Origin of the sequence: Vibrio hannami (genome assembly GCF_029589055.1) — a bacterium.
Taxonomy (GTDB): Bacteria; Pseudomonadota; Gammaproteobacteria; order Enterobacterales; family Vibrionaceae; genus Vibrio; species Vibrio hannami.
This window is the reverse complement of record NZ_JARQZP010000007.1, coordinates 1,844,935-1,902,605: the sequence shown is the minus strand read 5'-3', so window position 1 is coordinate 1,902,605 and position 57,671 is coordinate 1,844,935. Positions and strand designations below refer to the sequence as shown.

Below are 57,671 nucleotides of genomic sequence, written 5' to 3'. Positions count from 1 at the left end.
GTGTGCTATTAATTTTGTCAAAGGCATAGATAGGAAACCACTGTTGAATTGAAATATTAATTTTATCAATAAGCTGTAATAACTGGTGGTTCGACTCTTCTATAATGTCAAAATAATCGGTCATGTAGCTAGCAGCGTTCTTGTGCTCATATCTAATAGATTTGTTTGATCCGATAACTAGTATCTTATCGTTATTGTTTAAAGAGTCGATATCCTCAGTAATGTTAACCTCAATGCTCGAGCCATCAGTATTAGCACCACTATAGATATCTTTTACAACGCTTTGCACTTTCCTGATGTCCATCGCAGATACAGGCAGGTTTAAGTCCGATAGTGAGCGATAAATCTCTCCAAAGTCATCGGTTTTAACCTTGTTAATGCGAATAGTGGTAGCAAAACCCTCAAGATCAATATCATGTTCGCTAATCTCATGAGACATCGAGCCAGCGTCATGCTCTACCAGCAAGAAATTATCACGAATCCGCTTAGCATCATCAGAGTTAGGTTCAACATACGTAAACACAGTTTTAAGCAAGCTCTTGATATTATCGTCACCGATTCCATAACCAAGGAATATTATCGGGTTATGAATAAAGATAGAAAGTAACTGCGCTCGAATTAACTCGTATTTCTCGTTAAAATCGTCGTAGTCTTTATCGGTAATAATGACCTTTGACGCGTCACTATGACATCCATGAATTTTGTAAACTGAGCCGTACGGATTACTCAAAAGGATATCGTTACCGACTAAAGGTTCAAAGCTAAACACATCCTCTATAAGACTGTCATAGTTTGTAGTGATTACAGAGCCAATGTTTTTCCTTATTTTTTTAAGTTCCGCAAGCTCGTCTAACATCCCTTCACGATAGTTCAGCTCAGACAGCAAACTAGCTATGTAAATCTTGAATCTACTTAGATAGTTTTCCTTTGCCATTTCCTCATAGAAAATGTCATTGATATGCTCAAACTTGCCATTTCTATCTTCCTCCAATGTCTGGTTAAAGATGACCTCTAACTTACCCGCTACCTGCGTGTAGTCACACTTGCCATCAACACGAGACTTTGCTTTGATATCAAGGTACGCCTCTATGTTACCAGTACACTCCAATGCGATATGTTCTAGCAAACCATCCCATGTAAAGCTGTTTTCGAGATAACGCAAACTGACACCAGTACCAACAAACAGTACAGGGTGGTTACGGTACTTACCTATAAAATCCTTTATTTCCATTTAAGCCTCGCATGGTTTTTTCGCTTATTGTACATGGCTCGCGAGAAAAATAATTAGTTGAGCATTAGAAAATAAATGATTTAAACCAGTAAAAACACTTTGGGGCAAAGTGCTTTAGGGCAATCCTCTACTCCTTACCGTCGGCGCACATCATCTATAGCCAACGACAATCTAGGCGAATACACTAAAAATCAAACACCTGCTGCTCTTCGTTCTTCGAAAGCTTGCTAGAAATCTGGTGTTCAAAGCTACCTAGGTTTGTGAATCTGATATCTTTACTGCTGGGGTCGGTATAAAAAATATCAACAATCTCCCATCCATGCCGAAACCGCTCACAAGTTAAATGTTTAGCTTTTTTCTTCGCCTTCTTCGGAACTGTCAGAACAACCTGTATCCCTTTCTGATCAGGGCGATTTAAGACGGTGTCTAGGCGTGGCTGGAGATCATCAAGCAAGAAACGAATGTTATCGTTACCGAGATTTTTTATGCGGATGGGGTTGCTGGAGGGTGTAAGAAACTCCTCGATCTCGGCGAGATTTGTATGGTTAATATCAATCATCACTTATAATTCTTATAGTTAATTAAAAGGAGTGCGCAATTCCCCAATGCGCTTCAACACTTCTATAATAGCCGTTCTCGTTTACCTGTTTCAAAAAGCAGTAATGGATATATGATGAATTATTAGCCACTCAAACAGAGAATGGCTAAATTTTTTGATTAACGAATGTGGTCTTCAGGCTTAAAGTAGTTTTCATAACCTTCAAACTCATCCGCTTCGAGCGGATACTTATCGTTTAAGTAACCAATAAACTCGCGGATATCATTAGCGATGCTCGCTTCCTCCGCCTTTCCTTTTTGAGATTGTCTTACCGCATGCTCAATGATCGCCCAGATAAGGCGGATAAACCCCCGTTCAGGTGCAGGTGACAGCTCTTTAATAGCTGTAATAATTTGATGTATATGTAGAATTTGCTTTTTCATGATTATTATCTCTACGTTGTTGTTTTAGTTTAAGAATATATTCATCTTTAAGCGAAAGTTTGTAAGACATGGCATCAAACTTTCGTTGATAGCTTTCATTGTCTTTTCTTAGGGTTTTAAGCTCTTTTAGAAAAGCAGAATTTTTGATTTCTAAACCTTCTGCATGCTCACCAAAGTGTGCTAACTCTTTCTCGCTATTAGAAAGGCATTTTCTCAGATAGTCGTTTTTCATTTTTTCTTTATTTTGAAAGAACGCTGATTTTTCAATCTGTGTCAGTTTTATTTCACGCTGTTGGATCTCGTTCTTTGCGGCTTCAACAGACTTTTGTATTGCGTTAATTTTCCTCTGTCGTTTAATCAAATCAAAATGTTTAGCAGATAGCGCCTGAGCTTGAGCCTGTTGTGCTTTCCATTGTTTGCGCGTCAAACGCTGTACCCTAGGGCCAAGTCTTGTCATACCCAGCTTTGAGCCAACTTGAGCGTAGAACATGTCTTGATAACCTCTCATGGCTTGTTTATATGCATTCGCTTTCTCCGAGTAGCCCTTTCCTACGCATTCACTTCTGGCTTTAATGCCAGGATGAATTTCAGCCATAGAGAAACCACCGTCTTTAAGACTCGGTATTGCATAGAAATGTAAGTGTGGGTGGCTTTCATCAAGGTGCAGAACAACAGACGCTAAATTTTGGCCATAGGTGTGTTTTAAAAACCTAAGTGACAAAGACAAAAACTTCTTAAAGTCTATATCTGATTCAGCAGGAATGCTGATAACGCCAGCCAATAGCAAAGGCGCATCTTTACGTACTTTCCTGCCTTTCTTGTCCTTAGCCATCTTTGAGCGCTCAATAGCAATATCAGGAAGCTTTCGGGGATCTAAGCCAAAGAGTATCTCTGGTGTTTGAGGTTGGTAAACATGGGGACAGAATCTATCCACTCGCATTGCTTCGTTGACGATGCAATACATAGACGGCTTTGCAGGTTTTGATGGGTTGTTGTTGTAAATTTCAAGATGTATAAGTTGATATGAGTTCATAACGTTATTTTTATTATTTTTAATATTATAACATCATGTATTTATTGATAATAGTTTACAAATAATATTCTTTTAAGTATACATGAAACTTTTTTCTATTGTATTGAAAATACAATAGAAAAAAGTAATCAGGGGTTTGGGGATGAAGTCCCCAACCGACGCTTATCTGAACCGAGGCACGATGGCTGAAGATAAGCATAGTCGGTTACTATGCTTATCTCGATAGATAGAACACCCCGATACTTAGCGGGTAAACATCACATCTGACAAGTGGCCAAATATCTATTATACTTTATAAATCATACAGATAACAAAATAAAATGCTTGACAAGGCCTTAAAAACCGACTAACTTATTAGTTATACTAACAGGTATAAGCTCTCTCAGTCATATCAAATCATCCTCATTTATTTTAGCTTAAAAAAAGAGAAAAACTTCCACCTGCACAGGTGAACGAGGTACACATCGTTCAATTCTGCTTGCAGAGCAAGCAGGTAAAGTAGGCCGCTTTACAAAGCGACCTACTTAGAAAAGGCAACAAAATAAACCTTATTAGGTCAATTTTAAATAAAATCACAAAAAAACCAAAATATCCATTTCCTAGTATAGAATGATAATTAAATACGTGAGTTAATTACGACAAGTCAAAGAATTATAAAAGGACAACCAATGACTTGTTTTAACAAAACAGATGCACTATCTCATGAACTTGAAGCGCTTAGACAAAATCCAGCATTGCTTAGAGGCAACGACAACATCATGACGGCTAAGCAATGGCTAGAGAAAGAAAAACGATATCCTCTGCGTTTTGAGCGCGGATACAGATACAAGAAGGGGACGTACTACGCCAGAGAGCAAACCGTCCCTGTGTACAGCGAAGCTGATGCAGTTCCAATCGAAGGAGCGAGGCCAATAAGCGACATGTACAAAAAGAAGAACTACTACTATGAAGATGAATGTCTACAAAAGAAAACACGAAAGCGATGGTGGTCTGAAGATAACAGGTTGGTAAAAAGTAGTGCGCAGCCAGTAGAGATAAGGAATGGTTTCAACCACACCGAGAAACAGAAGCTACAGATTAAGTACTATCTAAAATCCGACACATTCATGCTGCCGAAACCAAAAAATTAATAAATACAACAAAAATCTCCACCTATGGAGGTTTTTTTCATACGATAAACTGTAGTTAAATCAGGTGGATAGCTTAAAATGGCGTCCCCAGTAGGAGTCGAACCTACGGCCTTCCCCTTAGGAGGGGGACGCTCTATCCATCTGAGCTATGGGGACACGGAATTTATTTTATATCAGCAGGTTACATACGTAAATAGCAATATCACCTTGGGTAGACTAATTGTTTGAGTTTTCATCAAAAGACCCTCCCAACAGCTTGCGTATGTGTAACATCTAGCTAATCACAAATTGATCATAAGCATTATCGCTCTTTAGAACTAGATGTGAGTAGAACTCTAGTGGCGATATGCTGTACAAAACTACTTCAGACCTTGATTTTGGGATAAACTATATACTCATACGTTCATATGGTTGTGTGCTTGGAGTGGTGGTGAAAAGGAATGTTGTAGCTTTTTTGAGCAAAGAAGGTTTGTTAATACAGGATATCCAGAACAACAAAAAAAAATTCACTACTCATTATAAAAATGAAGATATGACTGACGACCTAGTTCTTTGCCTTTCTAGCCAAACTAGTCAAGCAGAATGGGCGTCACTTTTTGCAGACTACAGCGTGAGTGACCTTCATTTTAAGCAAAAATCAGTTAAGGGGGCTTTTTTTGTAAGGGTAGATGATCGTTATGTCGTGTTCACTTTTGGTCATGGTAGAAGCTTAATTGAAAAAAACTCAATTGAACGTGGATTTGGGTTGAGAGTTTCAATGAATTTGGGAGACCCAGAGCAACTTAAATCCGTAGACAAATCTACCCTTGAGAGAGTTGCCAGAAATACACGATCCCAAGTTGCAATGAACTCTGGAATTCAGGATTTTGATTTTGAATTCGATCATGAAATTTTAAAATCAATTACTGCGATTGTTAGTAGAAATGATGAACAACTTGAGATGGTATCAGGAAACGATTCTGTCTCTCTATACACTGAAATAGAGCCTGACAAGTTCCGCGATATAGCGGACAGATTAGTATCTGCATATTTTAGTGATAATTATAAGGAGCAATACCCATGGGCTGAATTCATAGGGCTGGAAACAGACCCCGACATAATCAAAGATCTTGAATCAATGTTAGTAGATAAGTTTAATACTAGTGATATTGATGATTTCTGGCTTGCCCCACCTAAAATAATAGATTATCACGACTTTTCAGGTTTTGTTTATTCTGCAAAGTCAATTAGAAATGGTATACCTTGCAAGCATCCAGAGCTAAAGCTAGAAACATTTCTCGCTGAAGCACCATTTAAGAATAAAACATCAATTTCTATAAATGCCCTCAAAACAAAAGAAATATGCCTTTATAATGGTGATGAACAACATATAGATTCAATAGGTTTATTTGACGCTTTGAATGGTGAACTCGAATACAAGGGACTAAAGTATGTTCTCAATGATGGGCGCTGGTATCATGTCAAAAAGTCCTTTGCAAAAGAGGTCGAATCTTACTTCGATATGTTGCCTCGTTGGGCAGGGTTTGCCGATAGACCTTATAAAGATAAACGTGAGTGCTGTTATCTAAGACGTATAGCTGACCAAGAGCAGATAGCAGTACTCGATCAACATTGGGTTAGGCAAAAAGACATTAAACAAAACTACGAGTTTTGCGACTTACTTACGCAGTGTAATCGTATTATTCACGTAAAGCATTATGGTGGTAGCAGTGTATTAAGCCACTTATTCGCACAAGCAACAAATGGCTTGGATATGATGCTAAACTGCCCTGAAGTTATTCCTCAAGTACAAGAACACCTAGAGGACACTTATCTTAGTTTTAACTTTTCACCATCAGGAAATAGAGTCCACAAAATAGTTCTAGCTATAATACAGTCCCGACAAGGTGACATACACATACCGTTTTTTTCAAAAGTAAATCTTCGGCATCACGCTCGGGAAATCCAAAACAAAGGATTTACGGTTGAGTTAGCCAAAATCCCTGTAGATCTAAGTGCAGTAGTTGACTCTACTTCCAAGTTAAATTGTAAGTGTAAGTCTAAAACAGCAGCATGTACCAAGACACTAACAGAAAGCTTAGATTAGCTTTGCTGGCTATTGCATCATCAGCCAGATATCGACATCGGCACCAAGATCTTTGCTCTCACGCATGTGTCTCACAACAGAAACGAATTTCTGCCACTGTTCCGCAAATAGCCCTCCGTTGTCAGGTAGCACCTTGCCGTTCAAGAACTGATTAAACAAGGGTCTTACTGCTTTTGGTAAGGTACTTAGTTCAACATTAACCGTTGCTTTTGCATCTTCTGAAACAGCGGAGCTAATACGGAGGTTCGTTTCCGTCGGTTCAACAGCTTTCGTTGAAGAATCATAAACGGCCTGCATCATGCCTTTGGCGTGTTCACTGCTGTTAGCCGCATAAAAACGATTAGCAGTTGACTCGTTATCACCCAGCGTTGTAGCCGATAGCTGGCTTCCTCCTGATACTGTTTTCAGTCGCGAGGCTAAAGTATGTCGGTTGTGATATAGGAAGGCATCATCATCTAAACCAAATTTCTGGCGAAGCGTTGTCCAGTGATATCGGTATACGGATTGAGATACGTAACCATCTTTTGATGCATTCGATGGGAACATAAATCCGCTTTGATCTGAGAGCGTCTTCTTATATTTTTTCACTTCGTTCCAGAATATATCGTGCGGTACTTGGACTAGGCGGCCAGTTTTAGTCTTGTTCTGTACGCCAGCAGGAATGACAATGGTCTCTTTACTTACATCATAGTTGCTAGCCAGATTCCGTCGAGCTTCTATAGGTCGGATACCAGCTAATACACACGAGGCGACAATAATTTTTCCCATTGGATTAGCAGAGCGTGGTTTTTGCTCCCTATAACGCACATCAAATTCATCAGAAAAGATAAATTCAACGACATCATGAATGTTCCAGTTGAAAACCTTTTTCTCCAGCTCCTGTGGTGTTGGCTCTGGATTTCTTGGGAAGAGGTAGTAATGATTGTCGATAGGATTCTTAGTCAGATACCCCATAGAGTGACAAATGTTAAAGAGGCTATTGAACATGGCGTAGTAGCCTCGCATCGTGCCTGTAGATACCCCTCTGGCCTGCCAGGCTGCTTTTAAGTCATAAACCCACAGCTCCTCAACATCGCCAATCTTTCTATCCAGATGATCGGGGAACTGATTTAAAAGTGCACGAATGGTGTCATCTGTTGGTGGATTGAAGTGGCTATTTTTCATCGGCTTTCGCTCACGGTCAGCCGTGTAGTAACCACCTTCTATATAGCTACGAATAGTCATCTTCCTAAAGGTATGACTTTCCCTGCTTAAAAGCTTTTGTTCTTCAACAAGTGCATACAGAGCTTCACGAGCTTTTCTTGTATTGGTAGAACCAGTAGGAAAATGGCTACTGTTAGGCTTTTGTACCCAGTCACCAATCTTACTCCCCATGATGCCTTTTTTATGACCTTTATAATACTTAGTGAGAATGGGATAAAACGCCTTCTTAGTCTTGGTTATTCTCAGTATCAAAGTTGCACCTTCAGCCAACTCCGAATCAACCCCCGTATCCCTCAGATCGATAGAGCCTTCTGTGAGTAAAGGAAGTTTCTTGATATCACTATCTTTAAAGTTAAATTTCCGCTCCGCTTTCTGTTGCAGCATGATTGCTGTTGTTCTGTCTGCATCTTTGTAGATAACTTTGTGGCTCGGTAGATAGTCCCCTAAGTCAAACTCTGATGCCTTTATTGCTTTCACTCGATCACCCCGTTTTCTCTATAGATGAGAATTGTAGTCGCATTAGAGTGTATAGTGCAATATATAGTGCTTTATGGACTTTTTCTAAAAGTGGTTTTTATTAGGAGTAATGAACAATATTTACTAGGATTTATAAGTCTAACTGTTTGATTTTAATATATTTAGTCAGTAATGGTTCATATTGGTTTTTATTATAAGAATATGTTTATTAATATCAATATATAATAAAGCTAGCTTAGGAGGCGACTGTTCTATCCAGTTGAACTATGGGGACGTCGGAAAAGATTCTAACCTAATTTGAGTGTGCTGTGAATGCCATCTATATCAAATGGTTAGGAGTTAACCAGTTTCCCCCTGATTGCTTAAATTAAGGCTTTATTATTTGGCTCAAGTTGAAAGCGATATGTGTTGAATATGTTAGTGTTTTGGTGGTGTTTTGTTTATTTGTGAACCCAGATTAATCTATAACCATTTTGGGTAATAGTTGTCCAGATACTCCTACCTATAATGGGGTAGGTGGTTGTTTATTGAAGATGGATTAAATTATGCGGCTCAGTGTCAGACAGAAACTAATAGCAGTAGTTGCTCCAATTTTGATTGCGGTAATTTATTTTTCTGGAGCTCAGGTTTTAGGAGTTAAGGAAAAACAAAACTCGGCAAGTGTTATTTATCAGTTTGTAGAATTGTCTGCATATAACAGTAGACTGGTTCACGAGCTGCAAAAAGAAAGAGGTATGTCAGCTGGTTATATTGGCTCAAAAGGCAAAAAATTTGGTGATAAGTTGCCTAGTCAGAGGAAAGAAACAGATAAAAGGCTGGCAGATTTAGAAAGCTATATCTCTCAAAATAAATCAGATTTGCAAAAGTATCCTCAGCTGTGGTCGGTGGTTGAAACGGCCAACCGAATGCTATCAGACATCAAATCGATGAGAAGCGGCATTACTTCGCTTTCAACACCAATCGGTAAAGCATTAAGTTATTACACCACGTTAAATGGACACCTGTTATCGGTTCCGGGCAAAGCTGTAGGGGTTTCCAGTATCGCCGATATTAGTCGGGCTTTAGCTGCTTATTATGAGTTTTTGCAAGGTAAAGAGCGCGCAGGTATTGAACGCGCGGTACTGACCAATTCATTTGGACGTGGTGAGTTTGGTCCGGGAATGTTTAAGAAGTTTGTAACCTTAGTGAGCGAACAAAACAGTTACCTGGGAACCTTCCTTGTCTATGCAACAGACGCACATGCTCAGTCATATAAGAAGCTAACTGCCGAGACCCCATTTAAAGAAGTAGCAAATTATCGAGAAAAAGCGTTTTCCGGTGATCTAAACCAAAGTGCAGAAGAGTGGTTCGCCGCTTCAACCCGAAGAATTAACTTACTTAAGACTCAGGAGGAGCTACTTACCGAAGAGATACTCATTCTGTCTGAAAATATTGTTGCCGAGCAAAAGAAGTTATTCTGGATCTACCTTGCTGTTTCTCTTGTCCTTGTTAGTTGTTCAACAATCTTAAGTTTCCGAATGGCTAGAGGCATCAACAAACAAGTAAATTGTCTCAATAGTACTCTGGAGCTCGCATCAACCAAAGATCTGACATCCAGAAGCAGGGCAATTGATGAAGATGAACTAGGCAACATAGCGAAAAACCTGAATAAGATGCTGGATGAATTCACCAGTGCGGTTCATTTGATCGCTACCTCAAGCGAACAGCTTGCAGCAGCGTCTGAAGAGTCTACGTTGACGGTAAAACAGAATGCTGAGACGTTAAAGAAAGAACAGGGACAGGTGTTGCAGGTTGTCTCTGCAATGGAAGAGATGAGCGTATCCATACAGGAAGTGGCTCAGAATATAAGGGTTACCTCTGAACAGGCGAATGCTGCGAATCAGTTAATCTCTGAAAGCAGCAAATCGGTAGATGACTCTACTAACTCGATTGGAAATGTATCCGATACAATAGATTCAGTGACAAATACTATCAATGAGTTGCACGTAAGTAGTGGTGCTATTTCTAGTGTGGTTGACGTTATCCAGGGAATTGCAGAGCAAACTAACCTGCTCGCGCTAAATGCGGCAATAGAAGCAGCTCGTGCGGGTGAGGCGGGGAGAGGATTTGCCGTTGTTGCCGATGAAGTTAGGTCTCTTGCACAACGAACCCAGAGCTCGACACTAGAAATCGAAAATATGGTGAAGAAGCTTCAATCAGACAGTGATAATGCGTTTGAGCAGGTGAATGATGCTAAATCTCAGGTCGCGGTGAGCGTAGATAAGTCTCAGGAAGTTCAGCAAACATTGAGTGCCGTTGTCGATGCGATTAATAGTATCTCTGATATGGCAATACAGATCACTACCGCTGCCGAACAGCAAGTCGTCGCAAGTAACGAGATTTCAATAAGTGCCCAAGGGATTAGTGATAGTGTTCACGCAACAGCGCAAAGTGGAGAACAGATAGCCACAGCTGCGCAAGAGCAAGCAGGGCTAGCCGAAAAGTTGCAGCATCTTGCTGGTAACTTTAAAACGTAAACCACAATAAGATCTATGCTAATAAGAAAGGGCGACATGTGTCGCCCTTTCTTATTTTTGTTAATTCAACTCTTTATGTAATACGTCTCCAATCTGAACACTTCCTGCCAGATTTGGCTGATTGATAACAAGTTCAGATTCCTGATCGTATGTCCGGGTTACGGTATAAGTGATTTCACTTTGCGATACTTTATTTCGAGGCAGACCGTGTTGATCAACAAAAGAAGCGGTGTGCCATAGCTGAAGGACATCGCCGATATTTACATCATGGATTCGTCCAAGGTCTATGGTGATCGTATCCCCGTTCACCGCAATTACTTCTGGCAACGTTATCTTACAGGACAGCTCCGTTTCCATATCAAGCATGATGTTTCGGGTCACTCTTAACAGCATCTCACCGTACGTTGAAGCCCAGAAACGGGCACTTCGTGTATCAACTTTACTGGTTCTTGGAAATGGCCAGTTTGCTACTTCACGGTAGGCGCGGTTATACACCTCGTGCCCGGTTTTACCGTCGTATATTTGCATTTCCAGGGCAAACTGGCGGTTTACCAAGTCATCTCCAAGGAGCTTTTGCTCGATAGTCGCGGTTAAGTCAGTGATTACACCACCTATGATGTATTGTGCATTAGCATCCTGAGCTATCATCTTAAGCATTTCAGGCTGGTTTTTATTGATCTCGTAATCGGTGGTGCCTACGGAAACAAAGCTGATGGACTCCTGATCGAGCTGGCGGTTCACTACATGGCTGAAATCGTCACCTAGTTTGTAAACTTGCCCCATTACAGCTTGCTGTGGTGACGCAATATCGACGTTTCCAACCAGAAATGTCTTTTTGTACTGATCTACATGGCAACCTGTTGCCGATGGATATATGTCTAATTGAACCCTCAGGGACATTCGACCATCTTTAGCTTCCTGGCTTAACACCCTGATATAGCGTACTTCGTGGTTGGTAAACTGATATTCGTTTCTGTTCTGCTCAAGGAAGGGACGAAGGTTACTAAGTGTTCCTATATCAGCGCCGGAATACTTCATTGCTCGGTAAATAGCATCTTCAAGCGCATGGACTCTTGCGGTCTCTTCAGATGATATAAATGTTGCATTTCCATTCACCTCATACCATTCGGCATAACTTAACTTGCTGAATATAAACAATAAAATGTACAGTAAGTAGTGGGTGATAATTTTCTTCATCTGCGTATTACCATTTTGGGTATAGTTTTTGCTTTGTTTTTCTGTAACTGATTTCGGTGTTGTTTTTCTGTTAGTGCAATTATAGGAAAGCAAGGATTGTTCCAAAAGAGTTAAAGAGAGATAACCAAAGGGAACACTAACACCTGAGAATATCTGGAGATCGAGATAATGAAAAAATGGTTTATAGTCGCAACAACGATGCTACTGGCATCTTGCGCTTATTCCCCAATATATAACGGTAAAGAACCGTATACGGGAAGCCGGTTCATGCTCTATGAAAATCCGCGCCATACATTGGATTTCTTTGTAGAAAGCATGACGGAAGATTTAGTCGTCACCAACACCAGTATATCGGCAAGAACACCGATAGCAGTAGCCTCATTTGTAGATTTGCAGCATATGGACTCGACGAACTGGTTGGGTAATACCGTATCTGAAGCCTTTATCCATCAATTACAGCAGCGTGGGTTTAAGGTGGTCGACTTTAAGACAACTGGCTCTATTCGGGTGACACAACAGGGTGATTTTGCTATTAGCCGTGACTGGAATGACCTAATGCAAGAACAACAAATTCAGTTTGTTCTTACAGGGACGATGCTACGTCAGGAGGGCGGTATAATCGTAAATGCTCGCGTCGTTGGGCTTCAAAGCCGTATTGTTGTGGCAACGGCACAAGGTTTCCTCCCTGCGGATCGAGTTGGCCTGGATCTGGACACGATGAACACGATTCGCACTCAGGATGGCTTGATTATTCGTTCCGATCCTAATAAATCGAACAAGACGATTATCTTACGCAACTAAGGCCGCAGGAGTTAATGATGAAAAAGTTACTGATTTTAGCGTTTGTATTGATTGCTGCTGGTTGCCAACCTCTACAGCCTATGCAGGATGACAATGTATTGCGTGCAGTTGGATACGCGAGTGTTAGCGAGCAGAAAGGCAACAATGATGAGGAAAAGCGTGTTCGAGCTATGCGTGCCTCAAAGATAGATGCATACCGGGAGCTTGCCGAGCAGATATATGGTATGCGAGTAAGCGGTCGTGCCAATATGCAGGATCAACGCCTGGGTACAGAGCTAACGTCTGGCTCAGTTGATGGCGTTATTCGTGGCGCAGAAGTAGTACGCAGTTATCCTGTGGGCGATAGCTATGTGACGGAGCTGGAGCTTGATATCACTAAGATGGACAGACTTCGTGATTATGGTGAAGTACAGCAGGTGCCATCTAAGAGACAGCAAACTCTGTTCTAAACTACTCGCAGAACAAAACTATAACCATATCTCCAGACACTAAAAAAGCGGCAATTGATTTGCCGCTTTTGCTTTCCTAAAACGAATCATTCAGTTTACGCTTTAATGTTGGTACCCAGAGTTGAAACACTGGAAGTCTGGCCACCAGCTGTGTATGTCATGCCAAACTTTCCGTGAGTTTGCTGCATCAGATTATTTAGTTTGTTGTAGCTGAGTTGTGCTCGTTGCAGTGCTTCGCCGTTAACTTCATTTGCGAGTTTACATTCCTGCATAAGAGAACGGATCTGTTCGACTAAATCCTTTAACTTATCATCTTCGTTCAGAGTGTTGGCATCAGGGTGTGTTGCAATTCGTTGATCGGTTTGCTGCAGTTGCGTGATTAAAGTCAGCTTATCTTTCGCTGCCTGTTCGATATCCGTAGAAACTCTTTTAGTGATCGCAACTTTCTCTACCTCAAGCAGTTCGTACAAAGAACGTGCGCTTTGAAGTTGATAGTCTAGGAGGTCAACAAGTTTCGCCATGGTATATCGAATCAGACTGCTTAAGACAGCCCACCTAATTCGTCTTCAAACTTAATCATGTTGTCTGCTAGCTTTTCTGGATCGACGGTATAAGAGCCATTCGCGATTGCTTCTTTAATCGCTGCGACTTTTGCACTGTCGAAACTCGGTTGTGCAGCCATTTGCTGTTGAAGTTGACCCATAGCTTTTCCTTGCTGGCTCAGTGATACTGAATCCGAGCTAACCTTTGATTCAGCTTTTCCTGAATCCTGTTTTGCTGCGGACTCTGCTCTTGCCTGGCTACGGTTGGTCGTCATTGCCTGGCTTGAGCGTACGTTATCAATGCTTGCCATAATAAAAGCCTTATTCGCTTAATGTGTGAATCTTGTACTCAGAATATCGACTAGTACCGTTATTACTTTAGTACTTTTTCACAAAAATAATAAATTCTCGGATAACGGTAGTTTGCGGGAAAATGAATCAAAAATACACCGTTATTTCAGCAATACCTGTGACTACACCATCAATAATGCGCTTCGATTTGTCATTTTTTACTCGAATTTGGTCTCCGTACGAGCCATCACTTAGCGCGGTTCCTTTGGTCGTGATTACTAATCCGTTTTTTACGGCTTTAATCATGACCTTTTCGCTTCGGCACACAACACAAATATCATTGCGTTCCAATACATCGCCCACTCTGATATTTCGCTTTAATTTTGCTCCAGCCACCTGTTCAGGTGCGGTAAAGCCTTGCCGTCTGTACGCGTTGAGTGTGATCATAGAAAGTGTAAGATCTTGTTTATTTAAGATTTCCCCTTTAGTTAATGAGCGAGTGGCCGTTACAAGGGGAAGGGAAACAGTGGTACGCACAGGAACATACACTTTCCAGTTATCTTCCTCGCACTGAACGAGAACGGTGACATTGCTTGTGCGGTTACTCTTTTTGGAAGAAGAAACTTCAAGCGCGGAAGGGCAATGAGTGACTTTAAGTCGAGAGTCTAAATTTGCAGCCTCAGCAACAAGTTCACCGTTATGCGGGACTTCTATTATACTTTTTACGTGAGCTTCCGCGGCTTTTTGAATGGTCGATAGCTGTTCTTGAGTTGCGGCATGGCAAGATATCGAAAATAAAAATATGAAAAATCCTATAGATTTATCAAACTTTTTATACAAAGCTTTATACTTAGAGATAATATACATATTTGCTATAACCTGCTTTACGGTATTCACATTGTTTTCTTATTTTTATAATAACCTTATTAGGTTATCAATTTTTGTACCGAAGTTAGAAATGGAGTTGAAGTTATGACCGGTATTATGGACTCAGTTAACCAACGTACGCAGTTGGTTGGTCAAAACCGATTAGAGTTATTAACTTTCCGTCTTATGGGACGCCAACGATATGGCATCAACGTTTTTAAGGTGAAGGAAGTACTTCAGTGTCCCAAGTTAACTTCAATGCCAAATCTTAACCCACATGTTATCGGTGTGGCACATATTCGTGGGCAAACTATCTCGGTAATTGACCTGAGCCTGGCTATTGGCGGCAGGGCAACACAGGATCCAGAAAACTGCTTTGTGGTGATATCTGAGTTTAACCGGACAATTCAAGGTTTCCTTGTGACTTCAGTCGAACGTATCATCAATATGCATTGGGAGTCTATTCTCCCGCCACCAGAGGGTGCAGGTAAATCTAACTACCTTACCGCGGTAACTAACATTGATAACGAGTTGGTTGAGATTCTAGATGTCGAGAAGATTCTATCTGAAATTGCCCCTGTTGATGAGCAAATGAGCTCTGATATTGCAGAAGAAATTGCTCAAGTTGAAGTTGAGCAGGAAAAACCAATTCTTCGCCGGGTGCTGATTGCCGATGACTCCACGGTTGCACGTAAGCAGGTCCAACGAGCAATGGAATCTATTGGTTTTGAGGGCATTCTGGTTAAAGATGGTAAAGAAGCTTACGAAAAACTCGTTGAGCTTGCTGCAGATGGAAACATATTTGATCATATCTCCTTGGTTATTTCAGATATCGAAATGCCAGAGATGGATGGCTATACTCTTACCGCAGAAATTCGTCGTAATCCGGATCTTAAGGATCTGCACGTGATATTACACACTTCGTTGAGTGGTGTGTTTAATCAGGCGATGGTAGAACGTGTTGGAGCGAACGAGTTCATTGCGAAATTTAATCCGGATGAACTGGGTGCCGCCGTGAAAGCAGCAGTTAGTAAATAATAAAGAGAACCGAATGACAGCGATTACGATAAACGACCAAGAATATAAAGAGTTTAGTCGCTTTTTAGAATCACAATGTGGCATTGTACTTGGTGATAGCAAGCAATATCTTGTTAGAAGCCGTTTAAGCCCGCTTGTGAATAAATACAAGCTTGGATCGCTTTCAGATTTGCTAAGAGATGTTGTGACTGGTCGCAACCGCGAGCTGCGTGTTGCTGCCGTTGATGCAATGACGACCAATGAAACGCTCTGGTTTAGGGATAGCTATCCCTTTGCCGTGTTAGCGGATAAGTTGTTGCCAGAGATGGCTGAAAAGAAACGACCAATAAAAATATGGTCTGCAGCAAGCTCTTCAGGTCAAGAGCCTTACTCCATGGCGATGACGATTTTGGAAACCCAGACCAAAAGGCCGGGGCTGCTTCCGAGTGTATCTATCACAGCCACTGATATTTCATCCAGCATGCTGGATATGTGTCGTGCAGGTGTTTATGACAACCTGGCGCTAGGGCGAGGTTTATCACCTGAACGTCGTCGTGTGTTCTTTGAAGATGCTGGCGATGGTAAAATGAAGGTGAAGGACAACGTTAAGCGGTTAGTTAATTTCCGTCCGCAAAACTTGATGGAGAGTTACGCTCTGCTTGGCAAGTTCGATATCGTATTTTGCCGTAACGTACTTATCTATTTTTCTCCTGAAATGAAATCTCAGGTATTGAACTCTATTGCTGGTACGTTAAATCCTGGTGGTTATCTTTTGTTGGGTGCTTCTGAATCACTTACCGGTCTGACTGACAAGTTCGAGATGGTTCGCTGTAATCCAGGGATTATTTATAAGTTAAAGTAGATGTAGGTAACAGGACGGACTTCGTCCTACAGATTACAGGCAGAAGGCGCAGATAGTTGTTGATATTTGCGCTTTTTTATTTTCAAAATTTTGCGTAACCCGTAACCCGTAACCCGTAACCCGTAACCCGTAACCCGTAACCCGTAACCCGTAACCCGTAACCCGTAACCCGTAACCCGTAACCCGTAACCCGTAACCCGTAACCCGTAACCCGTAACCCGTAACCTGTCTTTTCCCTCCCTCCTAAGCTAATATCAAAAAGACATTTCAAATCACACCATCATGTCCCGACTATGGCGTGAAAGTTGCACATGTTGTGCTTGCAACGATTGTTGTACAGATATAGAAGAAAATTTTAGTGATACTTTAGTTTGGCACGATGATTGCTTTTATTTCTGTAGTAAGTCACTTTTGAAGTTATCGAGGCATCATATGGCCATATCTTTTGACAACGCATTAGGAATCCACCAACACACGGTGGGGCTGCGTGAACGCAATGCAGAGGTTATCTCTACCAATATTGCGCAAGCGAATACTCCTGGCTTTAAATCGAAGGGTATGGATTTCCAAAGAGCACTTCAGGCGGCAACGTCAGGGGCAAACTTTGGTCTGAACCGAACCAATGATCGGCATATCGCTGCCTCTTCTTCTGTGACAGGGGAAAAGATGTACCGTATCCCAACACAACCGGATACTGGTGATGGCAATACGGTGGATGTGGATTTAGAGCGTAACCTGTTTATGCAAAACCAGATTCGCCATCAGGCATCACTGGATTTTCTTGGAAGTAAATTCAAGAACTTAACTAAGTCAATCAAAGGGGAATAATTAGATGAGCCTGTTTAATGTATTCAATGTGACTGGTTCTGCTATGAGCGCTGAATCTGTTCGTCTAAATACCACCTCTAGTAACCTGGCAAACGCTGACAGTGTGAGTGGCTCGGCTAAAGAGACCTACAAAGCGCGTCATGCTGTTTTCGGGGCTGAGTTAAGTAAAGCGAAATACAACCGAGATCATAACGTGCCGGTTAAAGTGATGGGCATTGTAGAGAGCGACAAGCCTCTGCAGGCGGAGTATAACCCTGATCACCCACTTGCTAACGAAGAAGGCTATATCTACAAGCCTAACGTTAACGTAATGGAAGAGATGGCTAACATGATTTCTGCTTCCCGCTCGTATCAAACGAATGTGCAGGTAGCGGATGCAAGTAAACAAATGCTGCTGCGTACGCTGCAGATGGGTCGATAAGGATAAGGAGATAGCGTAATGGCAATCAACAATGTTGGTCAGAGCGGATTATCCTACCTTGACCAGCTTAAAGAACTCCAGAAAGAGCAGACTCAGCCGACGGAGACCACAGGTAAACAAGATCTCAAACAAGAAGATTTTCTTTCCCTGCTCACTAAGCAGCTTGCTCAGCAGGACCCATTTAAGCCGGTCAGTAATGACCAGATGATTGCGCAAATGGCTTCATTTGCGACCGTTGATGGCATCAACAAGATGAATGGACAGTTTGAAAGCTTAAATTCATCTATGACCTCTAATCAGGCTCTACAAGCTTCGTCACTTGTAGGACGTGATGTGTTGGTCCCTGGTGCTGCAGGCATTAAAGGCGATAACGCTGGCATGGCAGCCATGGTTAAGCTACCTCAATCTGTTGATAATTTATTTGTTCGGGTTGAAAACGAGCTTGGTCAATTGGTTCGTACACTCGATATGGGTGCGAAGCCTTCCGGTGACAATCGTGTTGAATGGGACGGTAAAGACGAAAACGGTAATCCATTGCCGGCTGGTAAATATAACGTTAAAGCCAGCGGCCTGTTAGACGGACAAAGCACTGAGTTTGAAACTTCGACTTATGCGAATGTGAATAGCGTCCTTCTTGGCAAAGGTGATGGTAATGTACTGCTCAATCTGGCTGGATTTGATTCCCCAGTTCGACTTGCTGAAGTACTAGAAGTTGGCAAAGCGTAATTAACGCTGGCTAGATTAGGAGATTTGAAATGTCATATGTAGCTTTAAGTGGTCTGTCTGCCGCGCAGCTAGACCTGAATACAACCAGTAACAACATTGCCAACGCCAATACGTACGGCTTTAAAGAGTCTCGTGCGGAGTTCGGTGATGTTTACTCAAGCTCAATATTTACTAACGCCAAAACCACTCCAGGCGGCGGTGTTCAGGCAAATAAGGTAGCACAGCAGTTCCACGAAGGTTCCAGTATTTATACCAACAACCCGATGGATTTGCGAATTGGTGGTACTGGTTTCTTCGCGGTGTCTAAAGACCGCATGGTTCCTCAGCAGAATGAGCTTACCCGTAACGGTGCTTTCCATCTGAATAAAGATAACTATATGGTAACGTCTAACGATGAGTTCCTGCTTGGTTATCAGATGAACCCGGATACAGGTGAAGTGCTTTCTTATGAGCCTAGTCCTTTGAATGTGCCACCTGAGTTTGGTAAACCAAAACAGACGGCAAACGTAGAAGTTGGCGTGAACCTGCCGGCAAACGGTGACCTGAAGGATCCTGCTCTGTTTGATTTTACCGATCAGGAAACCTACAACCGTTCAACATCTTCAACGGTTTACGACTCAATGGGTCAGTCTTACAAGATGACAACGTATTACTTGAAAGACATGACGCAGCCAAACACCTGGCAAACGTATTACACCATTACCGATGAAGCGGGTGAAAAGCCTGTAAATATCACCGGTGGTGATGCCACCAATGCTACCGGGCATATTGGTCATACAATGCGCTTCAATAACGATGGTACATTGGCAAGTCTAAACAGTGGCAATCCAATCGTTACTGAACAGCTTGGTGCCGGTGAGAACCCGATTGACCTGAACGGTGCCGATCCAACCCAGGCTATTAGCCTTAAACTGGATGGCGCAACCCAATTTGCCGCTCCGTTTGAACTGGTTAAGTTCGATGAAGATGGTGCAACAACCGGCTTCCTGACTAAACTGGACTTTGACGAAAACGGTACAGTTCTAGCCACTTATTCCAATGGTGAGAACGTCTCTCTTGGTCGCGTTGCTCTGGTTCGTGTTGCGAACGAGCAAGGGCTGGACAAGAAAGGTGGCACTCAGTGGGATTCGACTCAGTTCTCTGGCGATAAGATCTGGGGTGAATCTAACAAAGGGTCATTCGGCTCTATTACCAATGGTACTCTTGAGCAGTCGAACATCGATATGACTCAGGAGTTGGTGGATCTGATTTCTGCTCAGCGTAACTTCCAGGCGAACTCCCGTTCACTAGAAGTTCATAACCAGACTCAGCAGACTATTTTGCAAATTCGATAGTCTTAGTTAACAGATATTGCTATATAGACATTTCAAGCTTTCGATTATCTGAAGGATCGACCGTGATATTCCACGGTTTGATCCTGTTGCCGCTTTGATCGGCAAATCCTTTCACTTTTCCTAGTTGCCACTACGGCAAAGAAATTTGATTTAAATGTATCCTATTGATATTTAATTGAAATAAAACTTGGCACATTGATTGCTTTATCTGTTCCAGAAGTTAATTTTGGAGCAAATTTATGGATCGTGCACTGTTTCTTGCCATGAGTGGCGCTAAGCAAAATATGCAGGCGATGCAGCTAAGAGCGAACAACCTGGCAAACGTAAGTACTACCGGTTTTCGTGCCGACTTAGCGCAGGCCCGTTCAATGCAGGCGTATGGTGAAGGTTTGCCGTCTCGCGTATTCAGCATGACAGAGCGTCCGGGACATAGTTTTGCTCAAGGAAGTGTTATCACTACCGGGCGTGATCTAGATGTCACTGTAGAAGGAGATGGCTGGATTTCGGTAATGGATAAAACTGGTGCAGAAGGTTTAACCCGAAATGGCAATCTGCATATCGACGAAACCGGTCTGCTTTCAAATGGCAGTGGTCACCTTGTTCTGGATGATGACGGCGCGCCTATCACACTTCCTGTTCCTGTTGCGAAAGTCGAGATTGGCCGCGATGGCACTATTTCCGTTGTACCACAGGGTGCACCGGCAGATGCTATCGAAGAGGTTGGTCGTATTAAGCTTTCTCGTCCGGATAGCCGAACACTATTTAAAGACACCAACGGCCTGTTCCGTTCAAAAGATCCTAATGTGAATTTTGAAGCCGATGCTGGCGTAAGACTTCTTACCGGCGCTATTGAAGGCAGTAACGTGAATGCCGTTGGTGAGATGACAAACTTGATTGATTTACAGCGCCAGTTTGAAATGCAAGTCAAACTGATGAGCAGTGCAGAAGAGATGGATAAATCCTCTGATTCGCTGCTGCGAATGAGCTAAGAGGGGATAAGTTATGCATCCGGCATTATGGGTAAGTAAAACAGGTTTAGATGCTCAGCAGACGAATATCTCTACCATTTCAAATAACCTGGCGAACGCCTCCACTGTTGGTTACAAAAAGAGCCGTGCAGTGTTTGAGGATCTTTTCTATCAGAATATTAATCAGGCAGGCGGCCAGTCTTCTCAAAACACAGAACTACCAAGTGGCTTGATGCTTGGTGCTGGCTCTAAAGTTGTTGCGACTCAAAAGATACATACTAACGGGAACGCACAAACGACTAGCAACAGCCTGGACATGATGATTGAAGGTGATGGTTTCTTCCAGATCATGATGCCAGACGGCAATATCGGTTACTCACGTAACGGACAATTCACACTGAATGATGAAGGCGTGATAGTTACCTCTGGTTCCGGCTACGCGCTGGAGCCTGAAATCACGATCCCGGAAGATGCCATCTCTGTAACCATAGGTACTGATGGTGAAGTGTCAGTGCGTGTTCGTGGACAGCAAGATAACCAGGTGGTGGGTGCTATCACCACTGTTGATTTTATAAACCCTGGTGGTTTGGAACCAATCGGTCAAAACCTTTACTTACCAACTGGCGCGAGTGGTGAAGCGGTAGAGGGGGTTCCTGGGCTCGAAGGTTTAGGTCAGGTTCGTCAGTCGATGTTAGAAACTTCTAACGTAAACGTAACTGAAGAACTGGTAAATATGATCGAAGCTCAGCGTGTCTACGAAATGAATTCGAAAGTTATCTCGGCAGTAGACAAGATGCAGTCCTTCGTTAACCAGCAGCTATAACTGAACTAGCGGTATAGAGTGAGAGAGTGAGAGTTATGAAACGTATACTTAGCGTAGTGATGATTTCCATGTTGTCAGGTTGTTCTATTATAGGAATTGGCGAAACAGAAGACGTAGGAACTGATGTTGAGCAAGCCACAACGGTTGTGGATGCTGTAGAAGGGGATCGTTCTGAAGTGGAAGATACTGGAATTATCGATACGCTTCGCGGTCGAACGGATCCAATTGCTGGTGATCCAGCATGGGCCCCAATTCACCCTAGTGCAAAGCCAGCACACTATGCGGCGGCAACAGGTTCACTCTTTAACGCTAACTTTGCGAGCGATCTATATGATGATTCTAAGCCGCATGGTATTGGTGACATAGTAACCGTGCTTCTGGATGAAAGTACCGCTGCGTCTAAGAGCGCAGATGCTGATCTATCGAAGAGTAATGCTGCCTCTATGGACCCTCTTTCCGTTGGTGGCCAGGAACTGGCTATCGGCGACTACAACTTCTCTTACGAACTCAATAACGATAATGCCTTTAACGGTGCGTCATCGGCAAACCAGAGCAACAGTATTTCCGGCTCAATAACCGTTGAGGTTATCGAAGTTCTGGCAAACGGCAACCTGGTGATTCGAGGCGAAAAGTGGCTGACACTTAATACCGGGGACGAATATATCCGCCTGAGCGGCACGATTCGTCCGGATGACATTTCATTTGAGAACACGATTGCTTCTACTCGTATTTCCAATGCTCGCATTAAGTATTCTGGCACTGGAACACAGCAAGATATGCAAGAGCCTGGATTCTTGGCACGATTCTTTAATGTATCTCTGTAAGAGAGCATGAGTTGTCAGCTTTTTGGCAGACGATATAGCTTTGACAGGTGAGAAGGTTTTAACAATGAAAAAGTTGATGGTGTTGGTGCTAAGCACCCTAACAATGATTACCAGTGCACATGCGGCGAGAATCAAAGATGTTGCAGAAGTTGCAGGGGTAAGAAGTAACCAGTTAGTTGGTTACGGTTTGGTTACTGGTTTGCCGGGTACAGGTGAATCAACACCATTTACCGACCAAAGCTTTAACGCCATGCTGCAAAATTTTGGTATTCAGTTACCAGCTGGAACCAAGCCAAAGACCAAAAACGTAGCTGCAGTTATTGTTACAGCGGAGATGCCAGCTTTTTCTAAGCAAGGCCAGAAAGTGGATGTAACGGTTTCCTCGATTGGCTCTGCGAAAAGTCTACGAGGTGGCACGTTATTGCAGACCTTCCTCAAAGGTATGGACGGAGAAGTCTACGCCGTAGCTCAGGGTAACCTTGTGGTGAGTGGATTTAGTGCTGAAGGTGCCGATGGGTCTAAAATCGTTGGTAATAATCCAACGGTTGGTTTGATTTCTGGCGGTGGTATGGTTGAGCGCGAAGTTCCTAACCCATTTGGCCGTGGTGACTTCATCACTTTTAACCTTCTTGAATCCGATTTCACAACTGCTCAGCGTATGGCTGATGCGGTCAACAACTTCCTTGGTCCTCAGATGGCTTCAGCAGTCGACGCTACATCGGTAAAGGTTCGTGCGCCGCGTGATGTCAGTCAGCGCGTTGCCTTTCTGTCAGCCATAGAGAACGTTGAGTTTAATCCAGCCGAAGGCTCTGCCAAAATCATCGTTAACTCCCGGACAGGAACCATTGTTGTTGGTCAGCATGTAAGGCTAAAACCTGCTGCGGTTACCCACGGTGGAATGACGGTGGCTATCAAGGAAAACCTGAATGTTAGCCAGCCAAACGCCTTCGCTGGTGGTGAAACGGTTGTTGTACCTGATTCAGATATTGCGGTAACAGAAGAACAGGGCAAAATGTTTAAATTTGAGCCAGGCCTTACGCTGGATGATTTAGTGCGTGCGGTTAATGAAGTTGGTGCTGCACCTTCTGATTTAATGGCAATCCTTCAGGCGCTTAAACAAGCTGGTGCTATCGAAGGCCAACTGATCGTCATCTAAGGAGCGTAAAGTGATTAACAACGGAAATGACATCGGTTTTATTCATGATATCGCTAGCTTAGACAACCTACGTAAAGATGCGGTTGGCGGTGATGATACGGATCAGAAAGAGGCCCTTAAAGCTGCTGCAAAACAGTTCGAGTCTATTTTTACCAATATGCTGTTTAAGTCGATGCGTGATGCGAATTCTACCTTCGAATCAGACCTGATGAAGAGTGGAAACCAGGATTTTTATCGTCAGATGCTGGATGAGCAGATGGCGAGTGAACTAAGTGCATCAGGCTCTCTTGGGCTTGCGGATATGATTGTCGCGCAGCTAAGTGCTGGCACAGAGATGGACGACACCGAAATAGTAATGCGCAATGCGGCGCTGGATACCTCTCTGCGATTACCGGTAGATTCATCTAAAGCAAGGCAAGCAGCTGACGATGCAATCAATGTTATGACCTCAAACAAGGTACAAGAACCATCAAGATTTGAATCTCCAGAACAGTTTGTTAAGTCTATGACGCCTTACGCTGAACGAGCAGCAAAAGCACTTGGTATTGAACCTTCTCTACTTATTGCTCAGGCAGCGCTTGAAACCGGTTGGGGTCAGAAGATCACTAGAAACTCGATGGGTAGCAGTAATAACCTATTCAACATTAAAGCGGACAGAAGCTGGAAAGGTGATAAGGTAGCCACTCAGACTCTGGAATTCCATGACAATGTTCCTGTTAAAGAGAACGCCTCGTTCCGTTCCTATAACAGCTACGAAGAGAGTTTTAACGATTTTGTTCGCTTCCTGAACCAGAATCCAAGATATAGCGAAACACTTGCCCAACAAGGCAATTCAGAATCCTTTATTCATGGTATTCATAAAGCAGGTTATGCAACCGATCCTAGGTATGCAGAGAAGGTTCTTAGCGTTAAAGAACGTATTGATAGGATGTAATTTTTACTTATTCTCATTACCACGCTCCTGCGTGGTAATGTATACTTTTATTTGAATTTTTCACTTTAATTCAAACACTTCAATAATATTTCTTACCACTTACGACTTCTTGAGGTCAGGTATGAATTCCCACGCAGAGCGTGAGGAACTAGAAACTTCCACCCTGGCATACTAATTGCAATTCTAACTCCAGATACACGTTTTTATTAAGTTTTATGGTTTCCCTGGGGGCATTATGGCGTCGGATTTGTTGAATGTTGGTACTCAGAGCGTATTAACCGCTCAGAGACAGCTCAACACTACAGGTCATAACATATCGAATGCGAATACCGAAGGCTATAGCCGTCAGTCGGTAATCCAGGGCACCAACATGCCTCGCCAATATGGCGGTGAAACCTATGGCATGGGCGTTCACGTGGAAAATGTTCGCCGCTCCTGGGATCAATTTGCCGTTAAAGAGCTAAACGTTGCCACGACTAACCTTTCTGCGACCACTGATACCGAAGCTGGCCTAGATACATTGACCAGTATGCTTTCATCTCTTGCTTCTAAAAAGATTCCAGAGAATCTGAATGAGTGGTTTGATTCAGTAAAAACATTAGCAGACTCACCGAATGATATGGGAGCGCGAAAGGTTGTTCTTGAAAAAGCAGGGCTAATCAGCCAGAACCTCAACACTTTTTATGAAACGGTTCGTCAGGAAGCGGATAACACCAACAAAAAGTTGGATCTTGCTGTTGAGCGAATGAACGAAATTGCCATTGAGATTCGCGATTTGCATCGCCTGATGATGCGTACTCCTGGCCCTCACAATGACCTGATGGATACCCACGAAAAGTTGGTAAAAGAGTTAGCTGAATATACTAAGGTAACGGTAACTCCACGTAAGAATGCGGAAGGTTTTAACATCCATATTGGTAATGGACACACCCTTGTTTCAGGTACTGAGGCAAGTACTTTGCTTATGGTTGATGGTGAACCAGATGCACAGCAGCGTCAGCTTGCGATGATAGAAGGTAAAGGGCTTAAAACTATCAAGCACGATGGACTAGACGGAAAAATGGGCTCGCTACTGAAACTTCGCGACGAATATGTGCCGTATGTTCAGGATGAACTAGGAAGACTGTCTACCGCATTCTCATTTGAAATAAATGAACTCCAGGCACATGGACTGGATCTGTACGGTAATGTTGGTAAGAACCTGTTTACTGACGTGAACTCCGAACGAGTTGCTAAATCCCGTGTTATCACTAGTAACGGTTCAGAGGCCGATATTGCAGCCTTTATCGAGGATACTAGTCAGCTTCAGGGTGGCGATTATCACCTTAGATATAATGGTGGTGATTACACCTTTATTAAACCAAGTGGTGAAATTGTCCAGGTAACACCTCAGGATTCCGCTCTATATATCGACGGGATGCGTGTTGAGCTTAGAACGCCACCGGAAGCTGGCGACAAGGTTATTATTCGCCCGGTTCGTTTAGGAGCTGAGCAAATTGAAGTCACCATGACGAATGCGGCAAACCTCACTGCTCAGAGTTACGAAAGCTCTGTTACCTCGGCTAAAGGGGATGCTGATTTTCGCGTGCTTACAGCGGGTGAGTTAAAAGAGTTCCAGGTACTGGTTTCTCCTCAGGGTGATAAATTTGCTGTTCTGGATATGAAAGGCAATGTGCTGCTTCAACCTCAGGATTATCCACCGTCTGGCCCGGTAACAGTTCAGGGTACGACTTTCAGTCTGACTGGCGGTGCGGCAGCCGATGACCGTTTTGCTGCAAACCTGACTCATGCCGAAGGTGACAACGGCAACTTAAGAAAAATGCAGGATCTTCAGACCGAGAAAAAACTGAATGATGGCAATACTACTGTTCTTGAGCTTTACCATAACCTGAATACCGATATGGGCTTGAAAATGTCTACCGCTGAGAGGTTGACGGAAGTTGCTCGCTTAGAGAAGGAAGCAGCGGAAGAGCGTATTGCATCGGTTTCTGGTGTAAATATGGATGAAGAAGCAGCAAATATGATGAAGTTCCAGCAGTCATATATGGCATCGTCCCGAATTATGCAGGTGGCGAATGACACCTTCGACACTATTCTGGCTTTAAGATAAGGAGGCTTAAATGATTAATCGTATTTCAAGCTTCCACAACTATCAGTCAGTTCAGAACGATCTGAGAAGACAAGAAGCCAAAGTTATTCACAATCAGGCGCAGCTTGCGTCGGGTAAAAAACTACTGAAGTCCAGTGATGACCCACTAGCGACACACTATGTGCAGTCGATAGGCCAACAGTCAGAACAGCTACGCCAGTATATGGATGCTATCGTTCTGGTTCGAAACCGTTTAGAACACCATGAAGTGCTGGTGGCTAACTCAGAAGCTTATGCAGATGAAGCCAAACGCACAGTTATGGAGATGATTAACGGTTCGCATTCAGGACAGGATCGCGAAGCTAAGGTTCGTGAACTTCAGGAGCTCTTCAACAATCTGCTTAACCTGACCAATAGTCAGGATGAATCCGGTAACTACATCTTTGCGGGAACAAAGCCTAAAAGTCAGCCGTTTTTCCGTGATAACTCCGGAAACGTGACGTATGCGGGTGATGAATATCATAGGAAGATGAAAATCTCCAATCAGCTGGAGATGCCTATAAATGATCCCGGCAACGAAGTGTATATGGAGATCGACAATCCATTTGGTGACTATTCACCAAATTATGAGTTACAGAGTGCTTCAGAACTCCTGCTGGAACGTGCAACTAATACAGATTACTTTGACGAATCGGAATACAAAATCACCTTTGTTGATATGGGTACTGGCGGAACTTTTGGTTATCAGCTGGAAAGAGACGGAAGTGTGGTAGCTGCCCAGGAGTTCGATCCTAAGGTTGGCATTAAGTACGAAGGCTTGAATATTGAGATTAAAGGGCAAATCACTGCCGGTGACAGCATCACTTTAGAGCCAAACAAAACGATCAGTATCTTCGACAGCTTCAGGGATGTAATCAATTTAGAAAAGGCATCGGTTTCTGACGCTTCAGCAACCGGACAACTGCACCGTCTGGTTGAAGAGTTTGATGCGGCTTTCATTCACCTTGGCAAAGCTCGTACCGATGTAGGTGCACGTTTGGATACTCTGGATATTCAGGAAGATCTGCACGAAGACTTTAAGCTGACATTGGCTAAGTCAAAAAGTGCGTTTGAAGATTTGGATTACTCGCAAGCAGTGATTGAATTTAATGAGAATTCCTTAGCACTGGAAGCTTCACAGAAGGCTTTCGGCAAAGTGAAAGACCTGACTCTGTTTAACTACCTATAAATTAGCTAATGCCTTATGAGCTGGATGCCATATGAGCGGCCAATTTATGTCGGAGAGGAAATAGAAGCAGGCAAGAATCGAAAAAGCGGCAATCTTTGCCAGGGGGTAAAGAGTTACTTTTTCGAGGTTATAAGTGGGACGGGTTAAAACATTGCTGAAAATAATGCGCTTAACTTGTTGTTATTAAGAGTTAAAATTTATTTTATACAGAATATCGTTGAGTAAGAAAAAGTTGGCACACATGTTGTATGTAATATATGTAGACAACTTATATATTTGAATTTGATGGGTTCATCAGATTCTGCAAGTAACTATCACGGTCAGTGCTTATCCAAATGAGACCTAAGCTGGCCGCTTCGCAAAAAGCTTGCGAACTCAACAGGAGAGCAAAAAGATGGCTGTAACAGTAAGTACTAACGTCGCGGCAATGACGTCTCAGCGTTACCTGAACAAAGCGACAGATAATCTGAATACCTCGATGGAACGTTTGTCCTCGGGTCACAAAATTAACAGTGCAAAAGATGATGCTGCAGGTATGCAGATCTCTAACCGATTGATTGCACAGTCACGCGGCCTGGATGTGGCAATGCGAAATGCGAACGACGGTATTTCTATTGCACAGACAGCAGAAGGTGCGATGAACGAATCAACATCGATTCTTCAACGTATGCGAGATCTGTCATTGCAGTCGGCTAACGGCTCCAACTCAGCGTCTGAACGTCAGGCTCTGCAGGAAGAAGTTAGTGCGTTGCAAGACGAGTTAAACCGTATCGCGGAAACCACATCATTTGGTGGACGTCGACTACTTAATGGTACATTTGGTGAAGCGGCATTCCAGATTGGTTCTAACTCTGGTGAAGCGATGCTTATGGGGCTAACCAGTGTTCGTGCGGATGATTTCCGTATGGGTGGCACAACGTTCTTTGCTGAACTGCCTGAAGGCCAGGTAATCAGTAAAGACTGGGGTGTACCGGCAGGCGCTAACACCATGACCTTGACGATTGGCGGCCTTGATGGCGAAGAAGACACGATCATCAATATCGACGCTAAAGTTGGTGATGATATCGAAGAGCTGGCGACTTATATCAACGGTCAGACAGATAAACTAAAAGCATCGGTTGGTGAAACTGGCAACCTACAGATTTTTGTGGCGGAACCTAACCTTCAGGGTGGACTGGATATCGGTGGTCCTCTGGCGAGTGAAATTGGCCTTGCTGGCGCGGAAGGTGTAGTGACAACTGCACAAGATATTGATGTAAGAACGGTAACAGGTTCTCAGAATGCGGTGGGTATTCTGGATGCGGCACTTAAGTATGTAGATAGCCAGCGAGCTGATCTTGGTGCGAAGCAGAACCGTCTAAGCCACAGTATCAACAACCTGGCGAACATCCAGGAGAACGTTGAAGCTTCGAAGAGCCGTATCAAAGATACAGACTTTGCGAAAGAGACAACCGAACTTACGAAAAACCAGATTTTGCAACAGGCAGGTACTTCCATACTTGCTCAAGCAAAACAATTGCCAAACTCAGCAATGTCATTACTTCAGTAATCGACATTCTGGAAATAGCGTTACTCTGCATTAATGGGTCCAGACGTGAACCTTTTCTGAATAACGCTGTTCTGGCAATCGCATTTTAGACTTGAAAACTTGATGCTCTCTCACTCTCACACTGCAGATAGTGGAAGGGTTTAAGATGCACGCTCAGCCGGTTATGTGACATTTCTCTCTGATCTCCACATAGGCATCTGGCTAGCAACCAGCCCCTAGTTCTCTCAAAGGATAGGGGCATTTTCTTTTTCTGCGTTTCAAAAACTATCCCTACCTCTCTTTTTACTAGCACATCGTTCACTATAATTAAGCATTGAGTAATATAACAAGGATGTCGCTATGGACGTTGGCAGAGAAACATATATCGATACCAGAACACATTGCATGGACTTAGGACATGATGAAAAGATGGTTCAGTCCCTTGACTTCAGTGGCACAATTTTAGATGTGAGCCCTGCCTGGCTAACGTTAACTGGTTACGTTAAAGATGAAGTCGTTGGCAGGCATTTTATGGAGTTTCTTGATGTTGAGTCTCTATTATGTGTAGAGAAAAATTTCCCCCAATTAAAAGACTTTGGCTATATCGACAATGTAAGCCTTAAGATTCGTTGCAAAGATGCCGCTGTAATTACTGTTACTCTTAATGGAACCTCTAAATATTCTCAGAAAGGCACGTTTGAAAGAACCTTTTGCGAGATCACACCAACTCAGAAGGCAGGTTGTTAACCCCAAGGTATCGACCACGGATTTACATACTTTAGTGTTTTTTTTAGCCTTTATTCTGATTTTGAAAAATACATCACGTTCGCGTCTGTTTTTTGAGTTTTATCCAGTTTTTTCCCGATTTTTTCTAAAGGATTTATTTTCTACGCCGTTAATAAAAGTAACTTTGAGAGAACTACTTGGTTTTCCGAGACGTCGGAAACCGCTATACCGGAAAATCAATTGGAGAAATCACCATGGCAGTGAATGTAAATACTAACGTAGCAGCAATGACAGCTCAGCGTCACCTGAACAATGCAGCGAATGACCTGAATGGTTCAATGGAACGCCTGTCTTCTGGCTTCAAGATTAACAGCGCGAAAGACGACGCAGCGGGTCTTCAAATCTCTAACCGTTTGAACGTTCAGAGCCGTGGCCTTGACGTAGCGGTACGAAACGCGAACGACGGTATCTCGATTGCACAGACAGCAGAAGGTGCAATGAACGAGACCACCAACATCCTTCAGCGTATGCGTGACTTGTCCCTACAATCAGCGAACGGTGCGAACTCAAAAGCAGACCGTGTAGCGATTCAGGAAGAAGTAACAGCATTGAATGACGAACTGAACCGTATTGCAGAAACCACATCTTTCGGTGGTAATAAGCTTCTGAACGGTACACACGGTACAAAGTCTTTCCAGATTGGTGCGGATAACGGTGAAGCGGTAATGCTATCTCTGAAAGATATGCGTTCAGACAACCGTATGATGGGTGGTACTTCTTACGCAGCAGCAGAAGGTAAAGACCAGAACTGGGGTGTAGCACAAGACTCTACACTGACAATCTCCTTTACTGATGATGCAGGAGCAGAGCAGAATGTAACCATCAACGCTAAGCAGGGTGATGACATCGAAGAGCTGGCAACGTACATCAATGGTCAGCAGGATTCTGTGGCTGCATCGGTAGACGAAGAAGGTCGCCTTCAGGTATTCGCTGGTAACAACAAGGTACAGGGTGAAGTATCATTCGGTGGTAGCCTTGCTGGTGAACTAGGTATGGGTGAAGGCAAGGCAGTCACTGTTGATACGCTGGATGTGACAACCGTAGGTGGTTCACAAGAAGCAGTAGGTATCATTGACTCGGCACTGAAATATGTGGATTCACACCGAGCAGAGCTGGGTGCATTCCAGAACCGTTTCGACCATGCGATTAATAACCTAGACAACATCAACGAAAACGTGAATGCGTCTAAGAGCCGAATCAAAGATACAGACTTTGCGAAAGAAACCACAGCGATGACTAAGTCTCAGATTCTGCAGCAGGCATCAACTTCAGTCCTTGCTCAGGCGAAGCAGGCACCGAACTCGGCACTAAGCCTACTGGGCTAATATTGAGTTAAGTTGAACTAATTGAGAACCCGGCAGCCGCCGGGTTTTTTTAGTTTATGGGTCGTATACGAAGAAGATATTTACCAGGAGTGCTCTATTCCGTGAACCGCTTAAGTGACCCTCACGTAGGCAATATGTTATCCATTTCAGGCATGTTCACTACATAGAGCACACCAGGTAAACATCAGATACGCCACCACGCTCTTAAATATTGAGCAATCTGAGGAACCTTAAGTAAAGTCTTATGTGAACATTGTCACATAAATATCCCTTCATAAAAAAAGCCAAAAAATAATTAATTTTTCTCTAAAGGATCTATTTTGTTCGCCGTTAAGGGGAATGAGAGAAATGAAAATGATGTGCCTAAGCGAGGTGAGAGACGTGGCGGCCATCAAACTCTAATGCCAAAGGAGATCAATTATGGCAATAAATGTAAACACGAATGTGTCTGCTATGACCGCTCAACGTCACCTCGTAGGGGCGAATGAAGGTCTGAATAAATCGATGGAGCGCCTGTCTTCAGGCTATAAAATCAACAGCGCGAAAGATGATGCTGCGGGTTTACAAATCTCCAACCGATTGACATCTCAAAGTCGCGGCCTTGATATGGCCGTACGTAACGCAAATGATGGTATCTCTATCGCACAGACAGCAGAAGGTGCGATGAATGAGTCAACCAACATCCTTCAACGTATGCGTGACCTGTCCTTGCAATCTGCTAACGGCTCGAACTCCCGTTCAGAACGTGTTGCGATTCAGGAAGAGGTTACCGCTCTTAATGACGAATTAAACCGTATTGCTGAAACGACCTCATTTGGTGGTAACAAGCTACTTAATGGTACGTTCGGCGCACAATCATTCCAGATCGGAGCTGACTCTGGTGAAGCTGTAAGTCTCTCTATTGGTAATATGCGTACAGATACAGCTGGAATGGGCGGACAGCTTTATGTTGCCCAGGAAGGTAAAGACGCAGACTGGACAGTGGCTGAAGGTGCTACAGACCTTACAGTGTCCTATACTGATAGTAGGGGGAATGCACAAGAAATTTCTCTGAATGCTAAAGAGGGTAACGATATCGAAGAGCTGGCGACCTATATCAATGGTCAGCACAACGATATTAAAGCCTCTGTTGGTGAAGATAATAAACTGCAAATCTTCGCAACAAACCAGGCTGTTCAGGGTGGTGAGTTGTCGTTCAGTGGCGGACTGGCGAGTGAGCTAAACTTATCCGCTGGTGAAAGCAAATCAGTTAACGATATTAACGTTACAACTGTTGCCGGTTCCCAGCAGGCAGTGTCTATTATCGATGGTGCACTGAAGGCGGTAGATAGTGAACGAGCTAACCTGGGTGCGTTCCAGAACCGTTTCAGTCACGCTATCAGTAACCTGGATAACATCAACGAAAACGTTAATGCGTCCAGAAGCCGTATTAAGGATACTGACTTTGCTAAAGAGACAACACAGATGACCAAGTCTCAAATTCTTCAGAATGCGAGTACATCTGTTCTGGCTCAGGCAAAACAGACTCCATCGGCAGCTCTAAGCTTGTTGGGTTAAGTAGGTTCGGGTAAATAACCTGCGCTTACTATCGAGAGTGATTTAATCGCTAACCCAGAAGGTGGAAGGGAGATCGGTATGGACATATCATCCTACACATCGAACATCCAGCCTTATGGTCCTTCTGGTGGCACGCAACTTGCTTCAGATAGTAGTAACGCTAAGAATGCGGTATCGAACCAAACAAGCACGACACAAGTGCAAGAACCTGAGAAGGTTCAGCGCAAGGAAGTCGTAGACAAACCTAATCCTCTTGAGAAACTTGTTAAAGAGAGAAACGAGCAGAACAAGCAGGAACTGGAAAAAATGATGGAAACAATGAATGATTTCGTTAATTCTATCAATAAAGGTCTATCCTTCCGTGTCGATGAAGAAGCAGGGAGAGAAGTTGTCACGATTTACGAAGCCAGTACAGGTGACGTAATCAGACAAATCCCTGATGAAGAGATGCTAATTATACTTAGGCGTTTAGCAGCCAGAAACTCGGGATTATTTGTCGAGGAGAAGGTGTAACTGTCATGAAGGTGAGTTGAATGAGTTTAAACCCATTGGGTAGCGGAACTGGCATGGATATCAATTCCATGGTCAGAAAAATTGTTGATGCGGAGCGTGTTCCTAAACAGCAGCGTATCGATGGTGACCGTACCCAGATTGATACTAGTATCAGTGCTTATGGGCGGCTCAGAGAGTCACTGGATACCATGAAAAACCTGATGGCTAATTTCCGTCGGGAGGAAGCTTTCGCAGTCCGAAAAGTGGAATCAACCGATGAGGAAGCAGTATCAGCCACAGCTACGACGGACGCTATCGCTGGTAGATATGCTATCGATGTGTTGCAGCTTGCACAGAGCCACAAAGTCGCCTCTGAACCATTAGCAGATGACTTACGTTTTGGGCCTGGCAAGCTGCAGATTCAGCTTGGCAAAAAGAAGTTTACGGTTGAAGTAAACGAAAACGCGAGACTCATGGATGTCGTTCGCGGCATCAATGGGGCAAGCGGAAACACCGGTGTCCGGGCATCAGTAATCAATGATGTTGAGGGCCAAAGATTAATTGTTGCTTCTGATAAGTCGGGAGTGGAAAATCAAATCAAAATTAGCGTCGAATCAGACGTAAATAACCCGCTTCGACAACTTGAATACAAAACACTAGAAGAGCGGGTCAAATCACTTGAAGAGGCTAGAAGGGCTGCAGCAGACGCATTAGCAGCGCCGCGACCCGGGCAAGAAGTTGCCGATCCAGCACTAGAAGAGCAAGCCGCTGAAGAAGTCATAAGCGATGATGCTAGTCGCCTTGGTGCGGCAGCGGATGCATTGACTGGTGCTGCTGAAGCATTGACCGCTGCGGCAACGGCTGGTCAAGCAGGGGCAGCTGGTATGGCCGGAGCAGAGGCAGCGTTAGAGGGAGCCGCAGACTCTATTCTTCCTGAAGATACCATTCCTGGCTGGAACGAGTCTGCATCAGGTACTTTGTTGGACTCGTATCGCCCGCCAGAACCAGAGCTGGATGAGTTCGCCTTAGAAAAAATGACAGCGGTTCCTGGTTGGTCAAATACAGCCTCTGGCACGCTCACAGATTCCTATCAAACACCACAAGAAGCAGAAGAAGCTAGACAGCAACTGCTCCAGGAGCGTTCGGATGTGATAGACGCTGCGCTTGAAAATGGAGAAATAACCGAAGAGCAGGCTCATCAGATGCGTCTGGAGCAAATGTCACCGGAAGAGCGAGCTTATCAAATCCGGATCGATGATACTCAGGCAGCACTGCGTAGTGCAGAAGACTCAATGAATGCGTATCGCGGGATGACAGAAACGCAGGAAGCAAAAGATTCTATTGTTATGCTTGACGGTATAGCTCAGCTCAGTAGTGAAAATAATGTTATTGAAGATGCCATTCAAGGCATTGATATTACCGTTAAAGGTGTCACTGACCCCAATAAAAAAGCGACTGAGATTGACGTTGAGTATGATAGACAGACCGTACGCGATGAAATTGAACAGTTTGTAAATGCTTACAACCAGTTTTATGCTGTAAGTAAAGAGCTGTCGACCAGCGATCCAACAACGGGGTATTCAGGGCCATTGGCCGGCGATAGCATTGTCCGTAGTGCTGAGTCTCGACTTAAAAACGTTTTTTCATCGGCGGTGAATACAGCTCCAGAAGATCTAAAAACCTTGACTGAGTTTGGCATCACAACGACCAGACAAGGTACGTTAGAGATTAACTATGAGATGCTTGATAAACAGCTGGAAAATAACTTTACTCGTCTAGGAGAGTTTTTCGGTGGCAAAGAAGGCTTCGCGAAAAAGGTGGAAGATGCGATTCAAACCTTAACCGGGCCTACCGGCACAATCCGAACCCGGGAAAATACGTTGCGTGACCAGAACTATCGCCTTCAGGATGAACAGGTGTCACTAGACCGTCGGATGGAGAGCCTTGAACAAAGAACGCACAATAAATTTGCAGCCATGCAAGATGCAACCGCCAAGATGCAGAGTCAGTTGTCAGGCATGATGAGTGCGATGGGGTAATAAAAAGTGAGCGATTTAGGTCAATTACAAGAGTTGGATCACAAATTAGTGTCGCTTTTGCAAGAATCGGAGCTTAATGCTGAAGAAATTATTGAGCTTGTCGATATAAGGGAACAGATTTTGCAAAATATTTTAAATGAACAAAAATCTGACCCCAGTTTGAAAAATTCGCCAGATTGGCGTAAAGCGCTGGTTAGAACTAAACAAGTTGTAGAGTTGATGCAGAGTAAAACCAACGAAATTGGTGCGCAGCTCAGAAAATTCAGACATGGTAGCAAGTCGATTCAACGCTATCAGCAGTTTTTATAAGAAGAGGAATACCATGCGAGGTTCATTACAGGCATACAAAAAGGTATCTGTAGACAGTCAGCTAAGTGCTGCTTCGCCACATAAAGTGATACAGATGCTAATGGCAGGTGCAATCGAACGCTTGGTGCAAGGTAAAGCAGCGATGCAACAGGGCAATATTGCCGTAAAAGGCGAACGCCTGGGTAAGGCGCTTGATATTGTAATTAGCCTTCGTAGTTGCCTTTCTATGGACGATGGCGGTGATGTTGCACAGAACCTGGATCAGCTATATGAGTTTGTGATAGCACAAATTACTCAGGCCAATGCAGAGAATAATCCGCAGGCTATCGATGATGTTGTAGATATTATTCGCGAAATTAAATCCGCCTGGGATCAAATTCCAACGGAATATCATAACCTGACCTCCGCTCAGCTTGGACAATAGGTCACAAATATTAAGTTTGTGATTAGTCAATAAAAGAGGTAACTGTGTGAATTCTTTTTTAAATTGGTTCACATCTGGCAATGATTAAGTTGCCTTCTCTTCTGTTTTAAATAAAATACATCACCTAGAATTACCCGCTCAAGTAGTGGGTGTTCGCGTTTCTGTCCGCCTTTGTGTTTATCTGTATGTCATCAGATTTATAATGCATTTTCGTTAATGTGATTGGATACGTGTGCAGATTGAGAGAAGTTGTCTATTGTTTATCTATAAGCTCAGGGATTTTTAGATAACGCCGTACTAGTAGAATTTTAAGAAAAAGGCACGATTTTATTTTTATGCAGGTTTTGGCAAAGTTACTCGTCATCGAAGACAATCAGGATCAGATGCTTCAATTGGGTACGATTCTCGAATTTATTGGTGAACAAGCAGAGGTTATAAACTCAACTCAAATCAGTCAGATTGATTTTTCAAAAGAATGGACTGGTTGTATTGTCGGCAGTGTCGCTGACGAAAAAGCAGCGTCTCAAATTACGGAAGTGCTTAGCCTGGCTATCCACATTCCGCTTGTTGTACTAAGTGACAGTACGGTTCATTTAGATGAATACCCTCACTATATTGGTAGCTTAGGGCAACCGCTGAACTATCCACAACTAAGTAGTGCTCTGCGACATTGTGCTATTTTTCAGGGGAAGCAAGGACTAACCGCAAGCGCGGCCAGAAAGAACACCCTGTTCCGCAGTCTTGTGGGTCAGAGTCCCGGTATTCAGGAAGTAAGACATCTTATTGAACAGGTAGCAGGTACAGAAGCTAACGTGTTGATTCTGGGTGAATCTGGTACGGGTAAAGAAGTGGTTGCCCGCAACGTCCACTACCATTCTGCACGGAGTAACGGCCCGTTTGTACCCATTAACTGTGGTGCTATTCCGGCAGAGCTTCTGGAAAGCGAGCTATTTGGTCATGAAAAAGGTGCGTTTACCGGAGCGATTACGGCTCGTAAAGGCCGGTTCGAGCTGGCTGAAGGAGGCACTATCTTCCTGGATGAAATTGGCGATATGCCAATGCCGATGCAGGTAAAACTACTTCGAGTACTCCAGGAAAGAACGTTTGAACGAGTTGGCGGTAATAGTACCATTAAGGTTGATGTTCGTATTGTAGCTGCGACCCACCGTAATCTTGAATCAATGATTGAAGAACAGAGCTTCCGTGAAGACCTTTTTTACCGTCTGAATGTATTCCCTATTGAAATGCCAGCGTTAAAAGAGCGTCAGGAAGATATCCCGCTGTTATTACAAGAGTTAATGACCCGAATGGAAGCAGAAGGCAGTCAGCTGATCAGTTTTACTCCTCGAGCTGTAGACTCTTTGAAAGAACACCATTGGCCGGGTAACGTTCGTGAACTGGCAAACCTGGTTGAACGAATGACTATTCTTTACCCGAATAGTCTGGTTGATGTGAGTCAGTTGCCAACCAAATATCGCTATTCCGATATTCCGGAGTTCCAACCGGAATATGATACGACTACTACCAGTATCGAAGAGCAAGAGCGTGAAGCATTAAGCGGTATTTTCTCTGAGAGCTTTGCTTTTGAAGAAGAGGCAGAAGCTTCAATGGGTACGACAAGTGCTCTCCCACCAGAGGGCGTAAATCTAAAAGAGCTATTGGCAGATATGGAAGTGAATATGATCAGTCAAGCTCTGGACGCTCAGGACGGTGTCGTTGCTCGTGCTGCCGATATGCTCGGTATGCGGAGAACCACGCTGGTAGAAAAAATGAAGAAATATAACCTACAGCGCTAATTCTCCTTCCCTTGGGCATTTAGCGTTACTTGTCAACAATTTGACGTTCTGATGTGTATAATGTCTTGATTTTAAAGTAAAAATGACTTGGCGTGCATCTTGCATTTCAAGTCATTGTTTTATTTTGCTGGAATCTCGACACATCGCATGGAAAATTCGATATACCCCGATACCCTAGAAGAGCAGGTTGGCCGCTACAAGCAGGTGCTTGATGTTATGCCCGCTGGCGTTATCTTGCTTGATACACAGGGTGAGATTCAGGAAGCAAATCCAGAAGCTCAGCGCTTGCTTGAAGTCCCGTTGGTTGGGGAAAAGTGGTTCTCTGTTATTCAGAGTGCGTTTTCCCCTCAGGATGATGATGGCCATGAGATTTCTCTTCGAAATGGCCGAAAGGTTCGGCTGGCGATCTCTGCATCCTCTTCCGGTCAGTTGATTTTAGTCACGGACTTAACCGAAACTCGTTTGCTTCAATCCAGAGTCGGTGACCTCCAGCGCTTGTCATCCCTAGGCAGAATGGTCGCTTCTTTGGCACACCAGGTCAGAACTCCGCTATCTAGTGCAATGCTATATGCATCAAATCTGGGGGCTCCCAATTTACCTGCTCCAACAAGAGAACGATTTCAGACTAAGCTGATGGATAGACTGCACGACCTGGAAAAGCAGGTTAACGATATGCTTCTGTTTGCAAAAGGCGGAGATAATAAGGTCGTAAAACCTTTTACTGTTCAGGACCTTGTGTCTGAGCTGCAGCCTATGGTTGAGACGACTATTCAAAACAATCAGATCGACTACTTCCTTGAAGTTGAAGGTGAAAACTCACAGTTGCTGGGGAACGTCAATGCGGTAGCGTCGGCAATCAGTAACCTAGTGATCAATGCCATTCAGATAGCCGGTAAAGCGTCTCAACTCGATGTGTTTTTCAGACCTGTGGGCGGGGAGCTAAAAGTATCTGTACAGGATAGCGGCCCAGGAGTACCGGCAGAGCTTCAGAGCAAGATAATGGAGCCATTTTTTACTACACGTTCCCAGGGGACGGGTCTTGGACTCGCAGTAGTACAAATGGTGTGCAGAGCCCATAAGGGCAGACTAGAATTGATTTCAGAGCCCGGAGATGGCGCATGCTTTACAGTATGCCTGCCTCTGGTTGATAACGTATCCGGAGAAGAGTAATGGCACAAAGTAAAGTACTCATTGTTGAAGATGATGAAGGTCTACGTGAAGCGTTGGTGGATACCCTTGCGCTTGCTGGATACGATTGGATAGAGGCGGATTGTGCTGAAGACGCATTGGTTAAGCTAAAAGCGCAAGAAGTCGATATTGTGGTATCTGATGTGCAAATGGCCGGAATGGGTGGACTGGCACTGTTGCGTAATATCAAGCAACACTGGCCGAACCTTCCTGTTCTATTGATGACAGCCTACGCTAATATCGAAGATGCTGTTGCAGCCATGAAAGAAGGTGCCATTGACTATATGGCGAAGCCATTTGCACCGGAAGTACTGTTAAATATGGTCAGCCGTTATGCTCCTGTTAAATCCGATGATGATGGGGATGCGGTGGTCGCGGATGAAAAAAGCCTTAAGTTGCTGGCATTGGCCGATAAAGTTGCGAAAACAGATGCGAATGTGATGGTGCTGGGGCCTAGTGGTTCCGGTAAAGAGGTGATGTCTCGTTATATTCACAACGCGTCTAACCGTAAGGATGGTCCATTTGTAGCCATTAACTGTGCTGCTATTCCAGACAACATGCTCGAAGCAACGCTTTTCGGTTATGAAAAAGGTGCATTTACCGGAGCAATTCAGGCTTGTCCGGGTAAGTTTGAACAAGCGCAGGGAGGTACGATACTTCTTGATGAGATCAGTGAAATGGATCTTAACCTTCAGGCCAAATTACTCCGTGTACTGCAGGAAAGAGAAGTAGAAAGATTGGGTAGTCGTAAAAGCATCCAGTTGGATGTTCGAGTTCTGGCAACCAGTAACCGAGATCTCAAGCAGTATGTAAACGAAGGTAACTTCCGTGAGGATTTGTATTACCGTCTGAATGTGTTCCCAATAGCCTGGCCTCCTCTCAAAGAACGTATTGGTGATATTGAACCGTTAGCCAAACACCTTGCTGAGCGTCATTGCCAGAAACTTGGCCTTCCAGTTCCCGAGTTTTCTACTCGTTCTATCCAAAAGCTACTGGCTTATGGTTGGCCGGGAAATGTTCGTGAGCTAGACAACGTTGTTCAGCGAGCGCTTATTTTAAGTGAACAAGGCAATATCGATTCTGACCACATTCTGTTAGAGGGCATTGACTGGAATGATGCAAACAGTCTTCAAAATGCTGTGGAATCGGGTGAAGCAGCGCCAACGATTAAACCTGTGGCAGAGCCTGAAATTGACGGCGGTAATTCGACAGCTACAGTGAAAGCAGCAGCTGGTGGTGAAGGACTGGGTGGGGAACTCAGAGAGCAAGAGTACGCTATTATCCTCGAGACAGTTATCGAGTGTAATGGTCGTAGGAAGGAAATTGCTGAAAAATTAGGTATTAGCCCTCGTACGCTGCGCTATAAATTAGCCAAAATGCGTGATGCTGGCATCGAGATCCCATAAAGAAATTGCCTGTCTGTTTGGTGGCATACTAATTGCAGCGTCAATATAAGGTCAAAAAACAGAGTCAATAAATTGGCAACTGAGGTTTAGATGAGTATTAGTGGGATTCATGGTGAAATGCAGGCGATGAAAATGGAAGCGATGAATACTTCCATGCCAGCAACAGGTCAGAAAGTTGGTGCTGATTTTGGTGACCTGCTTAATACTGCTATCAACAATGTCAACTCTTTGCAGAAAGCATCGGGAGATCTACAGACACGCTTCGATCGCGGAGATGAAAATGTCTCTCTGTCAGACGTGATGATCGCTAAAAACAAATCAAGCGTAGCGTTTGACGCGACCATTCAGGTTCGAAATAAGCTTGTTGAAGCTTATAAAGAACTGATGAACATGCCAGTGTGATTTGGGTGATTTGAAGTGGCTGAAGAGAAACAATCAACAGATTTAGCGGTGGCAGATACTGGTAGCACTGCGCTGACAGACCCTGAACTGGATTCTGTATCACAAAATCCAGACCTGGACGAAAAGAGCTCCTCTAAGTTTGACATGGCGATGGGGGATCTCGATCTTCTTCGTCAAGTAGTACTTGTCCTATCTATTTCTATCTGTGTTGCACTCATCGTAATGATGTTTTTTTGGGTTAAAGAACCTGAAATGCGTCCTTTGGGTACTTACGAGACAGATGAACTTATTACCATCCTTGATTATCTTGATCAGCAAAAAACCGAATACAAGCTGGAAGGTAACACAGTCCAGGTGACTGCTGCTGATTATGACAGCCTTAAACTGAGCCTTGCCCGCGCAGGTCTGAACCAGCCGGATCCGGCTGGCGACGACATCCTGCTTAACGATATGGGTTTTGGTGTATCTCAACGCCTTGAAACAGAAAGACTAAAACTAAGCCGAGAAAGGCAACTTGGCAAAGCTATCGAACAGATGCGTCAGGTACGCAAAGCCTCGGTTCTTCTGGCTTTGCCTAAGCAGAGTGTGTTTGTCCGTCAGAATCAGGAAGCATCAGCAACAGTATTTATCACTCTTAGAACCGGAACCATTTTAAATCAGGAAGAAGTTGATTCTATCGTTGATATGGTCGCCAGCGCCGTTCCTGGTATGAAGCCTACCCGTGTAACGGTTACCGATCAACATGGGCGTCTGTTGAGTTCAGGTTCGCAGGATCCAATTGCTACCGCCCGTCGCAAAGAGCAAGATTTAGAACGTAAGCAAGAACAAGGCTTACGTGAAAAAATTGACTCTGTTCTTATTCCAATTCTAGGTATCGGTAACTACACCGCTCAGGTTGATATAGAGCTGGATTTCAGCTCTATAGAACAGACTCGTAAAAGATTTGACCCAAATACGGCTTCTACCCGAAGCGAATATACGCTTGAAGACTACAACAACGGGAATGTGGTTGCAGGTGTTCCGGGTGCTTTGAGTAATCAACCTCCTGCCGATGCTTCTATCCCTCAGGATGTAGCGCAGATGAAAGACGGTTCCGTTCTAGGTCAGGGCTCTGTTCATAAAGAGGCAACACGCAACTATGAACTTGATACTACAATTAGCCATGAACGTCGCCAGACTGGTGTTGTAAATCGTCAGACAGTATCCGTTGCGGTTAAAAACCGTGCAGTAACTAATCCAGACACAGGTGAAGTAACTTATGAACCACTTTCTGAGTCTGAGTTGAATGCTATTCGACAAGTGCTTATCGGTACGGTCGGATTTAACGAACAGCGTGGTGATTTGCTTAATGTACTTAGCGTGAAATTTGCTGAGCCACAGATGGAAACGGTTGTTGAACAACCTATCTGGGACCACCCGAACTTTAACGATTGGGTTCGCTGGTTCGCGAGTGCGCTGGTAGTGATTATTGTGGTGTTGGTGCTGGTTCGTCCTGCGATGAAGAAACTGCTTAATCCGACTGCCGAAGTGGATGAGCAAGGTCGTGAGCTTGGCCCTGATGGACTTCCTATTGCCGCAGATGATACCAGCCTGATTGGTAGTGATATTGAAAGCGGAGAAGCGTTCGAGTTTGGTTCTGGTATTGAGTTACCGAACCTACACAAAGATGAAGATGTACTTAAAGCTGTACGAGCGCTTGTTGCAAATGAACCTGAGCTAGCGGCTCAGGTAGTGAAAAACTGGATAGCCGATGCCTGATGAGATTGTAAAACGTGAAGAAGGTGGCCCCGTAGCGACCACCGGAACCGAAGTGGATATTTCAGAGATCCCTGGTGATGAGCGTGCCGCCATTTTGCTGCTTAGCCTGAGTGAAGAAGATGCCGCAGGTATTATTCGCCATCTGGAGCCTAAGCAGGTTCAGCGTGTAGGTAGTGCAATGGCTCGGGCTGCAGATCTTAACAATGACAAAGTCGGCGCCGTTCACAGAGCGTTTCTGGAAGATATCCAGAAGTACACCAATATCGGTATGGGCAGTGAAGACTTTATGCGTAAAGCTCTGGTCACTGCTCTTGGTGAAGATAAAGCCAACAACCTTGTTGATCAGATTTTGCTTGGTACCGGTTCGAAAGGTCTCGATTCACTTAAGTGGATGGACCCTCGTCAGGTTGCCAGCATTATTATCAATGAGCACCCGCAGATTCAGACGATCGTTCTTTCGTATCTAGAGGCTGATCAGTCAGCGGAAATTCTTTCTCAGTTCCCTGAGCGCGTTCGCCTCGACCTTATGATGCGTATTGCTAACCTTGAAGAGATTCAGCCATCTGCTCTTGCTGAGTTGAATGAGATCATGGAGAAACAGTTTGCCGGTCAGGCTGGTGCGCAGGCTGCTAAGATTGGTGGTCTGAAGGCTGCTGCTGAAATCATGAACTTCATGGACAACAGTATCGAAGGCGTATTGATGGATCAGATTCGCGATCAGGACGAAGATATGGCGACTCAGATTCAGGATCTTATGTTTGTATTCGACAACCTTATCGAAGTGGACGATATGGGTATTCAGAAGCTGCTGCGTGATGTTCCTCAGGATGTTCTGCAAAGAGCACTCAAAGGTGCGGATGAAGGTCTGCGTGAGAAGATATTCAAGAACATGTCCAAGCGTGCTGCTGAGATGATGCGCGATGACATCGAAGCGATGCCTCCGGTACGTGTAGCCGATGTAGAAGCCGCTCAGAAAGAGATTCTTGCGGTTGCTCGTAAGCTGGCAGACAGCGGTGAAATTATGCTGGCTGGCGGTGCGGACGAATTCTTGTAAACATTGGCCTGTAAATATCAGCTTGTAAGCATCAAATAGACAAATAATTAGAAAGGTACCCCCTATGGCTCTTGAACGTAAGCGCGGTTTTTTACGTCCCGGTGAGGACGAATCAGACATTCAGCCAGAAAAATGGGGTATGCCCGATTACACATCCGATTCCCACAAAGAAGCGCGTGAAACGGCATTAAATTACGACCCGGGTTGATCCCCTCTTTGAAGAGCCAGTAGAAGAAGAGCCAGTTGAGCTTAGTGCTGCTGATCTGGAAGCGATTCAAAAGGACGCTTACCAGGAAGGTTATCAGCAAGGGCAGGAAGCTGGCTTTACTCAGGGTTTTGAGAAAGGAAAAGATAAGGGGATAGAAGCTGGACATGCTGAAGGCTTAGAGAGTGGTAAAGCTGAAGGTATTGCTGCTGGTCAGGATCATATCAAACAACAAGTTGAGCATTTCATCGATCTTGCTAATCAGTTTTCCCAACCTCTAGAGTTAATGAACGCTCAGGTCGAACGACAGCTGGTGGATATGGTTATCGCACTGACTCGGGAAGTCGTACATGTAGAAGTGCAGACCAACCCTCAGATTATTCTTGATACAGTTAAGGAGTCTGTGGAGTCTCTTCCTATTGCGGGTCATGAAATTACACTGAAACTTAACCCTGAAGATGTTGAAATTGTTCAGTCAGCTTATGGTGAGGAAGAGTTAACGTTTAGAAACTGGAACCTGCTAAGTGAACCATCACTGAGTCGTGGTGATGTGCAGATTGAAGCAGGTGAGTCCAGCGTAAATTACAAAATGGAAGAGCGCGTTAAGTCCGTTCTTCAGTCATTTTGCGGTGTGAACCGCCATCAGCCGGGTAACGAATAATGCTTGCTCTGGCCGATCGTCTTACCCAATACAAAACTACAGGCCTTCGAACCAGGGCGATTGCTTCCGGTAAGCTTGTTCGGGTTGTTGGCCTGACGCTTGAAGCTACTGGGTGTAAAGCGCCGATAGGTAGTCTATGCAGCGTAGAAACGCTATCCGGTTCGATGGAAGCGGAAGTAGTTGGGTTTTCCGGTGACAATCTATTTTTGATGCCAAGTGAGCAAATTACCGGGGTACTGCCTGGAGCAAAAGTGACGCCACTGACAGGTGAAGGTGGCCTTCCGGTAGGAATGGAGCTTCTAGGGCGTGTTATTGATGGTGTTGGCAACCCGATTGATGGGCTAGGCGAGATTTATACCGATCAAACGGCTTCTTTTAGTTCTGAACCAATGAATCCACTACTTCGCAAGCCAATATCAGAACCTCTGGACGTTGGGCTTAAAGCCATCAACGGATTGCTGACGGTGGGTAAAGGTCAACGAATCGGTTTGTTTGCCGGTTCGGGTGTTGGTAAATCGGTAACACTTGGAATGATGACCAGGGGTACGACGGCTCAGGTTGTTGTCGTTGGTTTGATTGGTGAGCGTGGGCGAGAAGTTAAAGAGTTTATAGAAGAGATTCTGGGAGAGGATGGAAGGCGACGTTCGGTTGTCGTAGCGGCTCCTGCGGATGCTTCACCACTAATGCGCCTTAAGGGTTGCCAAACTGCGCTTACTATTGCCGAGTACTTCAGAGATCAGGGTCTGGATGTGTTGCTATTGATGGACTCATTGACCCGATTTGCTCAGGCTCAGCGTGAAATTGCCCTTTCGGTTGGAGAGCCTCCTGCTACGAAAGGATACCCACCATCAGTGTTTGCGAAACTTCCTGCGCTTGTAGAGCGTGCCGGCAACGGTAGCCCGGAGCAGGGCTCCATTACTGCATTCTTTACCGTACTGACCGAAGGTGATGACCTTCAGGATCCAATTGCTGATGCTTCACGAGCTATTCTGGATGGTCACGTAGTACTGTCGCGTGAGATGGCTGATGCTGGTCATTATCCAGCGATAGACGTGGAGAAGTCAGTTAGCCGGGTTATGCCTCAGATTACCACTGAAGAACATATGCTGATGTCCAAAGCTGTTCGTCAGGTACTTTCAATTTGCCGTAAGAATCAGGATCTGGTTTCAATTGGAGCTTATAAACCAGGAACAGATCCAGCAATAGATAGTGCCTTCACGATTAAACCTACACTGGATCAATATCTGCAACAGAGCATGAAAGAGTCTGTGCCTTATGATATGTGCGTCAATATGCTTAGAAGTATATTGCAGCCTAGTGGTAGTCAGTAATGGAAAATGCGATGAACTTCCTGCTTGAGCAGGCTAAAGAGAAAGAAGATCAGGCTGTATTAGCACTCAATAAGGCAAGATCGGAGCTGGATGATTACTACGTTCAGGTTGCTCAAATCGAAAAGTATCGCCTGGATTACTGTCAACAACTCGTAGACAGAGGCAAGAATGGCCTGAGTGCGAGTGAGTATGGTCATCTGAACCGCTTTTTAACGCAGCTTGATGAGACACTAAAAAAACAAAAAGAAGCGGAAGGTCATTTCAAAACCCAGGTAGATAATTGTCAGGAGTACTGGCTGGAAATGCGGAAGCAACGCCGATCATACGAATGGTTAATCGATAAAAAGAAAACTGAAAAACAGATGTTTCTAGATAAGCAAGAGCAGAAGCAAATGGATGAGTTCTCTACCTTGCAATTCGGTCGCAATCGGCACTCCTAAGTTACGACTTTCTGAATTGGCCAAATAGGTACTTGTATGGCGCGATTATTGCAAGTTTAGTCGTAACAGGCATATCAACGATTTGTTCAGATATGTAACGCTAAACCTGATGTGAGTGTAAGTATATGAGCCAAAATACCCTTTCTGTATCTGAGGTTGGAAAGTCATCTGCGCTTTTGCAAACCGGGGCAGGTAACAGCCAGTCATCAGGCGAAGCGTCTGAATCGGGCGGATTTCTGAGTGTCTTGGGCTCAATTTTAGCTCAGAATCTGACGCCACTGAAAAAAGCAGTGCTGACAAAGTGAGTGGTGAGAGCAAGGAGATCACCGAAGCAGAAGGCGATGTCGAGAGTTCAGCCAAGATGCTGGATATCGAAAGTGGTGTTGCCTCGAGCGAGGGTGATAGTACTGAGATTGAGGCTGAAAATGTTGAAGGGGAAGACGCTAGTAGCAAGGAAGTCCTAAGCAATAAAGAATCCGAAACAGAATTAAAAACTGCCAGTGAGAAGAAAGTTGCAGACTCGATGAGTGAAGGTAGTGCTTTACTTGATCGCTTAGATGAGTCTAACCAGGCTTTAAAAGGTAATGAATCCGGCAAAGAGTTGCCACAACAGGTTAGTTCTGAGTCATTACCTAAAGATAAGAACGAAACAGACCATGATAGAGGCTCGAAAGTGTTAAATGAGTCAGCTGCTGCAAAGGCTGCGCTGTCAGAAACTGATTCTTCACATTCTTTAAAACAGCCTTCAGAGGCCGAAGAACTGGCTTCTAAGTATGTTCGAGTAGAAAACCAGGGTAGCGAGAAACTTAGTAAAACCGACGCTGAGTCTCTGAAAAAAGTGTCAGAGAATCTGCAAGCGGTAGAAGGTCAAAAAGCTAAGGTTGTAAAAGGTGAAACACCTGAAGCGGAACTAAAAGCAGCGCAGTTAAATCATAAGATTTCTGAATCTGTGGAAGAAGTTAAAGAAAACCCTAAAGTGGATGGGACTGTCATGGCAGCTAGCACTCAGATTAAGCCATTGACGGAAAAGCAGATAGCTGCGGAAGGTGATAAAGAAGCGGCAGCTAACAAAGAAGCACTAATCTGGGAAACAGGTAAAACGGCTAGTGCAGTAGGCGTAGGTGCAGCACTTGGTGCTTCGACAGCCGCTCAAGCAGGTGTCAATAGTACGAGTGCGGTAGAAATACCTTCAGATGCTGCTGTTGTTCAGCAAATATTAAGCAAAGAGCCGAGCGAGCTGACAGAAGAAGAGTTGCAAATACTTGCCCAGGCTAGTAGTGGTGCAACAATGTCACCTGAGACCGCAAAATCAGCACCTGAAGCGGTAAAATCAGCAGCACTTAGCTCTTCCGCTTATGCTCTAAACCAACAGCATCAGGCTCAGCAGAATCAGGCAATGCAGCAACAAGCTCAGCTGGTGAATCAGAATATGGACAAAGCTGCTGCTCAGCAAGCCGCACAGTCGTTTAGTCAAAATGTAAACGCGATACCATTGGATGTAGCTCAACTTTCGGCTCAACAGGCGCAAGTCGTTAGTTCGCCGAATAAGACAGTGAGCAATGCGGCGATGATGGCTTCAGTGACGGCGGCTGGCACAGCTAGTGTGATGGCTACAAAAGGCAAAGATAAAGACAAAGAGTTGAGTCAACAACTTTCTGGGTTGGCAGGTCAGCAAGGGTTACAACAAGCTCAGATAAGAAGTGAAGTACAGCAGGCAGCAGCGCAGTCCCCATTGCAGTTAGCAAGAGAAGCCAGTGGGGAGCAATTGGCTGAACGGGTTCAGATGATGATGTCGAAGAACCTGAAGAATGTAGATATTCGTTTAGACCCGCCGGAGTTGGGTAGAATGCAGATTCGTATGTCGATGAACGGCGATATGGCTTCGGTTCAGTTTACCGTGGCTAACTCCCAGGCCAGAGATATGGTAGAACATGCGATGCCGAGACTGAGAGAAATGTTATCTCAGCAAGGTATTCAGCTGGCAGATTCATCGGTTCACCAACAAAGTTCGGGTCGACAAGGCCAAGAGTATACAACTGGAAATGATGGCAAAGGTTCAGGGTTTTCTGGTGGATCTTCAGCCGATGATGACCTAAACCTTGATGAGTCCATCAATCTTAATGCGAATATTGCTTCAAAAGATGATGGAATAAGCTATTACGCTTAATATTTTTATGTTCGACTCACTTTTTTCAGTGTATAAAACAGCACTGAAGTAACGGAATATTAATCAGTTAGAGAAGGCTATGGCTGAAGAAGAAAACACGGAAGGCGGTGAAGCGCCCAAAGGAAAAAAGAAGCTCCTGATTATCATTATTGCAGTAGTGGTATTACTTGCAGGTGGCGGTGGGGCTGCATTCTTTTTAATGGGCTCAGATGATGCTGAGCAATCAGACGCGATGGTGACTGAATCACAGGTTGCACTACCTGAACCAGCATCCTATGTGAACGTACCTCAACCTTTTCTGTTCAGTGCTCCCGGAAAGCAGAGAGATCGACTGGTACAGGTTAAAGTTCAGTTGATGGTTCGAGGTATAGATAATGAGGATATGGCGAGACACCATTCTCCTTTGATCGAAAGTACTCTATTAAACACATTTAGCACCGCTACGGTTGAACAGCTACGAACCCCTACCGGACGCACTCAGCTGCGTGATCAGGCGACAGATGATATTCGCGCGACAATGACCGAAGTGGTAGGCAAGCCAGTAGTTGAAAAAGTGTTATTTACAGATTTTGTAATTCAATAGGAATCAAGTGACTGATCTATTAACCCAGGACGAAATTGACGCGCTTTTACACGGCGTTGATGACGTTGATGAAGAAGAAGATCTGCTCGAAGAGGAGTCGGAATCGGCCGTAACCTTTGACTTTTCTTCCCAGGATAGGATTGTCCGTGGTCGGATGCCGACGCTGGAGCTTATTAATGAACGATTCGCGCGTCATATGCGAGTCAGTTTGTTTAATATGCTGCGTAAAACGGCAGAAGTCTCTATTAACGGCGTGCAGATGATGAAATTTGGTGAGTACCAAAATACGCTGTACGTTCCGACCAGTCTTAACATGGTGCGATTCAGGCCACTCAAAGGTACAGCGCTTATTACCATGGAGGCTCGCCTGGTCTTCATTCTGGTAGAAAACTTCTTCGGCGGTGATGGACGATTCCACGCAAAAATTGAAGGTCGCGAATTTACCCCGACTGAGCGTCGTATTATTCAGCTGCTGCTGAAAATTGTTTTTGCGGACTACAAAGAGGCCTGGTCTCCGGTAATGGGTGTTGAGTTTGAATACCTGGATTCTGAAGTGAACCCGAGTATGGCCAACATTGTGAGTCCGACAGAGGTTATCGTAGTAAGCTCGTTCCATATTGAGGTTGATGGTGGTGGCGGTGACTTCCACGTGGTAATGCCGTACTCAATGGTTGAACCTATTCGAGAGCTTCTGGATGCGGGTGTTCAGTCTGACAAGATGGAAACGGATGTTCGCTGGAGCACAGCACTTCGTGATGAGATCATGGATGTGCCGGTAAACTTCAGGGTTAACCTGCTTGAACGAGACATTTCGTTGCGTGATTTGATGGAACTACAAACCGGAGATGTTATTCCGATCGAAATGCCTGAACACGCAACTATGTTTGTAGAAGAACTCCCGACTTATCGCGTGAAAATGGGACGTTCTGACGATAAGTTAGCGGTTCAGATTTCTGAAAAAATTAAGCGGCCAGAAGTGGTTAAGTCTGATATTGCCTTCCTTGGCAAAGACATCATGGCTGAAATCAGCAATGAAAGTTCTTTAGACGACGATGACGAGTAATTAAGTTTTAATCAAAGGTTTCTTCAGTGAGAAACCAGAAGAAAGGTAGTGACAAATGGATCCGAATGAAGACCAAAAATTAGCTGACGAATGGGCCGCAGCCTTAAGTGAAGACCCAGCCGCACAGGGTTCGGGTGATGATGTTGAAGCGGCTCCCCTTGAAGAACTATCGGATACATCAGCGCCGATCACCGATGATGAGCGTCGTAAGCTTGATACCATTATGGATATTCCGGTTACCATATCTATGGAAGTCGGGCGTTCTCAGATAAGCATTCGTAACTTGTTGCAACTAAACCAGGGCTCTGTAGTTGAGCTGGATCGTGTGGCGGGTGAATCGCTGGACGTAATGGTCAATGGTACGCTTATCGCTCACGGTGAAGTAGTTGTGGTAAACGACAAGTTCGGTATTCGTCTGACGGATGTAATCAGCCAGACAGAGCGTATTAAAAAGCTTCGTTAATCGTATGAAGCTAAAACGTATGAAGTTAAGAGCGAAATTACCTTTACTCTTTATATCGACACCAGCATTCGCTGCTGGTGCGACAGAAATGGATTTGGCGACGACTTTAGGTTCGTTGATCTTTGTTATTGCATTGATTTGTGTTTTGGCCTGGGTGCTAAAAAGGATGCAACACCCGTCAATCGGTGGTCAGAAAGACCTGAAGATACTTCGTCAGCTCCCTGTTGGAACCAAGGAAAGAATCGCGGTGGTTCAGGCTGGAGAGGAACAATATCTGGTTGGTATAACTCCACATTCAATCAATCTGATTTCCCGGTTAGACAAGAACCTTGACGCAGAGCAGCCGGAAACTGCGCCATTCGCGAATCAATTATCACAACTACTGAAGAAAAATGAGAATAAATAAAACTATCGCTGCCTTACTGGCAGCGTTTGTGTTTTTTGCCAGCGCTTCCCTTGCTTTTGCTCAGGAAGAGCTGGAGACTCAGATACCAGCAACCGCTACAGGTGCTGAAACCGTCACCGTTCAGGCTTTGGAAAGTCAGGATGGAAACCGCCAGACGCTGGCACTGGGGAGCAGTTCCGGTGGCGGCGGTATTCCCGCGTTTACCATGACGGCGAATCCTGACGGTAGCGAAGATTACTCGATAAATCTTCAGATTCTGGCATTGATGACCATGCTGGGTTTCTTGCCTGCTATGGTTATCCTGATGACCTCGTTTACCCGAATAGTTGTCGTTATGTCGATTCTTCGGCAGGCAATGGGTTTGCAGCAGACACCTTCAAACCAGGTGATCATTGGTATCGCTATCTTTCTGACATTTTTTATTATGTCCCCGGTGATTGATAAGGTGAACACAGATGCTGTTCAGCCTTATCTGAACGAGCAAATAACCGCAAGACAGGCATTCGATCAGGCTCAAGGGCCGATGAAGAGCTTTATGCTCAAGCAGACTCGGGTAAAAGATCTGGAGACCTTTGTTAATATTTCGGGCTCCGATGTTCAGAATCCGGAAGATGTATCCATGGCGGTGCTTATCCCTGCTTTTATCACGTCAGAGCTGAAAACCGCGTTCCAAATTGGCTTTATGCTGTTCCTGCCGTTCCTGATAATTGACCTGGTAGTGGCATCGATACTGATGGCAATGGGTATGATGATGCTTTCTCCTATGATTGTGTCACTGCCATTTAAGCTGATGCTGTTTGTTCTGGTGGATGGCTGGAACCTGATTCTTTCGACCCTCGCGGGCAGTTTCGCGTTGTAGCTAGGGGGAGAATAGTATGACACCAGAGGTATTTGTAGAAATCTTCCGGGAAGCACTTTGGATGGTGCTTATCATGGTATGTGCCATTATCATTCCAAGCCTGTTGGTTGGTTTGATTGTGGCTATATTCCAGGCTGCGACCTCTATCAACGAACAGACGCTTAGCTTCCTTCCTCGTTTGATTGTAACGCTGTTAGCGCTCTCTTTTTTCGGTCACTGGATGACTCAGGCTTTAATGGGTTTCTTCTTTGAGATGGTAGACAGGCTGCCATCGATTCTTTACTAGGAATCGCTATGGAGTATCCAACGACCATTATTCTGGATTGGATAGCCAACTACTTTTGGCCATTTACTCGCATATCCGCCATGTTTATGGTGATGACGGTAACTGGTGCACGATTTGTTTCCACACGGATTAGACTCTACCTTTCTTTGGCGGTCACTTTTGCTGTGATGCCGGCAATTCCCGCTGTGCCACAGGAGCTGCAACTGCTTTCTTTTGAGGGCTTTCTGACAACCTTCGAACAGCTATTAATAGGCGTTGCTATGGGGATGGTTACCCAGTTTATGATCCAGACATTTGTTATGTTAGGTCAGATTCTGGGTATGCAGTCGAGCCTGGGTTTTGCTTCGATGGTTGACCCGGCGAACGGCCAGAACACGCCTTTGCTAGGTCAGTTGTTTATGTTTGTTGCAACCATGTTTTTCCTGGCAACAGATGGTCACCTTAAGCTGATCCAGCTTGTGGTGTTTAGTTTTAAGAGTCTACCAATTGGCTCAGGATCGCTGACTACAACAGATTTCAGAGAGATGGCGCTTTGGCTGAGCATTATGTTTAAAACTGCATTGAGTATGTCTTTGTCCGGGATTATCGCGTTACTTACGATTAACTTATCCTTTGGTGTAATGACCCGAGCTGCGCCACAGCTGAATATTTTCTCACTGGGTTTTGCTTTTGCTCTTATTGTTGGTTTGCTTCTATGTTGGTATATCCTGCTTGGACTATACAGCCATTATGAGCTTTACTGGATTGAAGGTGAACAGCAGGTTTGTCGCCTTATCCGGTTGAATTGTTAATCCTATTTTCATCTCTCGTTCCCAACGCTCTGCGTGGGAATGCATACTTAGCTTTTTTCAGGAGGCTGAATTGGCAGAATCAGACGGTCAGGAACGGACCGAAGACGCCACGCCCAGGCGGTTACAACAGGCGAGAGAAAAAGGGCAGGTAGCACGCTCTAAAGAGTTAGCTTCCGTGTCTGTGCTTGTTGTTGGGGCGGTATCCTTAATGATGTTTGGTGAACAGCTTGCTAAAGGGCTGTTCCAACTGATGTCGCGTCTTTTTTCTTTAAGCCGTGAGGAAATCTTTAATACAGGTAAGTTGTTAGATATCGTATCTGGTGCATTGGTTCAGCTGTTTTTACCTCTTACTTTGATTCTAGTTACCCTGTTTGTTGCTGCCGTGGTAGGAGCTGCGGGGGTTGGTGGCATTAGCTTTTCAGCAGAAGCGGCTATGCCTAAGCTCTCTAAAATGAATCCACTGAGTGGTCTTAAGCGTATGGTTGGCCTTCAAAGCTGGGTGGAGCTTGTTAAGTCGATACTTAAAGTGTCGTTGGTAGCGGGTATGGCTTTCTACCTGATCGAGCGTTCTAAAATCGATTTATTCCAGTTGAGCATGGATGTGTTCCCACAAAATATATTCCATGCCTTAGATATACTCCTTAGCTTTATTTTGCTGATTAGTTGTTCTTTACTGGTCGTCGTTGCAATTGATATTCCGTTCCAGATCTGGCAACACGCAGATCAGCTGAAGATGACTAAGCAGGAAGTGAAAGACGAATACAAAGAGACGGAAGGTAAGCCTGAAGTTAAAGGTCGTATTCGGATGCTTCAGAGGGAGGCTGCACAACGTCGCATGATGGCGGATGTGCCTACAGCAGACGTTGTTGTTACTAACCCGGAGCATTTCTCAGTAGCACTTCGCTATGATACTAAGAAGGACAGAGCGCCAATAGTGGTTGCTAAAGGTACAGACCATATGGCTCTTAAAATCCGTGAAGTTGCCCGAGAGCATGATATCTATGTTATCCCTGCGCCTCCTTTGGCTCGTGCGCTTTACCACTCTACCGAGCTAGAGCAGCAAATTCCAGATGGGTTGTTTGTTGCTGTTGCTCAGGTGCTGGCATATGTATTCCAGCTAAAACAGTTCCGAAAACGCGGCGGGCAAAGACCAACTCTTGCAGAAGAGAATATGCCAATACCACCGGATCTGCGCTATTAATTTGCCAACCAGCCGATAGGAAATCGTGACTCACCGGGATACTCGCTTCCACTCTTACTGGTCAAGTGCATACTGGGAATACCCTATTCCACGAACCGCTACTGTTACTTGAGCGCTGTTAAGTTCGGTCTATCATGTTGGCATGTTCGTTCCATAGGGTACACCCAGTACACACTTCTAAACTCCGTAGTACCTGCTTAAGGTGTATCGGGAGTGCTTGATGTAATGAACATGCCGGATCGAAGAAGCTGGATATGAGTGCTACAGTTAAACAAAGCGGTTCATGGAAGCAAGCACTCCCGATACGCCTTTAACAACGGAGCAAGTCAACTTTTTGACTTAACTTGCTGGACTAGATATTGCATATACCACTAAAGCGCTTTTATCTATAAATTAACTTATTGAAAATTCAATAGGTTTGAATACTCACTCAGCTGATATATGAAGTTAAATTTACCGTTTTCCGACAGGTTGCCAAATATACCAACCAGGGCCCTTCCGGCCATTGGTGCACCTGTATTAGTCCTTGCAACGCTGGGTATGATAGTTCTGCCTATCCCTCCGTTGCTGCTCGATATCTCATTTACCTTCAATATCGCATTGGCGATGGTTGTTCTGTTGGTAACGGTTTATACCCGTCGCCCTCTGGACTTCGCAGCATTCCCAACCGTTCTTTTGATAGCTACCCTATTACGACTAGCGCTTAACGTTGCATCAACCCGAGTCGTCCTGCTATATGGTCATGAAGGAGGCAACGCCGCCGGTAACGTGATTGAGGCGTTCGGTAGCGTAGTTATCGGTGGTAACTATGCCGTTGGTCTTGTGGTCTTCTTAATCCTGATGATCATCAACTTTATGGTCGTGACCAAAGGTGCGGGACGTATCTCCGAGGTAAGTGCTCGCTTTACGTTGGATGCCTTGCCAGGTAAACAGATGGCGATTGATGCCGACCTCAACGCAGGTTTGATAGATCAGGAGCAGGCTCGAACACGACGCTTCGAAGTAACCAAAGAAGCCGACTTTTACGGTTCAATGGATGGTGCCTCTAAGTTTGTAAAAGGGGATGCTATCGCGGGCATCCTTATCCTATTTATCAACATTGTCGGCGGACTATCCGTCGGTATGATTCAGTTTGATCTTGGTTTTCGAGAAGCCATAGAAATCTATACGCTACTGACCATCGGTGATGGTTTAGTTGCTCAGATCCCTTCGCTATTACTTTCTATCTCCGCTGCCATCATGGTAACCCGTCAGAATACCGATGAAGATATGGGGCAACAGATGGTGTTCCAGATGTTCGATAACCCTAAAGCGCTGATGATTACCTCTGCGATTTTGGGTGTGATGGGTATTGTTCCGGGTATGCCGCATTTCGCGTTCCTATTGTTGAGCTCATTAGCAGGCGGTGCAGCCTATCTGATTTACAAAAAACAGAAAAAAGAAGCTGAGAAGCCAAAACTACCAGAAGCTAAGGAAGGGGAAGCGCCTGCACAGAAAGAGCTATCATGGGATGATGTTCAGCCTGTTGACGTGATTGGGCTTGAGGTTGGCTATCGTCTTATTCCGATGGTAGACAGAGATCAGGGAGGAGAGTTACTTGAACGAGTGAAAGGCGTGCGTAAAAAGCTTTCACAGGACTTTGGTTTCCTTATCCCAGCGGTGCATATTCGTGACAATTTAGAACTTACTCCCAACAGCTATCGAATTACTTTGATGGGTGTAGCGGTTGGTGAAGCAGAGATAAGGCCAGATCAGGAGTTAGCCATTAACCCGGGGCAGGTATATGGGATGGTAGAGGGTGAACCCACAGTCGATCCTGCGTTTGGTCTGGAGGCCGTTTGGATCAGAGAAGAGCATCGTGAGCATGCACAAGCTCTGGGCTATACTGTAGTTGATTCTGCAACTGTTTTAGCAACACACCTGAGTCAGTTACTGACTAACAATGCATCTCAGTTAATTGGTCATGAAGAGGTTCAAAATCTTCTTGAGATGCTCGGCCGTTCGGCACCTAAACTTGTCGAAGGCTTTGTACCGGATCAGCTTACACTTGGTGTTGTTGTTAAAGTGCTTCAGAACCTGTTGAACGAAGCGATTCCGATTAGAGATGTTCGGACAATCGTTCAGACGCTTTCAGAGTACTCAAGTAAGAGTCAAGAACCTGACATCTTAACAGCGGCAGTTCGGATAGCGCTTAAGCGACTAATTGTTCAGGAAATCAATGGTATAGAACCTGAGTTGCCGGTGATAACCTTGATTCCTGAGCTGGAACAAATCTTGCATCAAACCATGCAGGCATCTGGTGGTGAATCAACAGGGATTGAACCTGGTTTGGCTGAAAGACTCCAGGCTTCACTAAGTCAGGCGACTCAGGAGCAAGAGCTGAAAGGTGAACCTGCGGTGCTGCTAACGTCCGGTGTGCTTCGAACCACTTTAGCTAAATTTGTTAAGAACACTATTCCGAATCTAAGGGTTCTTTCTTATCAGGAAATACCTGATGAAAAACAGATTCGCATTGTACAGGCTGTTGGTAATTAAACCGTGCTGATTAAATTTGGACACATATCTTGAAGATAAAACGATTTTTTGCAAAGGACATGAGAACAGCACTGCTTCAGGTGAAAGAAGAACTTGGAGCGGAAGCGGTCATTATGTCCAACAAAAAGGTGACTGGTGGTGTTGAGATTGTCGCTGCTGTTGATGGTGATACCGCTCCTGCACCTTCTCAGAACTCACGTTATTCAAATGATTTTGCTCAGACTCAGGTAAATAGCCGATACGCTTCGAGAGAACTTCAGGAAGACAGAGTTAGTTTAAAATCGAATACCGCGGACAATAATGCTCAAGGCTCAATGACTAAGCGTTTTGCAAACATGCTAAAACAATATAGCCAGGAAGATACGCCACAGAGCTCGTCAGCAGCAACAGAGGCAGATTCACTAGCATCACTGCTAAAACGACAGTCTGAGGGGCGAGGGGCGCGTACCGAGAGCCAGCGTGGCGAAAGAGGCCCTATCTCATCTTCACTCACTGAAGAATCCGGTTTGGCCCGATTGATTGCTGAAGATCGTGATATGCCAAGGCAAGCTCCAAAGCTGGATCCTACTCGCTATGATAAAAAACGTGGTGGTCCTATCGCT

At 44.4% G+C, this 57,671-nt stretch carries 55 protein-coding genes, 1 tRNA gene and 1 pseudogene (2 of these 57 only partly in view); 47 read left to right on the top strand and 10 right to left on the bottom strand.

Annotated elements, in window-relative coordinates:
* The 4 genes from P7F88_RS23230 to P7F88_RS23215 form a co-directional block, all read right to left on the bottom strand.
* Nucleotides 1–1,231 carry the 5' portion of an SIR2 family protein gene (locus tag P7F88_RS23230; protein WP_277828745.1) on the bottom strand. 281 nt of this gene lie to the left of the window's left edge, so 1,231 of the gene's 1,512 nt are visible here — the first part of the coding sequence; it begins with the start codon at nt 1,229–1,231; its stop codon lies beyond the left edge, outside the window.
* Between the two features lie 184 nt (nt 1,232–1,415).
* Nucleotides 1,416–1,793: a hypothetical protein gene (locus P7F88_RS23225; protein ID WP_277828743.1), complete on the bottom strand. Its 378-nt coding sequence runs from the start codon at nt 1,791–1,793 to the stop codon at nt 1,416–1,418.
* Nucleotides 1,794–1,948: 155 nt separating this feature from the next.
* The gene (locus P7F88_RS23220; RefSeq protein WP_277828741.1) at nt 1,949–2,212 is read right to left on the bottom strand and encodes a hypothetical protein; all 264 of its coding nucleotides are present in this window, start codon (nt 2,210–2,212) and stop codon (nt 1,949–1,951) included.
* Nucleotides 2,166–3,245: a plasmid recombination protein gene (locus P7F88_RS23215; protein WP_277828739.1), complete on the bottom strand. Its 1,080-nt coding sequence runs from the start codon at nt 3,243–3,245 to the stop codon at nt 2,166–2,168. Before P7F88_RS23215 ends, P7F88_RS23220 begins: the two co-directional genes overlap by 47 nt.
* A gap of 668 nt (nt 3,246–3,913) precedes the next feature.
* Between P7F88_RS23215 and P7F88_RS23210 the strand changes: the two genes are divergently transcribed.
* Nucleotides 3,914–4,375: a hypothetical protein gene (locus tag P7F88_RS23210; protein WP_277828737.1), complete on the top strand. Its 462-nt coding sequence runs from the start codon at nt 3,914–3,916 to the stop codon at nt 4,373–4,375.
* Between the two features lie 79 nt (nt 4,376–4,454).
* On the opposite strand, the gene P7F88_RS23205 is transcribed toward P7F88_RS23210, so the two are convergent.
* Nucleotides 4,455–4,531 (bottom strand) — tRNA-Arg (locus P7F88_RS23205).
* Between the two features lie 190 nt (nt 4,532–4,721).
* Between P7F88_RS23205 and P7F88_RS23200 the strand changes: the two genes are divergently transcribed.
* Nucleotides 4,722–6,461, top strand: a complete 1,740-nt coding sequence (locus P7F88_RS23200; protein ID WP_277828735.1) for a TIGR04141 family sporadically distributed protein — start codon at nt 4,722–4,724, stop codon at nt 6,459–6,461.
* 9 nt (nt 6,462–6,470) lie between these two features.
* On the opposite strand, the gene P7F88_RS23195 is transcribed toward P7F88_RS23200, so the two are convergent.
* Entirely contained in the window at nt 6,471–8,141 is a 1,671-nt protein-coding gene (locus P7F88_RS23195; protein WP_277828733.1) for a site-specific integrase, read from the bottom strand.
* 545 nt (nt 8,142–8,686) lie between these two features.
* Between P7F88_RS23195 and P7F88_RS23190 the strand changes: the two genes are divergently transcribed.
* Nucleotides 8,687–10,657 carry a methyl-accepting chemotaxis protein gene (locus tag P7F88_RS23190; protein WP_277828731.1) on the top strand — a complete coding sequence of 657 codons (1,971 nt, stop codon included), beginning with the start codon at nt 8,687–8,689 and terminating at the stop codon, nt 10,655–10,657.
* Nucleotides 10,658–10,717: 60 nt separating this feature from the next.
* On the opposite strand, the gene P7F88_RS23185 is transcribed toward P7F88_RS23190, so the two are convergent.
* The gene (locus tag P7F88_RS23185; protein ID WP_277828729.1) at nt 10,718–11,854 is read right to left on the bottom strand and encodes a flagellar assembly protein FlgT; all 1,137 of its coding nucleotides are present in this window, start codon (nt 11,852–11,854) and stop codon (nt 10,718–10,720) included.
* A gap of 168 nt (nt 11,855–12,022) precedes the next feature.
* Between P7F88_RS23185 and P7F88_RS23180 the strand changes: the two genes are divergently transcribed.
* The gene (locus P7F88_RS23180; protein WP_277828727.1) at nt 12,023–12,655 is read left to right on the top strand and encodes a FlgO family outer membrane protein; all 633 of its coding nucleotides are present in this window, start codon (nt 12,023–12,025) and stop codon (nt 12,653–12,655) included.
* A 17-nt stretch (nt 12,656–12,672) separates the two neighbouring features.
* Nucleotides 12,673–13,104, top strand: a complete 432-nt coding sequence (flgP, locus tag P7F88_RS23175; RefSeq protein WP_277828725.1) for a flagellar assembly lipoprotein FlgP — start codon at nt 12,673–12,675, stop codon at nt 13,102–13,104.
* Between the two features lie 95 nt (nt 13,105–13,199).
* Here the strand turns inward: flgP and P7F88_RS23170 are convergent, their stop codons facing one another.
* The 3 genes from P7F88_RS23170 to flgA form a co-directional block, all read right to left on the bottom strand.
* Nucleotides 13,200–13,625, bottom strand: coding sequence for a flagella synthesis protein FlgN (locus tag P7F88_RS23170; protein ID WP_277828723.1), 426 nt, complete (start codon nt 13,623–13,625; stop codon nt 13,200–13,202).
* Between the two features lie 20 nt (nt 13,626–13,645).
* Entirely contained in the window at nt 13,646–13,957 is a 312-nt protein-coding gene (flgM, locus tag P7F88_RS23165) for a flagellar biosynthesis anti-sigma factor FlgM (RefSeq protein WP_277828721.1), read from the bottom strand.
* A gap of 127 nt (nt 13,958–14,084) precedes the next feature.
* The gene (gene flgA, locus P7F88_RS23160) at nt 14,085–14,804 is read right to left on the bottom strand and encodes a flagellar basal body P-ring formation chaperone FlgA (protein ID WP_277829261.1); all 720 of its coding nucleotides are present in this window, start codon (nt 14,802–14,804) and stop codon (nt 14,085–14,087) included.
* Between the two features lie 105 nt (nt 14,805–14,909).
* Between flgA and P7F88_RS23155 the strand changes: the two genes are divergently transcribed.
* The 42 genes and pseudogenes from P7F88_RS23155 to flhF all read left to right on the top strand — a co-directional run.
* A complete protein-coding gene (locus P7F88_RS23155; protein WP_277828719.1) occupies nt 14,910–15,842 on the top strand; it encodes a chemotaxis protein CheV in 933 nt (310 codons plus the stop codon).
* A gap of 13 nt (nt 15,843–15,855) precedes the next feature.
* The gene (locus P7F88_RS23150; RefSeq protein WP_277828696.1) at nt 15,856–16,683 is read left to right on the top strand and encodes a protein-glutamate O-methyltransferase; all 828 of its coding nucleotides are present in this window, start codon (nt 15,856–15,858) and stop codon (nt 16,681–16,683) included.
* A 432-nt stretch (nt 16,684–17,115) separates the two neighbouring features.
* A complete protein-coding gene (gene flgB, locus P7F88_RS23145) occupies nt 17,116–17,511 on the top strand; it encodes a flagellar basal body rod protein FlgB (RefSeq protein WP_277828694.1) in 396 nt (131 codons plus the stop codon).
* 4 nt (nt 17,512–17,515) lie between these two features.
* Nucleotides 17,516–17,932, top strand: coding sequence for a flagellar basal body rod protein FlgC (gene flgC / locus P7F88_RS23140; protein ID WP_277828690.1), 417 nt, complete (start codon nt 17,516–17,518; stop codon nt 17,930–17,932).
* 18 nt (nt 17,933–17,950) lie between these two features.
* On the top strand, nt 17,951–18,658 hold the full coding sequence (flgD, locus tag P7F88_RS23135) for a flagellar hook assembly protein FlgD (RefSeq protein WP_277828678.1): 708 nt from the start codon (nt 17,951–17,953) through the stop codon (nt 18,656–18,658).
* 29 nt (nt 18,659–18,687) lie between these two features.
* On the top strand, nt 18,688–19,992 hold the full coding sequence (gene flgE, locus P7F88_RS23130) for a flagellar hook protein FlgE (RefSeq protein WP_277828676.1): 1,305 nt from the start codon (nt 18,688–18,690) through the stop codon (nt 19,990–19,992).
* Nucleotides 19,993–20,231: 239 nt separating this feature from the next.
* Nucleotides 20,232–20,981: a flagellar basal body rod protein FlgF gene (locus P7F88_RS23125; RefSeq protein WP_277828674.1), complete on the top strand. Its 750-nt coding sequence runs from the start codon at nt 20,232–20,234 to the stop codon at nt 20,979–20,981.
* Nucleotides 20,982–20,994: 13 nt separating this feature from the next.
* Nucleotides 20,995–21,783: a flagellar basal-body rod protein FlgG gene (gene flgG / locus P7F88_RS23120; protein WP_277828672.1), complete on the top strand. Its 789-nt coding sequence runs from the start codon at nt 20,995–20,997 to the stop codon at nt 21,781–21,783.
* 35 nt (nt 21,784–21,818) lie between these two features.
* Nucleotides 21,819–22,607, top strand: coding sequence for a flagellar basal body L-ring protein FlgH (flgH, locus tag P7F88_RS23115; RefSeq protein ID WP_277828671.1), 789 nt, complete (start codon nt 21,819–21,821; stop codon nt 22,605–22,607).
* Nucleotides 22,608–22,671: 64 nt separating this feature from the next.
* Entirely contained in the window at nt 22,672–23,763 is a 1,092-nt protein-coding gene (locus tag P7F88_RS23110) for a flagellar basal body P-ring protein FlgI (RefSeq protein ID WP_277828669.1), read from the top strand.
* A 10-nt stretch (nt 23,764–23,773) separates the two neighbouring features.
* The gene (flgJ, locus tag P7F88_RS23105) at nt 23,774–24,697 is read left to right on the top strand and encodes a flagellar assembly peptidoglycan hydrolase FlgJ (RefSeq protein ID WP_277828667.1); all 924 of its coding nucleotides are present in this window, start codon (nt 23,774–23,776) and stop codon (nt 24,695–24,697) included.
* Between the two features lie 235 nt (nt 24,698–24,932).
* Nucleotides 24,933–26,807: a flagellar hook-associated protein FlgK gene (gene flgK / locus P7F88_RS23100; protein ID WP_277828665.1), complete on the top strand. Its 1,875-nt coding sequence runs from the start codon at nt 24,933–24,935 to the stop codon at nt 26,805–26,807.
* A gap of 10 nt (nt 26,808–26,817) precedes the next feature.
* Nucleotides 26,818–28,014, top strand: coding sequence for a flagellar hook-associated protein FlgL (gene flgL / locus P7F88_RS23095; protein WP_277828663.1), 1,197 nt, complete (start codon nt 26,818–26,820; stop codon nt 28,012–28,014).
* 394 nt (nt 28,015–28,408) lie between these two features.
* Complete coding sequence (locus tag P7F88_RS23090) at nt 28,409–29,563, top strand: flagellin (protein ID WP_277828661.1); 1,155 nt, start codon at nt 28,409–28,411, stop codon at nt 29,561–29,563.
* Between the two features lie 339 nt (nt 29,564–29,902).
* Nucleotides 29,903–30,289 (top strand): PAS domain-containing protein, encoded by a 387-nt coding sequence (locus P7F88_RS23085; RefSeq protein WP_277828659.1) that lies wholly within the window; start codon nt 29,903–29,905, stop codon nt 30,287–30,289.
* A 233-nt stretch (nt 30,290–30,522) separates the two neighbouring features.
* Nucleotides 30,523–31,653, top strand: coding sequence for a flagellin (locus P7F88_RS23080; RefSeq protein WP_277828657.1), 1,131 nt, complete (start codon nt 30,523–30,525; stop codon nt 31,651–31,653).
* A 420-nt stretch (nt 31,654–32,073) separates the two neighbouring features.
* Nucleotides 32,074–33,210 (top strand): flagellin, encoded by a 1,137-nt coding sequence (locus tag P7F88_RS23075; protein ID WP_277828655.1) that lies wholly within the window; start codon nt 32,074–32,076, stop codon nt 33,208–33,210.
* 78 nt (nt 33,211–33,288) lie between these two features.
* The gene (gene flaG, locus P7F88_RS23070; RefSeq protein ID WP_277828653.1) at nt 33,289–33,723 is read left to right on the top strand and encodes a flagellar protein FlaG; all 435 of its coding nucleotides are present in this window, start codon (nt 33,289–33,291) and stop codon (nt 33,721–33,723) included.
* Between the two features lie 20 nt (nt 33,724–33,743).
* Nucleotides 33,744–35,741: a flagellar filament capping protein FliD gene (gene fliD, locus P7F88_RS23065; RefSeq protein WP_277828651.1), complete on the top strand. Its 1,998-nt coding sequence runs from the start codon at nt 33,744–33,746 to the stop codon at nt 35,739–35,741.
* A 6-nt stretch (nt 35,742–35,747) separates the two neighbouring features.
* Nucleotides 35,748–36,050 carry a flagellar protein FliT gene (gene fliT, locus P7F88_RS23060; RefSeq protein WP_277828649.1) on the top strand — a complete coding sequence of 101 codons (303 nt, stop codon included), beginning with the start codon at nt 35,748–35,750 and terminating at the stop codon, nt 36,048–36,050.
* Between the two features lie 13 nt (nt 36,051–36,063).
* On the top strand, nt 36,064–36,474 hold the full coding sequence (gene fliS / locus P7F88_RS23055; RefSeq protein WP_277828647.1) for a flagellar export chaperone FliS: 411 nt from the start codon (nt 36,064–36,066) through the stop codon (nt 36,472–36,474).
* A gap of 335 nt (nt 36,475–36,809) precedes the next feature.
* Entirely contained in the window at nt 36,810–38,270 is a 1,461-nt protein-coding gene (locus P7F88_RS23050) for a sigma-54 dependent transcriptional regulator (protein ID WP_277828645.1), read from the top strand.
* A gap of 147 nt (nt 38,271–38,417) precedes the next feature.
* On the top strand, nt 38,418–39,440 hold the full coding sequence (locus P7F88_RS23045; protein WP_277828643.1) for a sensor histidine kinase: 1,023 nt from the start codon (nt 38,418–38,420) through the stop codon (nt 39,438–39,440).
* On the top strand, nt 39,440–40,864 hold the full coding sequence (locus P7F88_RS23040; protein ID WP_277828641.1) for a sigma-54-dependent transcriptional regulator: 1,425 nt from the start codon (nt 39,440–39,442) through the stop codon (nt 40,862–40,864). The genes P7F88_RS23045 and P7F88_RS23040 overlap by 1 nt, the downstream gene beginning before the upstream one ends.
* Before the next feature lie 90 nt (nt 40,865–40,954).
* Nucleotides 40,955–41,266: a flagellar hook-basal body complex protein FliE gene (gene fliE / locus P7F88_RS23035; RefSeq protein ID WP_277828639.1), complete on the top strand. Its 312-nt coding sequence runs from the start codon at nt 40,955–40,957 to the stop codon at nt 41,264–41,266.
* A gap of 15 nt (nt 41,267–41,281) precedes the next feature.
* Nucleotides 41,282–43,024, top strand: a complete 1,743-nt coding sequence (gene fliF / locus P7F88_RS23030; RefSeq protein ID WP_277828637.1) for a flagellar basal-body MS-ring/collar protein FliF — start codon at nt 41,282–41,284, stop codon at nt 43,022–43,024.
* On the top strand, nt 43,017–44,078 hold the full coding sequence (gene fliG / locus P7F88_RS23025; protein WP_277828635.1) for a flagellar motor switch protein FliG: 1,062 nt from the start codon (nt 43,017–43,019) through the stop codon (nt 44,076–44,078). Before fliF ends, fliG begins: the two co-directional genes overlap by 8 nt.
* A gap of 64 nt (nt 44,079–44,142) precedes the next feature.
* Nucleotides 44,143–44,944, top strand: a pseudogene (gene fliH, locus P7F88_RS23020) (flagellar assembly protein FliH).
* Nucleotides 44,944–46,275: a flagellar protein export ATPase FliI gene (fliI, locus tag P7F88_RS23015; RefSeq protein ID WP_277828633.1), complete on the top strand. Its 1,332-nt coding sequence runs from the start codon at nt 44,944–44,946 to the stop codon at nt 46,273–46,275. The pseudogene fliH and the gene fliI overlap by 1 nt, the downstream one beginning before the upstream one ends.
* Nucleotides 46,275–46,715 (top strand): flagellar export protein FliJ, encoded by a 441-nt coding sequence (gene fliJ, locus P7F88_RS23010; protein WP_277828631.1) that lies wholly within the window; start codon nt 46,275–46,277, stop codon nt 46,713–46,715. Before fliI ends, fliJ begins: the two co-directional genes overlap by 1 nt.
* Nucleotides 46,716–46,840: 125 nt before the next feature.
* Nucleotides 46,841–47,020, top strand: coding sequence for a hypothetical protein (locus tag P7F88_RS23005; RefSeq protein WP_277828630.1), 180 nt, complete (start codon nt 46,841–46,843; stop codon nt 47,018–47,020).
* The gene (locus P7F88_RS23000) at nt 47,017–48,882 is read left to right on the top strand and encodes a flagellar hook-length control protein FliK (protein ID WP_277828628.1); all 1,866 of its coding nucleotides are present in this window, start codon (nt 47,017–47,019) and stop codon (nt 48,880–48,882) included. Before P7F88_RS23005 ends, P7F88_RS23000 begins: the two co-directional genes overlap by 4 nt.
* Before the next feature lie 79 nt (nt 48,883–48,961).
* A complete protein-coding gene (fliL, locus tag P7F88_RS22995) occupies nt 48,962–49,465 on the top strand; it encodes a flagellar basal body-associated protein FliL (protein WP_277828626.1) in 504 nt (167 codons plus the stop codon).
* A gap of 7 nt (nt 49,466–49,472) precedes the next feature.
* A complete protein-coding gene (gene fliM / locus P7F88_RS22990; protein ID WP_277828624.1) occupies nt 49,473–50,528 on the top strand; it encodes a flagellar motor switch protein FliM in 1,056 nt (351 codons plus the stop codon).
* A 55-nt stretch (nt 50,529–50,583) separates the two neighbouring features.
* A complete protein-coding gene (gene fliN / locus P7F88_RS22985; protein WP_277828622.1) occupies nt 50,584–50,991 on the top strand; it encodes a flagellar motor switch protein FliN in 408 nt (135 codons plus the stop codon).
* Between the two features lie 4 nt (nt 50,992–50,995).
* Nucleotides 50,996–51,397 carry a flagellar biosynthetic protein FliO gene (gene fliO / locus P7F88_RS22980; protein WP_422128456.1) on the top strand — a complete coding sequence of 134 codons (402 nt, stop codon included), beginning with the start codon at nt 50,996–50,998 and terminating at the stop codon, nt 51,395–51,397.
* Nucleotides 51,384–52,256 (top strand): flagellar type III secretion system pore protein FliP, encoded by an 873-nt coding sequence (gene fliP / locus P7F88_RS22975; RefSeq protein ID WP_277828620.1) that lies wholly within the window; start codon nt 51,384–51,386, stop codon nt 52,254–52,256. Before fliO ends, fliP begins: the two co-directional genes overlap by 14 nt.
* 16 nt (nt 52,257–52,272) lie before the next feature.
* Nucleotides 52,273–52,542 carry a flagellar biosynthesis protein FliQ gene (fliQ, locus tag P7F88_RS22970; protein WP_277828618.1) on the top strand — a complete coding sequence of 90 codons (270 nt, stop codon included), beginning with the start codon at nt 52,273–52,275 and terminating at the stop codon, nt 52,540–52,542.
* Nucleotides 52,543–52,550: 8 nt separating this feature from the next.
* Nucleotides 52,551–53,333, top strand: a complete 783-nt coding sequence (gene fliR, locus P7F88_RS22965) for a flagellar biosynthetic protein FliR (protein WP_277828616.1) — start codon at nt 52,551–52,553, stop codon at nt 53,331–53,333.
* 70 nt (nt 53,334–53,403) lie between these two features.
* A complete protein-coding gene (flhB, locus tag P7F88_RS22960; protein WP_277828614.1) occupies nt 53,404–54,534 on the top strand; it encodes a flagellar biosynthesis protein FlhB in 1,131 nt (376 codons plus the stop codon).
* Nucleotides 54,535–54,975: 441 nt separating this feature from the next.
* Nucleotides 54,976–57,069, top strand: coding sequence for a flagellar biosynthesis protein FlhA (gene flhA, locus P7F88_RS22955; protein ID WP_277828612.1), 2,094 nt, complete (start codon nt 54,976–54,978; stop codon nt 57,067–57,069).
* A gap of 29 nt (nt 57,070–57,098) precedes the next feature.
* Nucleotides 57,099–57,671, top strand: the start of a protein-coding gene (gene flhF / locus P7F88_RS22950) for a flagellar biosynthesis GTPase FlhF (protein ID WP_277828610.1). It continues 933 nt past the right edge of the window; only the first 573 of its 1,506 coding nucleotides appear in the window; its start codon is at nt 57,099–57,101; the stop codon falls past the right edge of the window.

What these genes read in the sequence shown, in the direction of transcription:
- P7F88_RS23220 (WP_277828741.1), bottom strand. Translation starts at nt 2,212, where the DNA reads ATGAAAAAGCAAATTCTACATATACATCAAATTATTACAGCTATTAAA.
- P7F88_RS23215 (WP_277828739.1), bottom strand. Translation starts at nt 3,245, where the DNA reads ATGAACTCATATCAACTTATACATCTTGAAATTTACAACAACAACCCA.
- P7F88_RS23210 (WP_277828737.1), top strand. Translation starts at nt 3,914, where the DNA reads ATGACTTGTTTTAACAAAACAGATGCACTATCTCATGAACTTGAAGCG.
- P7F88_RS23200 (WP_277828735.1), top strand. Translation starts at nt 4,722, where the DNA reads ATGCTGTACAAAACTACTTCAGACCTTGATTTTGGGATAAACTATATA.
- P7F88_RS23190 (WP_277828731.1), top strand. Translation starts at nt 8,687, where the DNA reads ATGCGGCTCAGTGTCAGACAGAAACTAATAGCAGTAGTTGCTCCAATT.
- P7F88_RS23185 (WP_277828729.1), bottom strand. Translation starts at nt 11,854, where the DNA reads ATGAAGAAAATTATCACCCACTACTTACTGTACATTTTATTGTTTATA.
- P7F88_RS23180 (WP_277828727.1), top strand. Translation starts at nt 12,023, where the DNA reads ATGAAAAAATGGTTTATAGTCGCAACAACGATGCTACTGGCATCTTGC.
- flgP (WP_277828725.1), top strand. Translation starts at nt 12,673, where the DNA reads ATGAAAAAGTTACTGATTTTAGCGTTTGTATTGATTGCTGCTGGTTGC.
- P7F88_RS23170 (WP_277828723.1), bottom strand. Translation starts at nt 13,625, where the DNA reads ATGGCGAAACTTGTTGACCTCCTAGACTATCAACTTCAAAGCGCACGT.
- flgM (WP_277828721.1), bottom strand. Translation starts at nt 13,957, where the DNA reads ATGGCAAGCATTGATAACGTACGCTCAAGCCAGGCAATGACGACCAAC.
- flgA (WP_277829261.1), bottom strand. Translation starts at nt 14,804, where the DNA reads ATGTATATTATCTCTAAGTATAAAGCTTTGTATAAAAAGTTTGATAAA.
- P7F88_RS23155 (WP_277828719.1), top strand. Translation starts at nt 14,910, where the DNA reads ATGACCGGTATTATGGACTCAGTTAACCAACGTACGCAGTTGGTTGGT.
- P7F88_RS23150 (WP_277828696.1), top strand. Translation starts at nt 15,856, where the DNA reads ATGACAGCGATTACGATAAACGACCAAGAATATAAAGAGTTTAGTCGC.
- flgB (WP_277828694.1), top strand. Translation starts at nt 17,116, where the DNA reads ATGGCCATATCTTTTGACAACGCATTAGGAATCCACCAACACACGGTG.
- flgC (WP_277828690.1), top strand. Translation starts at nt 17,516, where the DNA reads ATGAGCCTGTTTAATGTATTCAATGTGACTGGTTCTGCTATGAGCGCT.
- flgD (WP_277828678.1), top strand. Translation starts at nt 17,951, where the DNA reads ATGGCAATCAACAATGTTGGTCAGAGCGGATTATCCTACCTTGACCAG.
- flgE (WP_277828676.1), top strand. Translation starts at nt 18,688, where the DNA reads ATGTCATATGTAGCTTTAAGTGGTCTGTCTGCCGCGCAGCTAGACCTG.
- P7F88_RS23125 (WP_277828674.1), top strand. Translation starts at nt 20,232, where the DNA reads ATGGATCGTGCACTGTTTCTTGCCATGAGTGGCGCTAAGCAAAATATG.
- flgG (WP_277828672.1), top strand. Translation starts at nt 20,995, where the DNA reads ATGCATCCGGCATTATGGGTAAGTAAAACAGGTTTAGATGCTCAGCAG.
- flgH (WP_277828671.1), top strand. Translation starts at nt 21,819, where the DNA reads ATGAAACGTATACTTAGCGTAGTGATGATTTCCATGTTGTCAGGTTGT.
- P7F88_RS23110 (WP_277828669.1), top strand. Translation starts at nt 22,672, where the DNA reads ATGAAAAAGTTGATGGTGTTGGTGCTAAGCACCCTAACAATGATTACC.
- flgK (WP_277828665.1), top strand. Translation starts at nt 24,933, where the DNA reads ATGGCGTCGGATTTGTTGAATGTTGGTACTCAGAGCGTATTAACCGCT.
- flgL (WP_277828663.1), top strand. Translation starts at nt 26,818, where the DNA reads ATGATTAATCGTATTTCAAGCTTCCACAACTATCAGTCAGTTCAGAAC.
- P7F88_RS23090 (WP_277828661.1), top strand. Translation starts at nt 28,409, where the DNA reads ATGGCTGTAACAGTAAGTACTAACGTCGCGGCAATGACGTCTCAGCGT.
- P7F88_RS23085 (WP_277828659.1), top strand. Translation starts at nt 29,903, where the DNA reads ATGGACGTTGGCAGAGAAACATATATCGATACCAGAACACATTGCATG.
- P7F88_RS23080 (WP_277828657.1), top strand. Translation starts at nt 30,523, where the DNA reads ATGGCAGTGAATGTAAATACTAACGTAGCAGCAATGACAGCTCAGCGT.
- P7F88_RS23075 (WP_277828655.1), top strand. Translation starts at nt 32,074, where the DNA reads ATGGCAATAAATGTAAACACGAATGTGTCTGCTATGACCGCTCAACGT.
- flaG (WP_277828653.1), top strand. Translation starts at nt 33,289, where the DNA reads ATGGACATATCATCCTACACATCGAACATCCAGCCTTATGGTCCTTCT.
- fliD (WP_277828651.1), top strand. Translation starts at nt 33,744, where the DNA reads ATGAGTTTAAACCCATTGGGTAGCGGAACTGGCATGGATATCAATTCC.
- fliS (WP_277828647.1), top strand. Translation starts at nt 36,064, where the DNA reads ATGCGAGGTTCATTACAGGCATACAAAAAGGTATCTGTAGACAGTCAG.
- P7F88_RS23050 (WP_277828645.1), top strand. Translation starts at nt 36,810, where the DNA reads ATGCAGGTTTTGGCAAAGTTACTCGTCATCGAAGACAATCAGGATCAG.
- P7F88_RS23045 (WP_277828643.1), top strand. Translation starts at nt 38,418, where the DNA reads ATGGAAAATTCGATATACCCCGATACCCTAGAAGAGCAGGTTGGCCGC.
- P7F88_RS23040 (WP_277828641.1), top strand. Translation starts at nt 39,440, where the DNA reads ATGGCACAAAGTAAAGTACTCATTGTTGAAGATGATGAAGGTCTACGT.
- fliE (WP_277828639.1), top strand. Translation starts at nt 40,955, where the DNA reads ATGAGTATTAGTGGGATTCATGGTGAAATGCAGGCGATGAAAATGGAA.
- fliG (WP_277828635.1), top strand. Translation starts at nt 43,017, where the DNA reads ATGCCTGATGAGATTGTAAAACGTGAAGAAGGTGGCCCCGTAGCGACC.
- fliI (WP_277828633.1), top strand. Translation starts at nt 44,944, where the DNA reads ATGCTTGCTCTGGCCGATCGTCTTACCCAATACAAAACTACAGGCCTT.
- fliJ (WP_277828631.1), top strand. Translation starts at nt 46,275, where the DNA reads ATGGAAAATGCGATGAACTTCCTGCTTGAGCAGGCTAAAGAGAAAGAA.
- P7F88_RS23005 (WP_277828630.1), top strand. Translation starts at nt 46,841, where the DNA reads ATGAGCCAAAATACCCTTTCTGTATCTGAGGTTGGAAAGTCATCTGCG.
- fliL (WP_277828626.1), top strand. Translation starts at nt 48,962, where the DNA reads ATGGCTGAAGAAGAAAACACGGAAGGCGGTGAAGCGCCCAAAGGAAAA.
- fliN (WP_277828622.1), top strand. Translation starts at nt 50,584, where the DNA reads ATGGATCCGAATGAAGACCAAAAATTAGCTGACGAATGGGCCGCAGCC.
- fliO (WP_422128456.1), top strand. Translation starts at nt 50,996, where the DNA reads ATGAAGCTAAAACGTATGAAGTTAAGAGCGAAATTACCTTTACTCTTT.
- fliP (WP_277828620.1), top strand. Translation starts at nt 51,384, where the DNA reads ATGAGAATAAATAAAACTATCGCTGCCTTACTGGCAGCGTTTGTGTTT.
- fliQ (WP_277828618.1), top strand. Translation starts at nt 52,273, where the DNA reads ATGACACCAGAGGTATTTGTAGAAATCTTCCGGGAAGCACTTTGGATG.
- fliR (WP_277828616.1), top strand. Translation starts at nt 52,551, where the DNA reads ATGGAGTATCCAACGACCATTATTCTGGATTGGATAGCCAACTACTTT.
- flhA (WP_277828612.1), top strand. Translation starts at nt 54,976, where the DNA reads ATGAAGTTAAATTTACCGTTTTCCGACAGGTTGCCAAATATACCAACC.